General features: G+C 69.5%; 51 protein-coding genes and 4 tRNA genes (2 of these 55 running past the window's edge). 15 read left to right on the plus strand and 40 right to left on the minus strand.

The genetic code is table 11. The annotated features are described in order from the left end of the window. From FU260_RS19575 to FU260_RS19615, 9 genes are all read right to left on the minus strand, one after another. Positions 1-2,047, minus strand: partial view of a DNA-directed RNA polymerase subunit beta' gene (locus FU260_RS19575; RefSeq protein WP_147918573.1) — the 5' portion only. It extends 1,844 nt beyond the left edge of the window; the window shows 2,047 of its 3,891 coding nt (coding positions 1-2,047); the start codon lies at positions 2,045-2,047; its stop codon lies off the left edge, out of view. Between the two features lie 107 nt (positions 2,048-2,154). Continuing rightward, the gene (rpoB, locus tag FU260_RS19580; protein WP_147918574.1) at positions 2,155-5,673 is read right to left on the minus strand and encodes a DNA-directed RNA polymerase subunit beta; all 3,519 of its coding nucleotides are present in this window, start codon (positions 5,671-5,673) and stop codon (positions 2,155-2,157) included. 407 nt (positions 5,674-6,080) lie between these two features. Then, on the minus strand, positions 6,081-6,470 hold the full coding sequence (gene rplL / locus FU260_RS19585; RefSeq protein ID WP_147918575.1) for a 50S ribosomal protein L7/L12: 390 nt from the start codon (positions 6,468-6,470) through the stop codon (positions 6,081-6,083). Between the two features lie 75 nt (positions 6,471-6,545). Next, entirely contained in the window at positions 6,546-7,073 is a 528-nt protein-coding gene (gene rplJ, locus FU260_RS19590) for a 50S ribosomal protein L10 (protein WP_147918576.1), read from the minus strand. Between the two features lie 398 nt (positions 7,074-7,471). Beyond that, positions 7,472-8,155, minus strand: coding sequence for a 50S ribosomal protein L1 (rplA, locus tag FU260_RS19595; protein ID WP_147918577.1), 684 nt, complete (start codon positions 8,153-8,155; stop codon positions 7,472-7,474). 80 nt (positions 8,156-8,235) lie between these two features. Further along, on the minus strand, positions 8,236-8,664 hold the full coding sequence (gene rplK, locus FU260_RS19600) for a 50S ribosomal protein L11 (protein WP_147918578.1): 429 nt from the start codon (positions 8,662-8,664) through the stop codon (positions 8,236-8,238). A gap of 98 nt (positions 8,665-8,762) precedes the next feature. Continuing rightward, positions 8,763-9,461, minus strand: a complete 699-nt coding sequence (gene nusG, locus FU260_RS19605; protein WP_147918579.1) for a transcription termination/antitermination protein NusG — start codon at positions 9,459-9,461, stop codon at positions 8,763-8,765. Positions 9,462-9,529: 68 nt separating this feature from the next. After that, positions 9,530-10,159, minus strand: a complete 630-nt coding sequence (secE, locus tag FU260_RS24265) for a preprotein translocase subunit SecE (protein ID WP_244951249.1) — start codon at positions 10,157-10,159, stop codon at positions 9,530-9,532. 52 nt (positions 10,160-10,211) lie between these two features. Then, positions 10,212-10,284 (minus strand) — tRNA-Trp (locus FU260_RS19615). 253 nt (positions 10,285-10,537) lie between these two features. Between FU260_RS19615 and FU260_RS19620 the strand changes: the two genes are divergently transcribed. The 3 genes from FU260_RS19620 (at position 10,538) to FU260_RS19630 (ending at position 13,029) form a co-directional block, all read left to right on the plus strand. Continuing rightward, complete coding sequence (locus FU260_RS19620; RefSeq protein WP_244951250.1) at positions 10,538-12,001, plus strand: sensor histidine kinase; 1,464 nt, start codon at positions 10,538-10,540, stop codon at positions 11,999-12,001. Further along, positions 11,998-12,657 carry a response regulator transcription factor gene (locus FU260_RS19625; RefSeq protein ID WP_147918580.1) on the plus strand — a complete coding sequence of 220 codons (660 nt, stop codon included), beginning with the start codon at positions 11,998-12,000 and terminating at the stop codon, positions 12,655-12,657. The genes FU260_RS19620 and FU260_RS19625 overlap by 4 nt, the downstream gene beginning before the upstream one ends. 186 nt (positions 12,658-12,843) lie before the next feature. After that, positions 12,844-13,029: a hypothetical protein gene (locus FU260_RS19630; protein ID WP_187368417.1), complete on the plus strand. Its 186-nt coding sequence runs from the start codon at positions 12,844-12,846 to the stop codon at positions 13,027-13,029. 396 nt (positions 13,030-13,425) lie between these two features. Here FU260_RS19630 and FU260_RS23905 read toward each other — a convergent pair whose 3' ends face one another. Beyond that, a complete protein-coding gene (locus FU260_RS23905; protein ID WP_187368413.1) occupies positions 13,426-13,938 on the minus strand; it encodes a hypothetical protein in 513 nt (170 codons plus the stop codon). A 19-nt stretch (positions 13,939-13,957) separates the two neighbouring features. Then, positions 13,958-15,238 carry a phosphotransferase gene (locus tag FU260_RS19640; RefSeq protein ID WP_147918581.1) on the minus strand — a complete coding sequence of 427 codons (1,281 nt, stop codon included), beginning with the start codon at positions 15,236-15,238 and terminating at the stop codon, positions 13,958-13,960. A 91-nt stretch (positions 15,239-15,329) separates the two neighbouring features. Here FU260_RS19640 and FU260_RS19645 point away from each other — a divergent pair, with 91 nt between their 5' ends. After that, positions 15,330-16,373, plus strand: coding sequence for an adenosine deaminase (locus FU260_RS19645; RefSeq protein ID WP_147918582.1), 1,044 nt, complete (start codon positions 15,330-15,332; stop codon positions 16,371-16,373). 25 nt (positions 16,374-16,398) lie between these two features. Here the strand turns inward: FU260_RS19645 and FU260_RS19650 are convergent, their stop codons facing one another. Continuing rightward, positions 16,399-17,127: a hypothetical protein gene (locus FU260_RS19650; RefSeq protein WP_147918583.1), complete on the minus strand. Its 729-nt coding sequence runs from the start codon at positions 17,125-17,127 to the stop codon at positions 16,399-16,401. Beyond that, on the minus strand, positions 17,120-17,839 hold the full coding sequence (locus FU260_RS19655) for a hypothetical protein (protein ID WP_147918584.1): 720 nt from the start codon (positions 17,837-17,839) through the stop codon (positions 17,120-17,122). The genes FU260_RS19650 and FU260_RS19655 overlap by 8 nt, the downstream gene beginning before the upstream one ends. Before the next feature lie 119 nt (positions 17,840-17,958). Between FU260_RS19655 and FU260_RS19660 the strand changes: the two genes are divergently transcribed. Continuing rightward, positions 17,959-18,705 carry an esterase/lipase family protein gene (locus tag FU260_RS19660; RefSeq protein ID WP_147918585.1) on the plus strand — a complete coding sequence of 249 codons (747 nt, stop codon included), beginning with the start codon at positions 17,959-17,961 and terminating at the stop codon, positions 18,703-18,705. A 187-nt stretch (positions 18,706-18,892) separates the two neighbouring features. Here FU260_RS19660 and FU260_RS19665 read toward each other — a convergent pair whose 3' ends face one another. Further along, entirely contained in the window at positions 18,893-19,987 is a 1,095-nt protein-coding gene (locus FU260_RS19665) for a UDP-N-acetylmuramate dehydrogenase (protein ID WP_147918586.1), read from the minus strand. Beyond that, positions 19,971-21,236 carry an MFS transporter gene (locus FU260_RS19670; RefSeq protein WP_147918587.1) on the minus strand — a complete coding sequence of 422 codons (1,266 nt, stop codon included), beginning with the start codon at positions 21,234-21,236 and terminating at the stop codon, positions 19,971-19,973. Before FU260_RS19670 ends, FU260_RS19665 begins: the two co-directional genes overlap by 17 nt. Before the next feature lie 143 nt (positions 21,237-21,379). On the opposite strand from FU260_RS19670, the gene FU260_RS19675 reads away from it, so the two are divergent. Further along, a complete protein-coding gene (locus FU260_RS19675; protein ID WP_235912398.1) occupies positions 21,380-22,420 on the plus strand; it encodes a LacI family DNA-binding transcriptional regulator in 1,041 nt (346 codons plus the stop codon). Positions 22,421-22,529: 109 nt separating this feature from the next. On the opposite strand, the gene FU260_RS19680 is transcribed toward FU260_RS19675, so the two are convergent. The 6 genes from FU260_RS19680 to FU260_RS19705 all read right to left on the minus strand — a co-directional run bounded on the left by FU260_RS19680 (position 22,530) and on the right by FU260_RS19705 (position 24,074). Then, a complete protein-coding gene (locus FU260_RS19680) occupies positions 22,530-22,952 on the minus strand; it encodes a MaoC family dehydratase (RefSeq protein WP_147918589.1) in 423 nt (140 codons plus the stop codon). Continuing rightward, positions 22,952-23,401, minus strand: a complete 450-nt coding sequence (locus FU260_RS19685; protein ID WP_147918590.1) for an FAS1-like dehydratase domain-containing protein — start codon at positions 23,399-23,401, stop codon at positions 22,952-22,954. Before FU260_RS19685 ends, FU260_RS19680 begins: the two co-directional genes overlap by 1 nt. A 4-nt stretch (positions 23,402-23,405) precedes the next feature. Continuing rightward, a complete protein-coding gene (rpmG, locus tag FU260_RS19690; protein ID WP_147918591.1) occupies positions 23,406-23,576 on the minus strand; it encodes a 50S ribosomal protein L33 in 171 nt (56 codons plus the stop codon). A gap of 49 nt (positions 23,577-23,625) precedes the next feature. Next, positions 23,626-23,699, minus strand: a tRNA-Met gene (locus tag FU260_RS19695). Between the two features lie 48 nt (positions 23,700-23,747). After that, positions 23,748-23,820: transfer RNA gene (locus FU260_RS19700), tRNA-Thr, on the minus strand. A 173-nt stretch (positions 23,821-23,993) separates the two neighbouring features. Then, a tRNA-Tyr gene (locus FU260_RS19705) sits at positions 23,994-24,074 on the minus strand. Positions 24,075-24,172: 98 nt separating this feature from the next. On the opposite strand from FU260_RS19705, the gene FU260_RS19710 reads away from it, so the two are divergent. After that, positions 24,173-24,673 carry a YajQ family cyclic di-GMP-binding protein gene (locus FU260_RS19710; protein ID WP_147918592.1) on the plus strand — a complete coding sequence of 167 codons (501 nt, stop codon included), beginning with the start codon at positions 24,173-24,175 and terminating at the stop codon, positions 24,671-24,673. A 162-nt stretch (positions 24,674-24,835) separates the two neighbouring features. Here FU260_RS19710 and FU260_RS19715 read toward each other — a convergent pair whose 3' ends face one another. Next, the gene (locus FU260_RS19715) at positions 24,836-26,227 is read right to left on the minus strand and encodes an FAD-dependent oxidoreductase (protein WP_147918593.1); all 1,392 of its coding nucleotides are present in this window, start codon (positions 26,225-26,227) and stop codon (positions 24,836-24,838) included. A gap of 154 nt (positions 26,228-26,381) precedes the next feature. Here FU260_RS19715 and rarD point away from each other — a divergent pair, with 154 nt between their 5' ends. The 7 genes from rarD to FU260_RS19750 all read left to right on the plus strand — a co-directional run bounded on the left by rarD (position 26,382) and on the right by FU260_RS19750 (position 33,786). Continuing rightward, positions 26,382-27,341 carry an EamA family transporter RarD gene (gene rarD, locus FU260_RS19720; RefSeq protein WP_147918594.1) on the plus strand — a complete coding sequence of 320 codons (960 nt, stop codon included), beginning with the start codon at positions 26,382-26,384 and terminating at the stop codon, positions 27,339-27,341. A 256-nt stretch (positions 27,342-27,597) separates the two neighbouring features. Next, a complete protein-coding gene (locus tag FU260_RS19725; protein ID WP_147918595.1) occupies positions 27,598-28,767 on the plus strand; it encodes a sensor histidine kinase in 1,170 nt (389 codons plus the stop codon). Positions 28,768-28,780: 13 nt separating this feature from the next. Further along, a complete protein-coding gene (locus tag FU260_RS19730) occupies positions 28,781-29,506 on the plus strand; it encodes a LytR/AlgR family response regulator transcription factor (protein WP_147918596.1) in 726 nt (241 codons plus the stop codon). Beyond that, complete coding sequence (locus tag FU260_RS19735) at positions 29,503-29,862, plus strand: DUF485 domain-containing protein (protein WP_147918597.1); 360 nt, start codon at positions 29,503-29,505, stop codon at positions 29,860-29,862. The genes FU260_RS19730 and FU260_RS19735 overlap by 4 nt, the downstream gene beginning before the upstream one ends. Beyond that, on the plus strand, positions 29,859-31,610 hold the full coding sequence (locus FU260_RS19740) for a sodium/solute symporter (RefSeq protein ID WP_147918598.1): 1,752 nt from the start codon (positions 29,859-29,861) through the stop codon (positions 31,608-31,610). The genes FU260_RS19735 and FU260_RS19740 overlap by 4 nt, the downstream gene beginning before the upstream one ends. 173 nt (positions 31,611-31,783) lie before the next feature. Then, positions 31,784-32,173 (plus strand): DUF485 domain-containing protein, encoded by a 390-nt coding sequence (locus FU260_RS19745; RefSeq protein ID WP_147918599.1) that lies wholly within the window; start codon positions 31,784-31,786, stop codon positions 32,171-32,173. Continuing rightward, the gene (locus tag FU260_RS19750; RefSeq protein ID WP_147918600.1) at positions 32,173-33,786 is read left to right on the plus strand and encodes a solute symporter family protein; all 1,614 of its coding nucleotides are present in this window, start codon (positions 32,173-32,175) and stop codon (positions 33,784-33,786) included. Before FU260_RS19745 ends, FU260_RS19750 begins: the two co-directional genes overlap by 1 nt. Positions 33,787-33,904: 118 nt before the next feature. Here the strand turns inward: FU260_RS19750 and FU260_RS19755 are convergent, their stop codons facing one another. The 16 genes from FU260_RS19755 to FU260_RS19830 all read right to left on the minus strand — a co-directional run bounded on the left by FU260_RS19755 (position 33,905) and on the right by FU260_RS19830 (position 52,736). Further along, positions 33,905-34,909, minus strand: a complete 1,005-nt coding sequence (locus tag FU260_RS19755) for a polyprenyl synthetase family protein (protein ID WP_147918601.1) — start codon at positions 34,907-34,909, stop codon at positions 33,905-33,907. Beyond that, the gene (gene nuoN / locus FU260_RS19760) at positions 34,906-36,480 is read right to left on the minus strand and encodes an NADH-quinone oxidoreductase subunit NuoN (protein WP_147918602.1); all 1,575 of its coding nucleotides are present in this window, start codon (positions 36,478-36,480) and stop codon (positions 34,906-34,908) included. Before nuoN ends, FU260_RS19755 begins: the two co-directional genes overlap by 4 nt. Continuing rightward, the gene (locus FU260_RS19765) at positions 36,477-38,018 is read right to left on the minus strand and encodes an NADH-quinone oxidoreductase subunit M (protein WP_147918603.1); all 1,542 of its coding nucleotides are present in this window, start codon (positions 38,016-38,018) and stop codon (positions 36,477-36,479) included. The genes nuoN and FU260_RS19765 overlap by 4 nt, the downstream gene beginning before the upstream one ends. A gap of 13 nt (positions 38,019-38,031) precedes the next feature. Beyond that, positions 38,032-39,942: an NADH-quinone oxidoreductase subunit L gene (nuoL, locus tag FU260_RS19770; RefSeq protein WP_147918604.1), complete on the minus strand. Its 1,911-nt coding sequence runs from the start codon at positions 39,940-39,942 to the stop codon at positions 38,032-38,034. An 18-nt stretch (positions 39,943-39,960) separates the two neighbouring features. Then, a complete protein-coding gene (gene nuoK, locus FU260_RS19775) occupies positions 39,961-40,260 on the minus strand; it encodes an NADH-quinone oxidoreductase subunit NuoK (RefSeq protein ID WP_147918605.1) in 300 nt (99 codons plus the stop codon). Further along, positions 40,257-41,300: an NADH-quinone oxidoreductase subunit J gene (locus FU260_RS19780; RefSeq protein ID WP_147918606.1), complete on the minus strand. Its 1,044-nt coding sequence runs from the start codon at positions 41,298-41,300 to the stop codon at positions 40,257-40,259. Before FU260_RS19780 ends, nuoK begins: the two co-directional genes overlap by 4 nt. Continuing rightward, positions 41,297-42,034 carry an NADH-quinone oxidoreductase subunit NuoI gene (nuoI, locus tag FU260_RS19785; protein ID WP_147918607.1) on the minus strand — a complete coding sequence of 246 codons (738 nt, stop codon included), beginning with the start codon at positions 42,032-42,034 and terminating at the stop codon, positions 41,297-41,299. The genes FU260_RS19780 and nuoI overlap by 4 nt, the downstream gene beginning before the upstream one ends. After that, on the minus strand, positions 42,027-43,550 hold the full coding sequence (gene nuoH, locus FU260_RS19790; RefSeq protein WP_147918608.1) for an NADH-quinone oxidoreductase subunit NuoH: 1,524 nt from the start codon (positions 43,548-43,550) through the stop codon (positions 42,027-42,029). Before nuoH ends, nuoI begins: the two co-directional genes overlap by 8 nt. Next, complete coding sequence (locus FU260_RS19795; RefSeq protein ID WP_147918609.1) at positions 43,550-46,165, minus strand: NADH-quinone oxidoreductase subunit G; 2,616 nt, start codon at positions 46,163-46,165, stop codon at positions 43,550-43,552. The genes nuoH and FU260_RS19795 overlap by 1 nt, the downstream gene beginning before the upstream one ends. After that, a complete protein-coding gene (gene nuoF / locus FU260_RS19800) occupies positions 46,162-47,463 on the minus strand; it encodes an NADH-quinone oxidoreductase subunit NuoF (RefSeq protein WP_147918610.1) in 1,302 nt (433 codons plus the stop codon). Before nuoF ends, FU260_RS19795 begins: the two co-directional genes overlap by 4 nt. After that, positions 47,460-48,320: an NADH-quinone oxidoreductase subunit NuoE gene (gene nuoE / locus FU260_RS19805; RefSeq protein ID WP_147918611.1), complete on the minus strand. Its 861-nt coding sequence runs from the start codon at positions 48,318-48,320 to the stop codon at positions 47,460-47,462. The genes nuoF and nuoE overlap by 4 nt, the downstream gene beginning before the upstream one ends. Further along, a complete protein-coding gene (locus FU260_RS19810; RefSeq protein WP_147918612.1) occupies positions 48,320-49,678 on the minus strand; it encodes an NADH-quinone oxidoreductase subunit D in 1,359 nt (452 codons plus the stop codon). The genes nuoE and FU260_RS19810 overlap by 1 nt, the downstream gene beginning before the upstream one ends. Further along, positions 49,678-50,415 (minus strand): NADH-quinone oxidoreductase subunit C, encoded by a 738-nt coding sequence (locus tag FU260_RS19815; RefSeq protein ID WP_210418131.1) that lies wholly within the window; start codon positions 50,413-50,415, stop codon positions 49,678-49,680. Before FU260_RS19815 ends, FU260_RS19810 begins: the two co-directional genes overlap by 1 nt. Next, positions 50,412-50,969, minus strand: a complete 558-nt coding sequence (locus tag FU260_RS19820; protein ID WP_147918613.1) for an NADH-quinone oxidoreductase subunit B — start codon at positions 50,967-50,969, stop codon at positions 50,412-50,414. Before FU260_RS19820 ends, FU260_RS19815 begins: the two co-directional genes overlap by 4 nt. A gap of 14 nt (positions 50,970-50,983) precedes the next feature. Then, positions 50,984-51,346, minus strand: coding sequence for an NADH-quinone oxidoreductase subunit A (locus FU260_RS19825; protein ID WP_147918614.1), 363 nt, complete (start codon positions 51,344-51,346; stop codon positions 50,984-50,986). Positions 51,347-51,422: 76 nt separating this feature from the next. Further along, complete coding sequence (locus FU260_RS19830; protein WP_235912399.1) at positions 51,423-52,736, minus strand: geranylgeranyl reductase family protein; 1,314 nt, start codon at positions 52,734-52,736, stop codon at positions 51,423-51,425. A 328-nt stretch (positions 52,737-53,064) separates the two neighbouring features. On the opposite strand from FU260_RS19830, the gene FU260_RS19835 reads away from it, so the two are divergent. After that, positions 53,065-54,363 carry an isochorismate synthase gene (locus FU260_RS19835; RefSeq protein ID WP_147918615.1) on the plus strand — a complete coding sequence of 433 codons (1,299 nt, stop codon included), beginning with the start codon at positions 53,065-53,067 and terminating at the stop codon, positions 54,361-54,363. 118 nt (positions 54,364-54,481) lie between these two features. Here the strand turns inward: FU260_RS19835 and FU260_RS19840 are convergent, their stop codons facing one another. Both FU260_RS19840 and menD read right to left on the minus strand, forming a co-directional pair. Further along, positions 54,482-56,044, minus strand: a complete 1,563-nt coding sequence (locus FU260_RS19840; protein WP_147918616.1) for a S1C family serine protease — start codon at positions 56,042-56,044, stop codon at positions 54,482-54,484. A 120-nt stretch (positions 56,045-56,164) separates the two neighbouring features. After that, a protein-coding gene (gene menD / locus FU260_RS19845; protein ID WP_235912400.1) for a 2-succinyl-5-enolpyruvyl-6-hydroxy-3-cyclohexene-1-carboxylic-acid synthase crosses the window boundary here: on the minus strand, positions 56,165-57,108 show its 3' portion. 763 nt of this gene lie beyond the right edge of the window; only the last 944 of its 1,707 coding nucleotides appear in the window; its start codon lies beyond the right edge, outside the window; the stop codon is at positions 56,165-56,167.

Below are 57,108 nucleotides of genomic sequence, written 5' to 3' on the forward strand. Positions count from 1 at the left end.
TCGTGGAGATCGCCTTCTTGTCCGCCACCTCGTTCACGAACGGGTAGTCCACCGGCAAGGCCTCGTTGAACAGCACCCGGCCGAGCGTGGTCTTCAGCAGCGCCGTGTCACCCTCGGTGAAGCCTTCCGGCTGTTCCCAGCCCTCCGGCGGCACCAGATCGGGCATCCGCATCGTGATCGTTGCGCTGACGTCCAGCTGACCCGCGTCGAAGGCCATCATCGCCTCGGCAACCGAGGTGAAGGAGCGGCCGGTACCGACCGGCTCGCCCGACTTGTCCACGGTGAGGTGGAACAGGCCGACGATCATGTCCTGCGAAGGCATGGTCACCGGACGGCCGTCGGACGGCTTGAGGATGTTGTTGCTGGACAGCATCAGGATGCGCGCCTCAGCCTGTGCCTCCGCGGACAGCGGCAGGTGTACGGCCATCTGGTCACCGTCGAAGTCGGCGTTGAAGGCGCCACACACCAGCGGGTGCAGGTGGATGGCCTTACCCTCGACCAGCTGCGGCTCGAACGCCTGGATGCCCAGACGGTGCAGCGTGGGCGCACGGTTGAGCAGCACCGGGTGCTCGGTGATGACCTCTTCCAGCACGTCCCAGACCACGGAACGGGCCCGCTCGACCATCCGCTTGGCGGACTTGATGTTCTGCGCGTGGTTCAGGTCGACCAGGCGCTTCATCACGAACGGCTTGAACAGCTCCAGCGCCATCTGCTTGGGCAGACCACACTGGTGCAGCTTCAGCTGCGGGCCGACCACGATCACGGAGCGCCCGGAGTAGTCCACGCGCTTACCGAGCAGGTTCTGCCGGAACCGGCCCTGCTTGCCCTTGAGCATGTCCGAGATCGACTTCAGCGGCCGGTTGCCCGGGCCGGTGACCGGACGGCCACGGCGGCCGTTGTCGAACAGCGAGTCGACGGCCTCCTGCAGCATCCGCTTCTCGTTGTTGACGATGATCTCCGGCGCACCCAGGTCGAGCAGTCGCTTGAGCCGGTTGTTCCGGTTGATCACGCGGCGGTAGAGGTCGTTCAGGTCGCTGGTGGCGAACCGGCCACCGTCGAGCTGCACCATCGGGCGCAGGTCCGGCGGGATGACCGGGATGCAGTCCAGCACCATGCCCAGCGGGGAGTTGTTCGTGGTGAGGAACGCGTTGACGACCTTGAGTCGCTTCAGGGCGCGGGTCTTGCGCTGGCCCTTCCCGGTGCGGATGATCTCGCGCAGGGACTCGGCCTCGGCGTCCAGGTCGAAGGTCTCCAGGCGCTTCTGGATCGCGCCGGCGCCCATCGAGCCCTCGAAGTAGTTGCCGTAGCGGTCGAGGAGCTGGCGGTAGAGCAGCTCGTCACCCTCCAGGTCGGAGACCTTGAGGTTCTTGAACCGGTCCCAGACCTGCTCCACGCGGTCCAGCTCGGCGTCCGAACGCTTCCGGAGCTGAGCCATCTCGCGCTCGGCGGAGTCCTTCACCTTGCGGCGGGCGTCGGCCTTCGCGCCCTCGGCCTCGAGCTCGGCCAGGTCGGCCTCGAGGCGCTCACCGCGCTGGGCGATGTCCAGGTCCCGCTTCTTCGTGATCTCCTGCTTCTCCAGGTCGATCTCGTTCTGCAGGCTGGGCAGGTCCTCGTGCCGGCCCTCTTCGTCGACCCACGTGATCATGTAGGCGGCGAAGTAGATGACCTTCTCCAGGTCCTTCGGGGCCAGGTCGAGCAGGTAGCCCAGGCGGGAGGGCACACCCTTGAAGTACCAGATATGCGTGACCGGAGCGGCCAGCTCGATGTGGCCCATCCGCTCCCGGCGCACCTTGGAGCGAGTGACCTCTACCCCACAGCGCTCACAGATGATGCCCTTGAACCGGACCCGCTTGTACTTTCCGCAGTAGCACTCCCAGTCCCGAGTGGGGCCGAAGATCTTCTCGCAGAAGAGGCCGTCCTTCTCAGGCTTGAGGGTGCGGTAGTTGATGGTCTCCGGCTTTTTCACCTCGCCGTGCGACCAGGCGCGGACCTCGTCCGCGGTCGCGAGACCAATTCGCAGCTCGTCGAAGACGTTGACGTCGAGCAATTTTCCTACTTCCTTCGGTGGATCACCGTGTGGAACCGATCAGGTTGAGTCCGCCATGCCGCCCCGGGGCCGCCGAGAGGCGGCGCCGCAGGGCAGCACGGCGCGGCTCAGATCTCTTCGACGCTGCTCGCGTCGGGGCGGCGGGAAAGGTCGATACCGAGCTCCTCTGCAGCCCGGTACACCTCCTCGTCGGTGTCGCGCATCTCGATCGAGGTGCCGTCGGAACTGAGCACCTCGACGTTCAGGCACAGCGACTGCATCTCCTTGATGAGCACCTTGAAGGACTCGGGGATGCCCGGCTCGGGGATGTTCTCGCCCTTGACGATCGCCTCGTAGACCTTGACCCGGCCGGGGACGTCGTCGGACTTGATGGTGAGCAGCTCCTGCAGCGCGTACGCGGCGCCGTAGGCCTCCAGTGCCCACACCTCCATCTCACCGAAGCGCTGGCCACCGAACTGCGCCTTACCACCCAGCGGCTGCTGGGTGATCATCGAGTACGGCCCGGTGGAGCGAGCGTGGATCTTGTCGTCCACCAGGTGGTGCAGCTTCAGGATGTACATGTAGCCGACCGCGATCTCGGACGGGAACGGCTCGCCGGAGCGGCCGTCGAACAGCTTCGCCTTGCCGTTCACGCCCACCAGCTGGTCGCCGTCACGCGTGGGGGTGCTGGACTCCAGCAGCCCGCGCAGCTCGTGCTCGGCCAGACCGTCGAACACCGGGGTGGCTACCGGGGTTCCGGGCTCACCGGTGAGGGCCTCCGGGCGCAGGTTCTCCGCCCAGGCGGGGAGCTTGCCCTTCTTCGCGTCGGCGATGCCGGCGTCCCAGCCCTGCTTGGCGACCCAGCCCAGGTGTGTCTCCAGGACCTGGCCGACGTTCATCCGGCCGGGCACGCCCAGCGGGTTCAGGATGATGTCCACCGGGGTGCCGTCCTCGAGGAACGGCATGTCCTCGACGGGCAGGATCTTGGAGATGACGCCCTTGTTGCCGTGCCGGCCGGCGAGCTTGTCGCCGTCGGTGATCTTGCGGCGCTGAGCGATGTAGACGCGGACCAACTGGTTCACGCCCGGGGGGAGCTCGTCGCCCTCGTCGCGGTTGAACTCGCGGACTGCGATCACCGTGCCGGACTCACCGTGCGGGACCTTCAGCGAGGTGTCGCGCACCTCGCGCGCCTTCTCACCGAAGATCGCGCGCAGCAGCCGCTCCTCCGGGGTCAGCTCGGTCTCACCCTTCGGGGTGACCTTGCCGACCAGCACATCGCCGGCCCCGACCTCGGCACCGATGCGGATGATGCCGCGCTCGTCCAGGTCGGCAAGCACCTCGTCGGAGACGTTCGGGATGTCCCGAGTGATCTCCTCCGGGCCCAGCTTGGTGTCCCGAGCGTCGACCTCGTGCTCCTCGATGTGGATCGAGGAGAGCACGTCGTCCTGCACCAGTCGCTGGGACAGGATGATCGCGTCCTCGTAGTTGTGTCCCTCCCAGGACATGAACGCCACCAGCAGGTTCCGGCCGAGAGCGAGCTCGCCCTCGTCAGTGGCCGGACCGTCGGCGAGCACCGAGCCCACCTCGACCCGGGCGCCCTCGTCCACCAGCACCCGCTGGTTGTAGCAGGTGCCGTGGTTCGAACGCTGGAACTTCTGCACCCGGTAGGTGCTGGAGGTGCCGTCGTCGTTGGCCACCAGAACCGCGTCGGCGGACACCTCGGTGACCCCACCGGGCTTGGTCGCCACGATCACGTCACCGGCGTCCACTGCGGCACGCCGCTCCATCCCGGTACCCACCAGCGGGGCCTCGGACTGGACCAGCGGCACCGCCTGGCGCTGCATGTTCGCACCCATCAGGGCGCGGTTGGCGTCGTCGTGCTCCAGGAACGGGATCATCGCGGTCGCCACGGAGACCATCTGCCGTGCCGAGACGTCCATGTAGTCCACGTCCTCGGCGGGCACGTCGATTGCCTCTCCGCCACGGGTGCGGACCAGCACTGTTTCCTCGGCGAACGCGCCGGACTCGGTCAGCGGTGCGTTCGCCTGGGCGATCACGTACCGGTCCTCGTCGTCCGCGGTGAGGTACTCGACGTCGTCGGTCGCCTTGCCCTTGATCACCTTGCGGTACGGGGTCTCGACAAACCCGAACGGGTTGATCCGGGCGTAGGTGGCCAACGAGCCGATCAGGCCGATGTTCGGGCCTTCCGGGGTCTCGATCGGGCACATCCGGCCGTAGTGCGAGGGGTGCACGTCCCGGACCTCCATACCCGCACGGTCACGGGAGAGACCCCCCGGGCCGAGCGCGGAGAGCCGGCGCTTGTGGGTCAACCCGGCGAGCGGGTTGTTCTGGTCCATGAACTGGGAGAGCTGGCTGGTGCCGAAGAACTCCTTGATGGAGGCCACCACCGGCCGGATGTTGATCAGGGTCTGCGGCGTGATCGCCTCAACGTCCTGCGTGGTCATCCGCTCCCGCACCACGCGCTCCATCCGGGACAACCCGGTGCGCACCTGGTTCTGGATCAGCTCACCGACCGCACGGATGCGGCGGTTGCCGAAGTGGTCGATGTCATCGGTCTCGACCAGCACCTCGATCGGCTCGCCGTGGCGGACGCCGGCGATCGTGCGCTCGCCCTTGTGCAGTGCGGCGAGGTACTTGATCGTGGCGACGACGTCGGTCAGGCTGAGCACCGACTCGTCCAGCTCGGCGTCCACACCCAACTTCTTGTCGATCTTGTAGCGCCCCACCTTGGCCAGGTCGTAGCGCTTGGAGTTGAAGTAGAAGTTGTCCAGCAGCGCCGACCCGGCCTCCACTGTGGGCGGCTCACCCGGGCGGATCTTCCGGTAGATGTCCAGCAGCGCCTCGTCCTGGGTGCCGACAGTGTCCTTCTCCAGGGTCTCCAGCACGGTCGGGAAGTCCGCGAACTCCTCGCGGATCTCCGACTCGGTCATGCCGAGCGCCTTGAGGAACACGGTCACCGACTGCTTGCGCTTGCGGTCCACGCGCACACCGACGGCGTCACGCTTGTCGATCTCGAACTCCAGCCAGGCGCCGCGAGAGGGAATGACCTTCGCGGTGAAGACGTCCTTGTCCGAGGTCTTGTCCGGAGTGCGCTCGAAGTACACGCCCGGGGACCGAACCAGCTGAGAGACGACCACGCGCTCGGTGCCGTTGATGATGAATGTGCCGCGGTCGGTCATCAGCGGGAACTCGCCCATGAACACCGTCTGCGACTTGATCTCGCCGGTGGTGTAGTTGACGAACTCCGCCGTCACGAACAGCGGTGCGGAGTAGGTGAAATCCTTCTCCTTGCACTCTTCGGCCGGGTACTTCGGCGGCTCGAAGCGGTGGTCGCGGAAGGAGAGCGACATCGTCGCCCCGAAGTCCTCGATCGGGGAGATCTCGGTGAAGATCTCCTCCAGGCCAGAAGTGGTGGTGACGTCGTTATTGCCTGTTTCGACCGCTTCAGCCACCCGCGCGCGCCACGCCTCGCTGCCGAGCAACCAGTCGAAGCTGTTCAGCTGCAGCCCGAGGAGGTCGGGAGCTTCGAGGGGCTCGTGGATCTTCGCGAACGAGACCCGGCGAGAGGCGGTACGTTGGGTGATGGCGTCGGTGGTCGGAGCAGAAGGGGTGCGCGAGGCAGCCAAGAGGGGTCCTTCCCTACGAATTGTGTGCACACACGCTCACGTCACCACAGCACGCTTCTTCGGACCTCGCTCGACGCGTGGCATGGCGAAGTTCGTGATCCGACGATGGGTGCTGGGGCAGACGACAGCGCAAAGCGACAGCATACTCACATTGCAGAGCATTGTCCAGCGTCAGGGGCGCCGGGTCGCGTTGGCGGGCGGCGGCTCGGCCGGTTGGCCGGGCCACGGCGGGCCGGTGGGATTCGGGTGGCGACTTGACCGGTGTGCGCCGCAGGCGCTCCGGTATCGTGCGGCAGTTCAGCCTAGTCACGCAACGAGGCCCGCACCGTCTCGGGTGCGGGCCTCGTCGTCGTGGCGCTACGGCGTGTTGCCTTCGGCGAGTCCCGCAGCTGCGGTCCTCGCCTGGCTCACTTGAGGGTGACGGTGGCGCCGGCGCCCTCGAGGGCCTCCTTGGCCTTGTCCGCGGCCTCCTGGTCGACACCTTCGAGAACCGGCTTCGGCGCACCGTCGACCAGGTCCTTGGCCTCCTTCAGGCCGAGGCTGGTGAGGGCACGCACCTCCTTGATGACCTGGATCTTCTTGTCGCCCACGCTCTCGAGGACGACGTCGAACTCGGTCTGCTCCTCCTCGGCGGGGGCGTCGCCACCGGCGGCGGCGCCACCGGCAACGGCCACGGCCGCCGGGGCAGCAGCGGTGACCTCGAAGGTCTCCTCGAACTGCTTCACGAAGTCCGAGAGCTCGATGAGGGTGAGGTCCTTGAAAGCATCGATGAGCTCGTCAGTGCTGAGCTTCGCCATGATCGGCGTTCCTTCCTGTTGGTCCTGCTTGCGCAGATGCGCGAGAAGCAGTGGTGGGTGGTCGAACCAGGGCCGTCAGGCCGCTGCCTCGTTCGCCTGCTTCTCCCGCAGGGCTTCGATGGTGCGCACGGCCTTGGAAGCCGGCGCGTTGAAGACGTAAGCCGCCTGGTGCAGCTTGGCCTTCATGGCGCCCGCGGCCTTGGCCAGGAGCACCTCACGGGACTCGAGGTCCGCGAGCTTGGTGATGTCGCCGGCGGTGATGGCGTTGCCGTCCATCACCCCGCCCTTGACGACGAGGGCCGGGTTGGCCTTGGCGAAGTCACGCAGTCCCTTGGCCGCCTCGACCGGGTCACCGTCGATGAAGGCGATGGCGGTCGGACCGGTCAGCTGGCCGTCGAACGCGTCGATACCGGCGTCCTTGGCCGCAAGATTGGTGAGCGTGTTCTTCACCACGGCGTACTGGGTGGAACTGCCGAGGGCGGTGCGCAGCTCCTTGAGCTGGGCGACTGTGAGCCCGCGGTACTCAGTCAGCACAGCAGCCGTGGACTGGCGGAGCTTCTCCGTCAGCTCGGCAACTGCCGCTGCCTTGTCAGGCCGTGCCATGAGCCCTCCTTCCGTGATGTGCCGCGGCCGGACCCACAAAAGAAGGCCCCGCGCAGATGCACGGGGCCTGAGTTGCTCACGACGGCGGAACTTGCCGGGAGAGAGTCAGTCACGTTCACCTGCGCTGGCCCCGCTGAGCGGGCTTAACCCCCGTCTAGCGACGGGCGACCGGCGGTCTGAGGCGATGGTTACTCTACCCGGCCGGGCTGCGCCGTCAAAATCGCGAGCCTGAGAGGCTGCTCACACCACCCCTCCCCCACCTCGCCCCGGGTCGTCAGGTGAGGAGTGCGCCATAGCGCACCCCTGACAGGACGACCCCGGGGGTGGGCCGGGTGGGATGCCGACGGCCCGGCTCCCGTCGCGGGAACCGGGCCGTCGGTCGAACTGGGTGAGCTCCGTCAGGCGGTGGCCAGCGGAATGCCCGGGCCCATCGTCGTGGAGAGCACGGCCTTGCTGATGTAGCGACCCTTGGCCGAGGACGGCTTCAGGCGCTGCACCTCGTCGAGTGCGGCCGCGTAGTTCTCCAGCAGCGCCTCCTCGGAGAAGGACGCCTTGCCGATGATGAACTGGAGGTTGGCGTGCTTGTCGACGCGGAAGTCGATCTTGCCGCCCTTGATGTCGGTGACGGCCTTGGTCACGTCCATGGTCACGGTGCCGGTCTTCGGGTTCGGCATCAGCCCGCGGGGGCCGAGCACACGACCCAGCCGGCCAACCTTGCCCATCAGGTCCGGCGTGGCCACGGCCGCGTCGAAGTTGGTGTAGCCCCCGGCGACCTTCTCGATCAGCTCGTCGCCGCCGACCTCGTCGGCCCCGGCCTCGATCGCCTGCTCGGCGCGGTTGCCGGTAGCGAACACCACCACGCGGGCGGTCTTGCCGGTGCCGTGCGGCAGGTTCACCGTGCCACGGACCATCTGGTCCGCCTTGCGCGGGTCCACACCGAGGCGGAAGACCACCTCGACGGTGGAGTCGAACTTGGTACCGGCGGTCTTCTTCGCCAGCGCCACGGCCTCGGCCGGGGTGTACTGCTCGTCGCGGTCCACCAGGTCGGCGGCCTTGCGATACGTCTTGCTGCGCGTTGCCATCTGCTTCTCCTTGGTTCTCAGCAGTTGTGGTACGGGTCCGCGCGGACCCTGCCACGTCGACGCCGGGTGGCGCCGGGGGTTCAGTTGACCGTGATACCCATCGAGCGGGCGGTGCCGGCGATGATCTTCGCGGCGGCGTCCACGTCGTTGGCGTTCAGGTCGGTCATCTTGGTCTCGGCGATCTCGCGCACCTGGTCCATGTTCAGCGAACCGACCTTGGTGGTGTGCGGGGTGCCCGAGCCCTTGGCCACGCCGGCGGCCTTCTTGATCAGCTCAGCGGCCGGCGGGGTCTTGGTGATGAAGGTGAACGAGCGGTCCTCGTAGACGGTGATCTCGACCGGGACCACGTTGCCGCGCTGGGACTCCGTAGCGGCGTTGTAGGCCTTGCAGAACTCCATGATGTTCACGCCGTGCTGACCCAGCGCGGGGCCGATCGGCGGTGCGGGGTTCGCGGCGCCGGCCTGGATCTGGAGCTTGATCAGGCCGGTGACCTTCTTCTTGGGGGGCATGCTGTGACTCTTTCTGGTGGTGGGCCCACGCCGTGGGCGATGACCCGGTTGCATAACCGGGCGGTTGCCCGGTCAGGTTCTGGCTCTGGTGGAGCCGGTCAGATCTTGGCGACCTGGTTGAACGACAGCTCGACAGGAGTCTCGCGGCCGAAGATCGAGACCAGCACCTTGAGCTTCTGGCTCTCGGCGTTGATCTCGGAGATGGTGGCGGGCAGGGTCTCGAACGGCCCGTCGGTCACCGTGACCGACTCGCCCACGGAGAACTCGACCTGCACCGCGGGCGCACTGGCCGGGGCAGCCCCGGTCGCGGCCGGCGTCTTGGCCTCGATGGTCGGGGCCAGCATGGACATGACCTCGTCCAGGGTGAGCGGCACCGGCTGGTGGGTGTTCCCGACGAAACCGGTGACCCCCGGCGTGTGGCGCACCGCGCCCCACGACTCGTCGGTGAGGTCCATCCGCACCAGCACGTAGCTGGGGATCCGCACCCGGCGCACCAGCTTGCGCACCGAGTTCTTGATCTCGACGACCTCTTCCATCGGCACCTCGACGCCGAAGATGTAGTCCTCCATGTTCAAGGACTGGATCCGGGACTCGAGGTTGGCTTTCACCCGGTTCTCGTAGCCGGCGTAGGAGTGGATCACGTACCACTCGCCGGGCAGGCTCCGCAGCTCGGTGCGGAACGCTGCGACCGGGTCCTCAACGGGAGCCTCGCTCGCGGGCGCCTGCTCGGCCTCGACGGCGTCGGTCACCTCCTCGGTGGAGGTCACCTCATCCTGGGCCTGGGCGTCTTCAGACACGTGCTCGACCTGCTTCCCTCATCCGATGTCGTCTCTCGATGGTCCGTAGTGCTGGCGGTGGTGGCTCGTCAGCCGCCGAACGCCCACAGCACCAGGCGTCCAATACCGTAGTCAAGGGCACCGACGTAGGCCATCATGATGATCAGGAAGACCACCACCACAGTTGCGTAGGTGAACAGCTCGTTCCGGGTCGGCGTGACCACCTTGCGAAGCTCGGCGATCACCTCCCGGACGTACCGGACGATCCGGGCAAAGACGTTCGGGCGCGTGGCGCGCGCCGCCTCGGCCTCTGCTCGCGACGTCGTCGCCCTGCCTTTACCCCCCTCAGCGGCACGGACCGAGGTGGGCCGACCGGACGAGGAACCACCTGAGCCGCGCGCCGAGCGGGTGCTGCGCACCGAGGTGCTGCGGGTGCTGCCGGAGCTCTTTGCGGCGGCTACGTCTTTGCTCTTGTCAGCGGACTCAGATTTCTCCGCGCCCTTGGCCTCGTCCGCGGGCTCAGACTTCTCCGCCTCGCTCGACTCGCCTGCTGGCTCAGCCTTCTTCGAGTCGGCAGCGGCGGCGTCGGCCTCTGTCGCGTCGTCGCCAACCAGGCCATCAGCCTGCGGCTGGTCTGTGCCTTCTGCCCCTTCTGGAGCAGCGTCGCCACGGCCGTGGTCCTCGGGCTCGCCCGAGTCGGCACTCGTGGATTTGCTCACAGAACTGCTTTCGTTGGCTCGATGACTGCGGGTGGGGTGCTGAGGTGAGGTGCAGGGTAGGAGGGACTCGAACCCACAACCGCCGGTTTTGGAGACCGGTGCGCTACCAATTGCGCCACTACCCTTTGCAGTGAACGCCGCCGGTGATCCGGGCCGATGGGCACAAACCAGCGTGGCGGACGTCAACCACCGGACACCGAGTGTACGGGACATCGACGGCCAGGTCGAACCACCCTACGCGAGTCCGCACCCCAGCTGAAGCCGGCGCCCGCCCGTGCGGGGGAAATTCGGCGACGAAGCCTCGGCCGAGAACGTTCGCGAGACGCGGGCGGGTGGGAATGGCCGTATCTGCGCGCGCTGACACCGATAATGGCTGATATGGCTTCGAAGGATCGTCAGTGGCGGATGAGTGTGCGCACGCGTGCCCTCGCCGCCCTCATCGGTCTGGCTGCGTTGGCGATGGCCGCAGCCGGGATGACGGCCTACTCCTTGGAGCGCGACCACACCGCCCGAGTGATGGACGAGTCGCTCCTGCGCAACGCGGACGAGATCCGCACCCTGCACGAACAGGGGGTGGACCCCGCGACCGGGGACCCGTTCGCGTCGGTGGAGGCGGTCCTGCGCACCGCGCTGAGCCGAGTGGTGCCGGCGGAGAACGAAGCGGTGGCCGGATTCATGGGCGCCGAGCTGTCCCAGGTTCCGAGCGTATTCACGTCCTTCCGGATCCAGGACGACCCCGAGCTGTTGGCCGCGGTGGCTCCGGTGAGTACCTGGTCCAGCGCCGACATCATGACGGTGGACACCGACCAGCGCAGCTATCGCGTGCTCGGGCTCCCGGTGCAGAGTGGTGGCGATGGGCCCGACGGTGCGGTGGTGCTCGCCTTCGACCTGGACGCCGAGTTCGCCCAGCTGAACAACACCTTCGGCACCTATGCGCTGGTGGCAGTGGTCGCGCTGGTCTGGATCACCGTGATCGGCTGGTTCGTGGTGGGCCGGATGCTGCTCCCGGTCACTGTGCTGCGCACTACGGCTGCCGAGATCAGCTCCTCCGACGACCTGTCCCGCCGGGTCCCGGTGACCGGGAAGGACGATCTTGCTGCACTGAGCGAGACGGTGAACGGCATGTTCGCTCGGCTGGAGCATACGTTCGCCTCCCAGCGTCAGCTCCTCGACGACGTCGGTCACGAGCTGCGTACGCCCCTCACCGTGGTGCGGGGTCATCTGGAGCTGATGGACCCCACCGACGCAGCCGATGCCGCGGACACCCAGGCGCTGGTCCTGGACGAGGTGGACCGGATGAACCTGCTGGTGGAGGATCTGATGACGCTGGCCAAGGCCCGGCGCCCGGACTTCGTCACCCTGATCGGCGTGGATATGGCACTGCTCACCGACGAGGTGCTTGCCAAGGCGCAGCCGCTGGGTGAACGCCGTTGGGTGTTGGACTCGCTGGCCGACGTGCAGGTCGAGGCTGACCCGCGCCGTCTCACCCAGGCCTGGCTGCAGCTGGTCTCGAACGCGGTGAAGTTTTCCGCCGAAGGCTCGACCGTGGCTATCGGGTCGCGGTACTCGCCGTCGACGGGCACAGTGCGGCTGTGGGTCCGGGACGAGGGTGCGGGTATCGAGCCGGAGGACCAGGCGCGCATCTTCGAACGGTTCGAGCGCTTGAATCCCTCCGTCGACGGGACCGGGCTGGGGCTGTCCATCGTGTCCCTGATCGCCGAGGCACACGGTGGTCAGGTGGACCTGGAATCCACTGTTGGCGCAGGGAGCACGTTCAGCATCGTCCTTCCGTTATCGCCCAGCGAGGCACCGCAACGTTCAGAAGAGAGGACAACCCGATGAGCCAGATCCTGATCGCGGAGGACGAGGAGCGGATCGCCTCCTTCGTGGCCAAAGGGCTGCGCTCCGCCGGCTACTCCCCCACCGTGGTACCCACCGGGACCGAGGCGATCGATCTGGCGAGTACCGGCGAGTTCGACCTGCTCATCCTGGACCTCGGCCTTCCGGACCGGGATGGCTTCGACGTGCTGAACACGATCCGCGGCCAGGGTGGGACGATGCCGGTGATCATCCTCACCGCGCGGTCGTCGGTCACCGACACGGTCACCGGCCTGGAGAGCGGCGCCGACGACTACATGGCCAAGCCGTTCCGGTTCGAGGAGCTACTCGCCCGAGTGCGGTTGCGGCTGCGGGCCGAGCCGACCGGCGAGGGCTCGACCGTACTCAGCCACGACGGGCTCTCCCTGGATCTGCGCACTCGGCGGGCGAGCGTCGGCGGACGTGAGGTGGATCTGTCCGCGCGAGAGTTCACCCTGGCGGAGACCTTCCTGCGCAGCCCCCGGCAGGTACTCAGCCGCGAGCAGCTGCTCTCCCGGGTGTGGGGCTACGACTTCGACCCAGGATCGAACGTGGTGGACGTCTATGTGCGCTACCTGCGCAAGAAGCTCGGCGCGGACCGGTTCGAGACGGTCCGCGGGATGGGCTACCGGCTCCGGTAGCACTCCGGACACACGTCGGCCCCGGTACCGCACTGGGCAGTACCGGGGCCGGCGGGTGACTAGGACCGTCAGTCGCCAGAGTCAGCCGAGGGGGCGCTCTGCGGGCTGTTCGGGCTGTTCGGGCTGTTCGGGCTCTGCGGGCTCGCAGGGCTGTTCGGGCTCGCCGGGGTATTCGGGCTGGCCGGAGTGTTCGGGCTCGCCGGGCTGTTCGGAGTGTTCGGGCTCGCCGGAGTGTTCGGGCTGTTCGGGCTCGCCGGAGTATTCGGCGTGTTCGGGCTCGCCGGAGTGTTCGGGCTCGCCGGGGTATTCGGGCTGGCCGGAGTGTTCGGGCTCGCCGGAGTGTTCGGGCTGTTCGGCGTCCGCGGTGACTGAGCCGACTGGGCCGTCTGGGCGGACTGTGCGGTGATCGCGGTCGTCGCGCTATCCGACGCGACGTTGGCCGGATCGGCGGTCGCCTCGACGCTCCCACCGCCGGCGAGGGCAGCCTCGATCGTCGGCCCGGCTGCCTGCGCCACCTTGGCGGTGGTGCCGGCGTTGGACTGGGGCAGCCCGTCGGACCCGGCGGCTGCTGCGGTGCCGGCGATTCCCAGCACACCCAGTGCGCCGGTCACAACCCATGCGGTACGCGTTTTCATGTCGTCTCCTCAGACTGTGGGTCCCGCACCCTGCGGGATCGTTCACTAGTGATACTGCTGCGGCTGGATGAGAGGACCAGGACAGGGCGGTGAGAGGTCTCTCATCTTCCACGCGGAGTGCGTGCGGGCTCGATCAGTCGTCGTCCGGCGAGTCTGCGCTCGGCGGAGACTGCGGGCTCTGCGGCGTCTGAGCGCTCTGCGCGGAGACCGGGGAGGCGAGCGAGACGGTCTCCGGTGCGTCGTCATCGTCCGACCCACCGTTGCCGGAGCCACCATTGCCGGACCCACCATTGCCCGAACCGCCGTTACCGGAACCGCCGTTGCCCGAGCCACCATTGCCCGAACCGCCGTTACCGGACCCACCATTACCGGACCCCCCGTTCCCGGAGCCACCGTTGCCGGAATCACCCGAGGAACCCTCCCCCGAGCCATTGCCGGACTGACCACCCGAGGTGCGTTCCTCGCTCGGCCGGGCTCCGCCGTCGTTGCCCGCTTCCGCCTGCTCGGTGACCTGCGGGCTCGGGGTGACCACGATCACCTCACCGGGTGCAGGGCTCGCCCCGCTCGGGCTGGTTGCCAGCACAGCGGCCACTACTCCGGCCACACCGAGCACACCGGTGGCCATCCAGGTCGTGTTCTTGCTCATGATTCCTCCGTCGTGTTCCTCAGCTGTGCTCTGCCTGCGGCGCTTCAGCCACCAGGTGGTGCGCACGGCTGAGCCAGTCCTCTGCCGTTGCCAACCGCTGCCGGGCCTGGTCCGGTCCGGTACCCGCCACCAGGGAGAGCACCACCCCCGCCACACGTGCGGCCAGGGACGCCGGGTCGCAGGTGCGGGCGAGGACCTCGAACCACTCGAGTACCAGCTCATCCCCGTGCGGATAGATCGTGGGCGCCAGCGAGCGCAGCACCGCCAGATGCCCGAGCAGCGTGGCGAGATCGTCCTCGCGCACGCCGGGCCCGAGCGAGTCCAGGTCGATCACCCCGCTGACGCTCCCGGCGGCCGTGAAGATGTTCGCCTCGTAGAAGTCACCGTGGGTCGGGACCGTCGGTGACGTGGGCCGCTCGGCCAGCACGTCCTGCACGCCGGTCTCGATCGCATCGATCCGCGCGCCTTCCTCTGGGAGGGTGCCGCGGGCGGCAGCCGCGTGGAAGTCGACGCGATCCACCCAGGAGGACCGTGCGCCGAGCTCCAACACCCCCGCGGGGAGCTCGTCCAACCAGGCGACCACCTCTCGCGGGTCAGGCAGGTCCCCGGGATGGCTCCGAGCAGCCGCGATCGCCTCGGCCAGCGGACGCCCCGCAGCGGTGGCGAGCACCAGAACTGTCGGCAGCGGGCGGGCCAGCACCTTCGGCGCCCGGTGCACCGGTGCCTCGAGCAGTCGATGCCGCCGTTCCAGCCGGCGGGCGCGCCGCTCCGGGAGCACCTTGAGGTAGCAGGTCGTCCCGTCCACGCTCGCGCGGATCACTGCGCGCCGGGTGGGCCGGTAGCTGAGCAGCTGGATCCGCGCAGGGCCGCCGTTGCCGACGCCCACGTCCCGCAACCACCCACCTACGGTGGCCGGATCGAGCGCCTGCTCCAGCCCAGGCAGAACCGGGTCCTGCGCGCGGCGCCACACCCGCACGGTCCGTACGCCGTCCTGGAGCACCGCCACTCCCGGGCCGTCCGGGACCTCAGCGGTCGAGGCAACCAGGTATTCGCTCACCTGCACCCCGGCGACGGCGTAGCCCACCCGGTATCCGACGCTCACCCCGGCACCGGGCCGGTGGTGCACGGAGTCCACCTCGGCGGCCCACTCGGTGATGGTCTCCCCGTCCGGATCGGGAGAGGCGTGTCGGCCCGGTGCGCCTGCCCGGCCGGAGCCGATGACGGCGAGGCGGAGCAGCTCACCGGCGTCAGAACCGGTGAGTACCTCGATCGTCGCGCGCTCGAGCGCAGGGCTGGACATGCCCCCATCACACCATCGAAACCCACGGCGCACATGAGCCGAAGATGAGAAAGCTCTCATCTGGGCAGGTCCGGGCTCCTACAGTGGACGGGTGGTTCGAGATCTGCGCGCCCTGCCGAAGGCACACCTGCACCTGCACTTCACCGGATCGATGGACCCGCGCACCCTGGTGGAGCTGGCCGACCAGCAGCGGATCTCGCTGCCCGATTCCCTCCGTGCCGCAGTGGCCCCGGATGCGGCGCTCCGGCTGCCCGCCAACGAGCGTGGCTGGTTCCGGTTCCAGCGGATGTATGACGCCGCCCGAGCCGTGGTGCGGTCGGAGGAGGTGATGCGTCGGCTGGTGCACGAGGCCGCGGCGGCCGACGCCGCCGAAGGATCACGGCGGCTCGAGCTGCAGGTGGACCCGACCTCCTACGCCCCGTTCGTCGGCGGGATCACCCCGGCGCTGGAGATCGTCCTGGACGCGGCACGCCAGGCCAGCGCCGCCACCGGGGTGGAGGTGGCGATCATCGTGGCCTCGTCCCGGACCCGGCACCCGCTGGACGCACGGACGCTGGCCCGGTTGGCGGCACGGCACGCCGATGACGGGCCCGGTGGGGTGATCGGTTACGGCCTCAGCAACGACGAGCGCCGCGGGGACACCTCCGAGTTCGCCGGTGCCTTCCAGATCGCCGCCCGGGCCGGCCTCGCCCTGGTGCCGCACGGTGGCGAGCTGCTCGGTCCGGGACATGTGCGAGAGGTCGTGGCCCATCTGCACCCGGACCGGCTCGGGCACGGGGTGCGCGCGGCCGAGGACCCCGCCCTGCTGGACCGGCTGGTGGCGGACGGTATCGCGTTCGAGGTGTGCCCGGCCTCGAACGTCTCCCTCGGGGTGTACGCCCGGGCCACGGACGTCCCCCTGGCCACGCTGCACGCTGCCGGCGCGCAGATCGCCCTCGGTGCCGACGATCCCTTGCTGTTCTCCTCCCGGCTGCTCGCCCAGTACGAGGCCGCCCGGCAGGTGCACGGATTCAGCGATAGCCAGCTGGCCGATCTGGCCCGCTCCTCGATCACCACCTCGCGTGCGTCGGGGAGCACGAAGGCGCAGCTCCTCAGCGAGGTGGACGAGTGGCTCGCCCAGCCCGCAGGCGACTGATCCTGAGTCGGCCGGCGGTCGCTGGTCAGGCGTCCTGGCGCACCGGGTCGCTCGGCGAGAACCAGCCGGTGAACAGGCGCCACCCGTCATCGAAGTGACCGCCGCGCACGTACAGGTACTGCTCGTCGGTCAGCGGCTCGTCACCGACGTAGGCCCAGGCGCCGCCGCTTCCGGTAACCGAGAGCTCGAGCTCACCGTCGGCGGGCGAGATCAGGGTCAGGTGCCCGCGGGCGTCATCGGACATTCCTACCTGGAGGTCGCCGAAGATCGGGTACTCCCCCGAGCGGGCGATCACCGGGTCCGTCTCCGCCAGCTCCACCTCCGGGTCGACCGTGCCCGACAGGTGGTCGGACTCGGTGTGCACCACCAGGGCGGCGAACTCGCCGCCAGGCGCCACCCCGACGATCAGGCGCTCCGCCGGGGAGTCACCGCCACCACCTTCGGGGTGTTCGGCCAGGTGCACCACCCAGTGGGTTCCGGGCTGGTCGAGCAGGCTGAGCCGCTCGACCTGTTCTGCGGAGGGTGCCTCGGCGCCGCTGGCCAGCATCGCCTCCGGGTCCTCGGCCACCCCGGCTACGTACTCCTGCGCGGTCTCGATGGCGCTCTCGTCGCTCTCCGGGATCGAGCACCCGCACGCCGCGGAGTCGCCGAGCACCAGCACCAGGACTCCGACCACGACGGCGACCAGCACGAGCGCACCGGCCAGGACGACCTTGCGCCGGGTCCAGCGCCACCGGCCGGCGGCCTCAGTCATCCTCGGTGACCGGATCAGACGGGGAGAACCAGGCGGCCCCGAACCACCAGGCATCGTCCGACGAGCGCTGTCCGCCACGCACGTACCGGTACTCCTCCTCCTGCAACGGCTCCGCACCGACATACGCCCAGGCGCCGCCGTTTCCGGTCACCGAGAGCGCGATCGGATCGCCGGCGAGCGGGACCACCGCGAGGCGCCCGCGGGCATCGTCCGACATCCCGACGTTCAGCTCGCCGAAGATCGGGTACTGGCCGGAGCGGGCGATCACCGGCTCGGTCTCCCTTGCCTCCACCGCCGGGTCCACTGTGCCCTGCTCGTAGTCGGTCTCGGTGTGCACCACCAGCGCCGCCACCTCCCCTTCGGGTGCGATACCGACGACCAGCCGCTCGGCGGGTGAACGCCCGTAGCCACCGTCGGGTCGCTCGGTGACGAGCACGGTCCAGGTGGTGTCCGGGTGATCGAGCAGGCTGAGCTGGCTCACCTGCTCAGCCGTGGGGGCCTGGGCGTCCTCGGCCAGCATCGCCTCCGGTGCCTCGTCCACCCCGGCCACGTACTCCTGCGCGGTGGCGATCGCGTCCTCCTCGTTCGGTGGGATCGAGCAGGCGCAGGAGGCCGAGCTGCCGATCACCAGCACCACCACGCCCACGACGACGAGCAGCACCACGAGGATCCCGGAACCGATAGCGACCTTGAAGCCGATAGAACGCGCCATGTCCCGAACCTTGCCAGGGCGAGTCCGCGCCGTCGATGGGCACAACTGTCCCTCCCACAGCGCCGACATCTGGCGTGCGCCAGCGCCGGCCGACCATCCAGCACGGCTACGGTGGAGCGGTGCGAGCGTCCCGGATCACCACTGCAGCACGCCGGGGCGGAGCGTGGGCAGCGGACTATGCCTACGCCGTCCGGCAGATCGGTGCCGGACTGATCCGCCCGGCACCCGAGTGGGCCACCTCCGGGGCCACCTCCGGCACCCAGGTGCCGGTCCTGCTCATCCCGGGCATCTACGAGTCATGGCGCTTCCTCGAACCGCTGGCGGAGCGGCTGCTGGACGCGGGCCACCCGGTGCACGTGGTGCGCGAGCTCGGCCTCAACCATCGCAGCGTGCGCAGTGGTGCGGACATGGTGGCGGCGAACCTGCGCACGCTGGCCGCGCGCGAGGTGGTGCTGGTGGCGCACAGCAAGGGTGGTCTGATCGGTAAGCAGGTGCTGCTGGACCGGGCCGACGGCGTCACTTACGGTGCACAGGCCGGTGCGGGCGATGCGCGGCCCGGGCCGCGGGTGCTCGGGTTGGTGGCGGTGAACACCCCGTTCCGGGGCTCGGCCTATGCCACGTTCATGCCGGTGCGGGCGGTGCGCGCCCTCTCCCCGCGAGCGCTGCGGGCGCTGGCCGAGCAGCGCGCTGTGGACGCGCAGATCACGTCGCTGTACACGTCGTGGGACCCGCACATCCCCGGGGGCAGCGAGCTGCTGACGGCCCGGAACGTACAGGTACCGGCGGTCGGGCACTTCCGAATCCTCGGCGACCGGCACACCCAGGACGCGATCGTGGCCGCAGTCCGCAGCTACCAGGAGGGGTAGCGACGCCGCGTGCCGGCCAGCGCACACGTGCCGGCCAGTGCCGGGCGACGCACACGTGCCGGCCAACGCCACGCGTGCCGGCCAACGCACGCATGCCGGCCAACGCACGCATGCCGGCCAACACCACGTGTACCGGCCAACGCCACGTGTACCGACCTCGCTGCTCCGGCCAGAATCGGCGTGCAGCTCAGAGCCGCACGCCCACCAGCACCGGTTCGCAGACCAGCTCGACCCCGAAGGTGGTGCGCACACCGTCGCGAACCTCGCGGGCCAGGTGGAGCAGCTCGTCCGTGCTCGCCCCGCCGCGGTTGGTCAGGGCGAGGACATGCTTGGTGGACAACGCTGCCGGACCCGGCATGCCGTGCCCCTTCTCGAACCCGGAACGGGCGATCAGCCACGCTGCGCTGGTCTTCACCCGGCCGCTGCCGGCCTCGAACCTCGGGGCATCGGCCGGCAGCCGGTCCGCCTCGGCAGCCGGGAGGATCGGGTTGGTGAAGAACGACCCGGCACTCCAGGTGTCGTGATCGGCCGGGTCGAGCACCATCCCCTTACCGCCGCGCAGCGCCAGCACCGCCTCGCGCACTTCGGCCGACGGCGCCCGCTCCCCCAGCTCCACGTCCAACGTCCTGGCCAGCTCCGGGTAGCGCACCGGCGCCGAGGTATCCGCGAGCACCATCTGGAAGCCGACATCCAGCACCACGTAGCGAGGTGTGGGCCGCCACGCCCGGCCGGCGCCGTCGTCAGCGAGCGACTCCTTGAGCACCGAGGAGCGATACCCGAAGCCCAGCTCCGACCGGGCGAGGGTGCGCACCCGGCCGGCAGCCCGGTCCCAGGTGCGCACCGAGGAGATCACCTCGGCCACCTCTTGGCCGTACGCGCCGACGTTCTGTACCGGGGTGGCGCCGGTGCTCCCCGGGATCCCGGAGAGTGCCTCGATCCCCCGCCAGCCCTCGGCCACTGCGCGCAGCACCACATCGTCCCAGACCTGCCCGGCCGGCACCCGGATCGCCGCGCCACCGCAGGAGTCCGCGGTCTCCACGCTGATGCCGCGCCGCGCGTCGCGCACCACCACGCCGTCGAACCCCTGGTCCGCGGCGAGGACGTTAGAACCGCCGCCGAGCACCAGCAGCGGGACGCCTTCGGCGTCCGCGGCGGCGATCGTGGCGATCAGCTCCTCCTCGGACTCGGCCGACACCAGCGAGCGCACCGGACCGCCCACCCGCAGGGTCGTCAACTGCGCCAGCGTGGCTGTCACCGTCTCCTGCTCAGTGGCCGTCCTCATGACCTGCCACTCTACGACTCGCAGGCCCGGCCGTGGGGCTGGTCGGCGCACCCGTCTGCTCTGCGGTCTGCGGGGGCCGCGCTGCGGGGATCGCCAGCAGGCCAGCCACCAGCGGCACCAGGATCACCAGCAGGGCGCTGCGGGTGCCGACCACATCGGCGAGCAGGCCGAGGACCCCGGGCCCGACCAGGAACGCGGTGTACCCAATCGTGGAGACCACGGACAGCCGGGCGGCGGCCTTCATCGGTTCATCGGAGGCGGCGCTCATCCCGACCGGGAAGCCGAGTGCAGCACCCATCCCCCACAGCACCGCGCCAGCCAGGGCCACCGGCATGCTCGGCACCAGGCAGAACACCGCCAGTCCGACGATCGCCAGCGCCGTGCACAGCCGCAGCACCGTCACCCGCCCGAACCGGTCCAACAACCAGGTGCCGAGGAAGCGCATCACGGTCATCCCGATGAGGAAGATGGTCAACCCGCTCGCGCCCACATCGTTAGGCACGTCGAAGCCGTCCACGACGGCGAGTGCGAGCCAGTCGTTGGCCGCCCCCTCGGTCAGGGCGGCCGCGAGGACCACCAGGCCCACCATCAAGGTGCGCGGCTCCAGCCAGACCCGCGCGAAGGAGGTGTGCGCGCTGTGCTGCGCTGCGCCGTCGGGGGTGGGCTCGGCGGGCGGTTCCGGGAGGAAACCGCGGCCGAGGACGATCACCGCCACCAACGCCAGCCCCACCACGGTCATCACGTGCAGCGGGACACCGATGCCGAAGCGCATCGCTACCGCGCCGAGCGCGGCACCGAGCACCGTGCCGATGGAGAAGCCGCCGTGGAAAGCGGGCATGATCGCGCGGCCGAGGGCCTGCTCCACCCGGGCACCGGCGAAGTTCATCGCCACATCCCAGCCACCGATTCCCATCGTGGTCACGAACAACCCGGCGGTGAGCAGCAGCGGCAGACCGGAGGCCACCCCGGTCACCGCCAGCCCCAGGCCGACCGTGGCCAGGATGGCGGCGACCAGGACGGTGGCCCGGGCGCCGATTCGGGCGATCACGCGCCCGGACAGCGGCAGGGAGAGGACGGAGCCGAGCGAGCCGACCACGATGATCAGCCCCAGGTCGCGCTCGCGCAGGGAGAGCTCGTCGCGGATGGTCGGGATGCGGGAGAGCCAGTTCGCGAAGGTGAACCCGTTCAGCACGAAGGTGGCGAACACCACGGCGGCAGCACGACGCGCAGAGGCGGTGGTGGTGGACATCGCGGCGCTTTCGTCCGTGGGGTGGGCCGCGGCCGGCGGCAGAAGCCCGCGGCGGGCGGAGGACCAGGCGGCCCCTGGACTATGGTGCGACTCAGCCCGAGCGGGGTCAACCCGCCGCAGCCGAGGTCGAGAGGAGAGTGACGGTGAGCGAACGCGTCACGCTGACGCATGTGGCCCGTGCCGCCGGGGTGTCGCTGTCGACGGCGTCGCTGGCGTTCTCCGGTGCCGGTCCGATCTCCGCGGCCACCCGGCAGAAGGTGCTCGATGCCGCTGCCGGGCTCGGCTACTCCGGCCCGAACCCGGTGGCACAGTCGTTGCGCCGGGGCCGCAGCGGGATCATCGGGGTGGTGGTGGGTGGGGACCTGCGCGCCCGGTTCCGGGATCCGGTGGCGCTGGGCACCCTGGACGGGCTGGCCACCACGCTCGCTGCCGAAGGGATGGGGGTCCTGCTGCTGCCCTCGGAGCCGGCCGGTGCCCGGCTGCTGACGCACTCGGCGATGGATGCGGCGGTGCTGCTCAGCGTCTCCGCTGGTGATGCGGCCCGGACCCTGCGCCGCCGAGGTATCGCGATGGTGCGGGTGGACTCCACCGCTCGTGGCGTCAGCTCGGTGCTGGTGGAGGACGAGGCGGGGATGGCGGCGCTCGCCGAGCATCTGCGCACGCTCGGCCATCAGCGGGTGGCGGTGCTCACCCTCGGCTGGAGCAACCGCCGCCGCCAGGGGCCGATCGACCTGGCAACCGCGCCCCGCGCGAAGGTGCCCTACACCGCGGCTCGGATGGCCGGCATCCTCGGCGCCGGGATCGAGCCGATGGCAGTGGAGGAGACCACGGGGTCACTGGTGGAGGAGGGAATCCGCGCCGGGCATGCGGTGCTGGCGGCCACGCCCCGGCCGACGGCGGTGGTGGCGATGAGCGACCTGCTCGCCGCCGGAGTGGTGCTGGCGGCGCGGGAGCGCGGGCTGCGGGTGCCGCAGGACGTGTCGGTGGCCGGGTTCGACGGCGCCAGCCTGCCCTGGTTGGCCGGGCACGAGCTGACCTCGGTGTGCCAGCCGATCGAGGAGAAGGGCCGGCGGGCGGCGCAGGCAGCGATCCGGCTGGCCGCGGGTGAGAAGGTTCGCTCGGTGACGCTGGGCTGCACGCTGCGGGTGGGTACGACCACCGGGCCGGCGCCGCGGACCTCCTGACGCCCCTGCGCCCCAACAACCTCCACGCCGCGACTGGACCACATCCGTTGCCCCCAGCGCTCCCAGGGAACACAATTTGTCCACTCGGCGGCCGGGTAGCGGGCACTCGTCAGTGCAGGCGGACCTGCGCCTGGGACTTGCCGAGCACGCTGGCACCGTTCACCGTGACCTTCAGGTCCACCCGCGCGGTGCCGGCATCGGCGTCGACGGCGCCGACCACGGCGACGATGTCCACTTCCGCCGCATCGGGGTCGGGCACCACTACCGGACGGGTGAACCGCACCCCGTAGGAGAGCAGATCGGCCGGGTCGTCCAGCCAGTCGGAGAGCGCCCCAGCAGCCAGGCCCATGGTGAGCATGCCGTGGGCGATCACCCCGGGCAGGCCGACCTCGAGCGCGAACCGCTCGTTCCAGTGGATCGGGTTGAAGTCCCCGGACGCACCGGCATAGCGGACCAGCCGGGCGCGGTCCACGGCGTGAGTCACCGCGAACAGTTCGGTACCGACGGTCGAGGACGCCTCGAGCGCGCCCATCAGCCCTCCCCTCGCACAGCGAGAGTGGAGGTGACGGTGCAGACCGGGGCTGCGCCGTCGTCGGCAATCTCGGTACGGGTGGTGACCATCGAGATGCCGCCCCGGGTGGTGATCGAGTCCACGTGCACGGACGTGTGCAGCAGATCTCCGGCCACGATCGGTCGGTGGTAGACGAACCGCTCCTCGGCGTGCACCACCCGGGAGAAGTCGATACCCGCGCCGGGGTCCTCGATGTACTCCGCCTCGGCGCGCTGAGCGACCACCACCGCGAAGGTCGGCGGCGCGAGCACATCCTCGTGCCCTGCGGCCCTGGCCACCTCCGGGTCGGTGTGTACCGGGTCACTCGCCCCCACAGCGGCGGCGAACTCGCCGATCTTCACCCGGGAGACGGCGTAGGGCGGGGTTCCGTGGAACTCCCGCCCTACGTAGTCGGTGCTGACCGCGGTCATACCCTCAGCGGGTCTCGCGGTGGTTGGTCTTGGCGTTGCAGCGCGGGCAGTACTTCGCCAGCTCGAGCCGGTCGGGGTTGTTCCGCCGGTTCTTCTTGGTGATGTAGTTGCGCTCCTTGCACACGTCACAGGCAAGGGTGATCTTCGGACGGACGTCCGCGGACTTGGTGGCCATTGGTCTTCCTCACGATCTGCACTCGGATGGTGCGGCGGCGCTGGTGGTGTAGCGGGGGCGGGGCTCGAACCCGCGACCTCACGATTATGAGTCGTGCGCTCTGACCGACTGAGCTACCCCGCCGCGTCCTGCGAAGGGCCCGCCCTGCTGACGGGCACCTTTACAGACCAGAGCCCCGATAGGGAATCGAACCCTAGACCTTCTCCTTACCATGGAGACGCTCTACCGACTGAGCTATCGGGGCAGCGGGATCGAGGGTACATGCTCAGCCGCCCGGAGACGAAATCGCAGCGGCCCCTCGAGGCGCTTCTGTGACCGGAACCACTCCCGAGGCGATGGTACTGCCCTGGAGGTGAGTCTCGGTCGGTCGGAACAGACGCCGAGACGCCTCATCGAGGCGCCCCACGTCGGTTCCGGTGGCGGGTGCAGGATTCGAACCTGCGAAGCTTGCGCGGCTGATTTACAGTCAGCTCCCTTTGGCCGCTCGGGCAACCCGCCGGGGGTGATCCATGGGACCGGATGGAACAATACCAAGTTCAGCGGCAGTCCGTGACATCGCCGAGCTCCGGCGGTGGCTAGATGTGAAGGAGATCTCAGTGGCCAGCGATTCCTCGTTCGATGTGGTGAGCAAAGTGGACCGGCAGGAGGTCGACAATGCGCTCAACCAGACCGCCAAGGAGATTTCCCAGCGGTACGACTTCCGGGGCGTGGGTGCCTCGATCGAGTGGAGTGGGCAGGACGCGATCGTGATGGTCGCCAACGCTCCGGACCGGGTGCTGGCGATCCTGGACGTGTTCCAGACCAAGCTGATCCGCCGGGGCGTCTCGCTCAAGGCGATCGACACCGGTGAGGACGAGCCCCAGCCCTCCGGGAAGGAGTACCGGCTGGCGGGCACCCTGAAGGAGGGACTGTCCAGCGAGAATGCGAAGAAGATCACCAAGCTGGTCCGCGACGAAGGCCCGAAGGGAGTCAAGACGCAGATCACCGGTGACGAGGTGCGGGTGTCCTCGAAGAAGCGGGACGACCTGCAGGACGTGATCGCGCTGCTCTCCGGCGCGGACATCGACGCGGCACTGCAGTTCACCAACCGCCGGTAGCCGCGGGCGCGGGCGGGCGCGGAGTGGGCGCGGCCGCACCGGGGCCGGGTGCGCTCCGCCGTCGTGCCGCTCGCCCTGCAAACCGACTGAGTACCTCCTGAACATCGGAGTACCGAAACTTCGGTACTCCGATGCCGTTTCGGTACTCGGACGGTTGTGCCCTCAGGTGCGCGCGCCGACTCCCCGGGAGATCTCGGTCATGTGCTCGCGCGGGACGACCTTCACCCGCTCGCGGCCATGCTCCTCACCCAGGGACCGCTCGTAGGCGTCCAACAGCTCCCAGCCGTGCCAGGTGGTGTAGGGGATGCCATCGGCCGCCAGTCGGTCCAGCAGAGCCTGCGGATCACGGTCGACGGCGGAGCTCAGCGTGCCCTGCTCGGCTCGCTCGGCGAGGTCGGCCACCAGGTGGCGGACGGTCTCGCTGGCATCGGACTTGGTGTGCCCGATCAGGCCGACCGGCCCGCGCTTGATCCAGCCGGTGGCGTACAGTCCCGGCACCTGCTCGCCGCGTTCGTCCAGCACCCGGCCGCCCTCGTTCGGGACGACGCCGGCCACCGGGTCGAACGGCACGTCCGCCAGCGGGGAACCGAAGTAACCGACCGCGCGGTAGACGGCCTGGACGTCGAAGTCCTCGAAGCGACCGGTGCCCCGGACCGACCCGTCGCCGGCGAGCTCGGTGCGTTCGGTGCGGATGCCGGTGACCTGCCCGTCGGTGCCGAGGATCTCCGCCGGCCGGTGCAGGAAGTGCAGGTGGATGCGCCGGGAGGCGGTGAGCTCGCTCTCCTCGCGCAGAGTCCAGTCAGTGAGGGTCTTGACCACCTGCTTGGTCTGGTTCGAGGAACGGATCGCCTCCTCCGAGCCCTCGTCGAAGTCGAAGTCCTCGGGATAGACCACGATGTCCACATCCGGCACGTGCCCCAGCTCGCGCAGCTCCAGCGGAGTGAACTTCACCTGCGCGGGCCCGCGGCGGCCGAACAGGTGCACATCGGTGATCGGGCTCGAGCGCAGCCCCTCGGCCACGTTCTCCGGGATCTCGGTGACCATCAGGTCGTCGACGTGCTTGGCCAGCACCCGAGCGACATCGAGGGCCACGTTCCCTGCCCCGAGGACCGCCACCTGGGTAGCCTCCAGCGGCCAGGTACGCGGGACGTCCGGGTGGCCGTCGTACCAGGAGACGAAGTCCGCTGCGCCGTAGCTGCCGTCCAGGTCGATCCCGGGAATGTTCAGGTCCGCGTCCCGAATCGCACCGGTGGCGAAGATCACAGCGTCGTAGTAGGCGCGCAGCTCGGCCAGGTCGACATCGGTGCCATAGTCCACGTTCCCGATGAACCGCACCGTGCCCTTCTGCAGCACCTTGTACAGCGCGTTGATGATCCCCTTGATCCGCGGGTGGTCGGGGGCTACTCCGTAGCGCACCAGACCGTAGGGCGCGGGCAGTCGTTCGAGGAGATCGATCTCAACGTTCAGGTCGGTCTTGGACAGGATGTCCGCGGCGTAGATCCCGGCGGGGCCGGCACCCACGACGGCGACGCGGAGCGGGGTGGTGGTAGGCACAGTGATGGAATGCCTCTTTCGCAAGTGTCTAGTCGGCGCAGGGTGACGCCGAAGGGCCAGCCCCCAGTGTAAGGGTCACCTTAGTGTGGATGCACTCGGCGCCCATCCGGCGGACCACGGCGCAGGCTGGCTGTGACATGGGTAGATTCCAGGCGTGACCGCCCCGCCTCCCCCACCACCGAACGGCGGCGACGACCTCGACCGGCGCGGGCTGGCGGCGGGCTTCGGCGGGTACCTGTGGTGGGGCCTGCTGCCGCTCTACTTCCCTCTGCTCGCACCGGCCGGGCCGTTCGAGATCACCGCGCACCGGGTGGTCTGGTCCCTGCTGCTGTGCCTGGCGCTGCTGGCGGTCTTCGGGCAGCTCGGCACATTCCGGCGGCTGCTGCGCACGCCGAGGATCTTCGCCCGGCTGGCGCTGGCCGCCGTGCTGATCGCCGCCAACTGGGTGACCTTCGTGCTCGCGGTGCTCACCGGGCATGTCGTGGACGCCTCACTCGGGTACTACATCAACCCGCTGATGACCGTGCTGATGGCCGTCGCGGTACTCGGCGAGCGGCTGCGCCGGGCGCAGTGGATCGCGGTGGCGCTCGGCGCTGTCGGCGTGCTCGTGATCGCTCTGGGCCACGGCACCTTCCCGTGGATCTCCCTGGTGCTGGCGCTGACCTTCGGCTGCTACGGCCTGGTGAAGAAGCAGGTCGGTGCCCAGGTGCCGGCACTTCCCGGGCTGGCGGTGGAAACGTTCGTGCTGGCACCACCGGCGCTCATCCTGCTGGTGGTGCTCGCAGCGACAGGCACCGGGGCCTTCGGTGGACCGGGTGAGCACGCCGGCACACCGGGTCTGACCCTGCTGCTGATCGGCACCGGAGTACTGACGACGGTGCCGCTGGTGCTGTTCGCGACCGCCGCACGGCGCCTGCCGTTGGCGATGGTCGGCCTGCTCCAGTACGTCACTCCGACGATGCAGTACCTCACTGGCGTGTTCCTCTATCACGAGACCATGTCGGCAACCCGGTGGGTGGGTTTCGCCGTGGTCTGGCTGGCGCTGGTGGTGCTCAGTACCGACGGCTACCGCGCGATCCGGGCGGCGGCGCCGAGGCCGCGGCGGGACCGGTAGCTCAGCCGTCGCCGGACACCGGTGCTCACTCACTGGGGCCTCAGTGCTGCCGTGGGTGGGGTTTCCGTCGCCGAATCGCGATCTAGCGACGGAGACCCCACCCACGGCGCAGGTTCGACATGACCGCGCGGGTTCGACATCACCGCGCAGGTTCGACAAGACGGCGCGGGTTCGACATGACCGCGCAGGTTCGACAAGACGGCGCAGGGTGAGTCAGTGACGTGACAGCGCGGCCCAGACCTGGTTGTCTCCTGCCATGAGCCCGGAGGTGCTGGCCGCGATCGCGTCCGCTGTGGCGGTGGTCGCCGCGGTGGCCGTGGTCTGGCGCGTGCTCCGGCCACGGATGCTGCTCGGGCCCTCCGAACACCGCTCCACCTACCGGATCCTGCACCTGATCACCCTCGCCTCCCCGCCGCTGCGCGCAGGGCTACCCGCCGGCGCCGGGCGGGCGGTCAAGCACCTGCACGCGGTGACCGGCACGGCCGCACTGACCTTGGCGGACGAGGACCGGCTGCTCGCGTGGAGCGGTATCGGGGAGACGCACCAGCACCACGTGCCCACCGGTGCGGAGGTCGCCGAGACCCGGGTGCTCGGCCCCGAGGTGATCACCTGCGGGGATGTCTCCTGCCCGCTGCGGTACGCGGTGACCGCACCGCTGACCACCGCCGATCTGCAGGTCGGCGCAGTGACCGCGTATGCCACCAGTGCACCACCGACCGGCCTGGTGCGGGCCGTGGAGGAGATCGCGGACTTCATCTCCGGGCAGCTGGACCTGGCCGAGCTGGAGAGCTCCCGGGCCGAGCTCGCCGAGGCGGACCTGCGGGCGCTGCGCGCGCAGATCTCCCCGCACTTCATCTACAACTCTCTCGGCGCCATCGCCTCCTACATCCGCACCGACCCCGAGCACGCCCGGGAGCTGGTGCTGGACTTCGCCGACTTCACCCGGTACTCCTTCCGCCGGCACGGGGAGTTCACCACACTGGCCGAGGAGCTGAAGTCGATCGAGCGCTACCTCACCCTGGAACGGGCCCGGTTCGCCGGCCGGCTGCGGGTCACCCTCCGGGTCGCACCCGAGGTACTCGGCGTCGTGGTGCCGTTCCTCTGCCTGCAGCCACTGGTGGAGAACGCGGTCCAGCACGGGTTGGAGGGCCGGCCCGGCGGCGGGCACATCACCATCGTCGCCGAAGACGTCGGCAACGAAGCGCACCTGAGCATCGAGGACGACGGCGCCGGGATGGACCCGGAGGTGCTGCGCGAGCAGTTCGCCGGCGAGTCCGGGGACCGGGTCGGCCTGGCGAACGTGGACGAGCGGCTGCGCACTACGTTCGGTGAGGAATTCGGCCTGGTGGTGGAGACCGCCGTCGGTGCGGGTGCAAAGATCAGCCTGCGGGTGCCGAAGTTCCACCCGGGCGTCTACGTGGAGTGACTACTCTGTGCCCATGCTCACGGTCCTCGCCGTCGATGACGAGCCCCCGGCACTGGACGAGCTCGCCTTCCTGCTCGGCCAGGACGAGCGCGTCGGTCAGGTGCGCACTGCCGGTGACGGCGCGAGCGCCCTGCGCGAGCTGGACGCCGGAGATGTGGACGTGATCGTGCTGGACATCAAGATGCCCGGGCTGACCGGCCTGGATCTGGCCCGGGTGCTCGCCCGGTTCCGCAGCCCGCCGGCGATCGTGTTCGTCACCGCCTACGACGAGCACGCCGTGGAGGCGTTCGACGTCGGTGCCGCGGACTACGTGATGAAGCCCTACCGCCCGGAGCGGCTCGCCGAGGCGGTGCGCCGCGCCCAGCAGTCCCTGCAGGCGAGCACTGGGGTGGCCGATGAGGACGAGACGATCGTGGTGGAGCTGGCCGGGGTGACCCGGTACGTGCGCCGCAGCGACGTGCGGTACGTGAGTGCGCACGGCGACTACGCCCGGTTGCACACCGCCGAGGGCGAGCACCTGGTGCGGATGCCGCTGAGCACCCTGGCCGATCGCTGGGCCGGCGCCGGCTTCGTGCGGATCCACCGCAGCCATCTGGTGGCCCTGGACCAGGTGCGCGAGCTGCGCGGGGACTCCGGCCGACTGTATGTGGTGGTGGCCGGGACCACTCTGCCGGTAGCCCGGCGGCACGCCCGCGAGCTGCGTGACCTGCTCGCCGGTCTCGGCCGGGAGCGGCGATGACCGAACGGCAGGTGGTCACCGGCCCGCGCCGCCCCCGGCGGCGGGCGCGGCGCCCGGCCACCTCCGATATCGACGAGCAGACCCGTCTGGGCGATGTGTACCTGCGCGGGCTGATGCGCACCCAGCTGCGCCTGGGCCTGACCGTGGCGCTGTCCACGCTCGGTCTGCTGGCCGTGCTGCCGGTGGTCTTCGCTCTGGCGCCGGGAACCACCACTCCGACGATCGCGGGCATCCCGGTGCCCTGGCTCCTCCTCGGCGCCGGGGTGTACCCACTGCTGGTGGGCGCAGCCTGGTTGTACGTGCGCCAGTCCGAGCGGGTGGAGCGTGAATTCACCGACCTGATGGACCGCCGGTGAACCCCACGGCCGGGATCGTCGCGGTGGTGCTGGTAGCGATCAGCACGGCACTGCTCGGGATCCTCGGCGTGCGTGCGGCGCGCACCACCAGCGACTTCTACGTCGCCTCGCGGTCGGTGAGCCCGTGGTGGAATGCCTCGGCGATCAGCGGCGAGTACCTCTCCGCGGCCTCGTTCCTCGGGATCGCCGGACTGATCCTCGCCTACGGCGCAGACATGCTTTGGTTCTCGGTCGGCTACACCGCCGGGTACCTGCTCCTGCTCGTGCTGGTGGCCGCCCCGCTGCGGCGCAGCGGCGCGTACACGCTGCCGGACTTCGCCGAGCTGCGGCTGGAGTCGGCCGCCGTGCGCAAGATCGCCAGCGCCGGTGTGGTGACCATCGGCTGGCTCTACCTGCTTCCCCAGCTGCACGCGGCCGGGATCACCCTGCGCACCGTGATCGGTACCCCGGCATGGGTCGGCCCCGTGGCGGTGGCAGCGGTGGTGCTGGTCTCCGTGGTGGCCGGCGGGATGCGGGCGATCACCTTCGTGCAGGCGTTCCAGTACTGGCTCAAGGTCACCGCGATCGCCGTGCCGGCGATCATCCTGGTGCTGGTCTGGCGAGCCGACGGCGCACCAACAGTGGCCGAGTCCGGTCCGGTGACGTTCACCGACGAGACCTCCGTTCAGGTCAGTGCCGATGTGCAGGTACAGCTGCCGGAGCCGGTGCAGGTCCACGCCGCGGGCACAGTGGACGGGCAGGAGGTGGACGGAGAGATCACCTTGCCGGCGGGCACCACGACCATCGATGCAGGTACCGAGGTGCAGTTCCCGGCCGGCGCGGCCGTGCCGCACGCCGACGGGCTTCGTCCGGTGGACTCGGCCGGCTGGCTGTTCCCGATGAACGACGGGCACCCGTACGCCCTCTACACCACCTACTCGCTCATCGTGGCGCTGTTCCTCGGCACGATGGGTCTGCCGCACGTCCTGGTGCGCTTCTACACCAACCCGGACGGACGAGCCGCACGCCGCACCACGGTGACCGTGCTGGCGATGCTCGGGGTGTTCTACCTGTTCCCCACCCTGTACGGGGCATTGGGGCGGCTGTACGCCCCCGACCTGCTGTTCACCGGCCGCACCGAGGCGGTGGTGCTGCTGCTCCCGGCCCGCATCCTTGGCCCCGAGGCCGGGCAGGTGCTCACCGTGCTGGTGACCGCCGGGGCATTCGGCGCGTTCCTGTCCACCGCGTCCGGCCTCACCGTGAGCGTGGCCGGGGTGATCTCCCAGGATGTGCTGAATCGGCGCATCTCCTCCCCGGTGACCGCGTTCCGGGTCGGCGCCGTGCTGGCACTGACCGTGCCGACGCTCGGCGCCCTGGGCGGGCTGAACCTGGGCATCGCCGACGTCGTCGGGCTTGCCTTCGCGGTCGCCGCCAGCACCTTCTGCCCCCTGCTGCTGCTCGGCATCTGGTGGCGCAAGCTCACCGATGTCGGGGCGATGGCCGGACTGATCGTCGGCGGTGGGGCAGCGACCTTCGCCGTCGGTGCCACGATCGTGACCGGCTCCTCCACCACGGCAGCGGGGGCGTTCCTGGCGCAGCCGGCGGCTTGGACGGTGCCGCTGGCCTTCATCACCATGGTGGTCGTCTCGCTGCTCACCCCGAACCGGCGCCCGCGCGGTCTGTGGCGGACCATGGTGCGGCTGCACACGCCGGAGAACCTGGCCCTGAACCGGGGCAGCTGGGACCCGGAGCGGCGGTTCCGGCGCTGACCGCTCGTCGCGGCTGCCGGACCGTTCGTCGCAGCCGAGAGCCCCGTCCAACGAGGCAGGCCGCCACCTGGCGCGCGGACCGGCGGGCCGCCTTCCGCGCGTCGATCCCTCGCTCTTACTGTGACCACGGTCACGTCGGCCGCACGCCGACACCTCGAGCGAAGGAGCCCGCTGTGCACGATGACAGCCCCGGCGCCGCGCCGCCGCAAGGCGCCGCCGTCGTCGGTGATCCGCCCAGGGAGCGGGTTGTCACCCAGGAGGACTACGAGCGCGCTCAAGCCTCCCCGGAGTTCCAGGAGCTGCGCCGGCGGGTGCGTGCGTTCGCCTTCCCGATGACGGCGGCGTTCCTGCTCTGGTACCTGACCTATGTGCTGCTGTCCACCTATGCGGTGGAGTTCATGTCCACGCCGGTGATCGGCCACGTGAACATCGGCCTGCTGTTCGGCCTGGGCCAGTTCGTCACCACCTTCCTGATCACGTTCCTGTACGTGCGGCACGCGAACCGCCGGCTGGACCCGATCGCGGACAAGATCCGCACCGAGCTGGAAACGGGGGACCTCTGATGGATATCGGCAACAGTGCCGTGAACTTCGGCATCTTCGGGCTGTTCGTGGCGGCCACGATGGTGATCGTGATCCGCGCTTCCCGGAACAACAAGAGTGCGGCGGACTTCTACGCTGGCGGGCGGGCCTTCACCGGTCAGCAGAACGGCATCGCGATCTCCGGTGACTACCTCTCCGCGGCCTCCTTCCTCGGCATCGCCGGGGCCGTGGCTGTCTACGGCTACGACGGGTTCCTGTACTCGATCGGCTTCCTGGTGGCCTGGCTGGTGGCGCTGCTGCTGGTTGCCGAGCTGCTGCGGAACACCGGCCGGTTCACGATGGCCGATGTGCTCTCCTTCCGGATGCGGCAGCGGCCGGTGCGCACCGCAGCGGCCTCCTCCACGCTGGCGGTCTCGTTCTTCTACCTGCTCGCGCAGATGGCCGGTGCCGGTGGGCTGGTGGCGCTGCTGCTCGGGGTCACCGACCGCGGCGGGCAGTCGATCGTGATCGCGATCGTCGGCGCGATCATGGTGTTCTACGTGCTGGTCGGCGGGATGAAGGGCACCACCTGGGTACAGATCGTCAAGGCGGTGCTGCTGATCATCGGGGCCGCCGTGATGACGGTGTGGATCATGGCCCAGCACAACTTCAACCTCTCCGAGCTGCTCGGGCACGCCGTGGCCACCGCCGGTGAGGGCGGTGCCAATCTGCTGGACCCGATGAACAAGTACGGCGGCTCGGAGGTCGCCAAGCTGGACTTCATCTCGCTGGCGCTCGCTCTGGTCCTCGGCACCGCCGGGCTGCCGCACGTACTGATGCGGTTCTACACCGTGCCCACAGCGAAAGAGGCACGCCGGTCGGTGACCTGGGCGATCGCGTTGATCGGCCTGTTCTACCTGTTCACCCTGGTGCTCGGCTTCGGCGCGGGAGCGCTGGTCGGCGCGGACGAGATCCTCGCCGCTCCGGGTGGAGTGAACTCGGCTGCTCCCCTGCTGGCCTACGAGCTCGGCGGGACGATCCTGCTCGGGGTGATCTCCGCCGTCGCGTTCGCCACCATCCTGGCGGTGGTGGCGGGACTGACGATCACCGCCTCGGCCTCCTTCGCCCACGATCTGTATACCAACGTCTTCAAGAAGGGTAAGGAGGACCCGCAGAAGGAGGTGAAGGTCGCCCGCCGGGCCGCCGTGGTGATCGGCGCTGTCGCGATCGTCGGCGGTGTGGTCGCCAACGGGCAGAACATCGCGTTCCTGGTGGCCCTGGCCTTCGCAGTGGCGGCCAGCGCGAACCTGCCGGTGATCCTGTACTCGCTGTTCTGGAAGCGGTTCAACACCTCCGGCGCTCTCTGGGCGATCTACGGCGGACTGGTCACCGCGGTCACGCTGATCGTCTTCTCCCCCGCGGTCTCCGGCAAGCCGGTGGACCCGAGCACCGGGCGCAGCCCGTCGATGATCCAAGGGGTGGACTTCCACTGGTTCCCATTGGACAACCCGGGCCTGGTCTCCATTCCGGCTGGCTTCTTCTTCGGTTGGCTCGGCACGATGATCTCCAAGGAGTTCAACAAGGCCAAGTACGCCGAGATGGAGGTGCGCTCCCTCACCGGTACCGGCGCGGAGAAGGCCACAGTGGCGCACTGAGCCGGTGGCACCGTTCCGGCATTGCACGGGCGTCTGAGGACCACGTGGACATCGGAGTACCGAAGTTTCGGTACTCCGATGTCCATCCGGTCCTCAGACACTTGTCTGGCCGAGAGACTCAGGCGAGCCGGTCCACCAGCAGGTGCGCGAACTCGTCGAGAGCGGTGCGGGTCTCGCTCGCCGGCAGCAGGTCGAGCTCGGCCACCGCACCGGCGGCCCAGTCGCGCGCCATCTCCCGCGCTTCGGCCAGCACGGGGTGCGCGGTCAGCCGGCTCAGCACGTCGGCGAGCATCTCGTCCGAGGACAGGTCGCCATCCAGATCGGCCAGCAGCTGCCGCCCGGCGTCGTCCAGCTCTCCGGCGCTGGCCTGACGGCGCAGCAGCAGCACCGGCATCGTCGGCACGCCCTCGCGCAGGTCGGTACCCGGCGTCTTCCCAGTGGTCTCAGCGTCGGAGACCAGGTCGATCACGTCGTCGGCGAGCTGGAAGGCGATACCGACCTTCTCCGCGTACGCCACTGTGGCGGTCTCGATCTCCGGCGCAGCACCGGACAGGATGGTGCCGTAGTGCGCGGCCGCGGCGATCAAGGAACCGGTCTTGTCCGCGAGCACCTGCAGGTAGTGCGCGGTCGGGTCCTCACCCTCGGCCGGGCCGAGGGTCTCGTGCAGCTGACCGAGCACGAGCCGTTCGAAGGCTTCGGCCTGGATCCGCACCGCCTGCGGCCCGAGGTCGGCCACGATCCGGGACGCCTTGGCGAACAGCAGGTCGCCGGTGAGGATCGCCACCGAGTTGCCCCACACCTCGTGCGCGGAGGGCGCTCCGCGCCGCAGCGGCGCGGAGTCCATCACGTCATCGTGGTACAGCGTGGCCAGATGGGTGAGCTCGGTGGCCACCGCGGCGGCCCGCACCTGATCGTTCACCCCGCTACCGAACTGGCTGGTGAGCAGTACCAGCATCGGTCGGATCCGTTTCCCACCGGCGTCCAGCAGGTGGTGGGCGGAGGGGTCCACCAGCGGGTCGGCGCTGCGGGCAGCCGCCTGCAACCGCTGCTCGATGTCCTCGAGCTCGGTGGCGAGCTGTGCCTGGAGGTCGCCGTCGCCCAGCGGCAGGCCGGGCTGGGTCACAGCAGGAACTGCGTGGCGTTCGCAGCCAGGTCGAGCAGCGGACCGGGGAACAGGCCGAGCGCCAGAGTGCCGAGGGCGCAGACCGCCACCGCCACCACGCTCAGTCCTTCGGTGCGCACCACAGTGGCCCGGGCGCCCTGAGCCTCCTCGTTCGGCTGGGTGAAGAACATCAGCACGATCACCCGCACGTAGAAGAACGCCGCAGCGGCCGAGGCAGCCACGGCGAGCAGCACCAGGGGCCACGCCCCACCCTCCACGGCGGCGGCGAAGACCACGTACTTGCCGATGAACCCAGCAGTCAGCGGGATACCGGCGAAGGAGAGCAGGAACAGGGTGAAGCAGAGCGCCACCACCGGGTGCCGGCGGCCGAGCCCGGCCCACTGGCTCAGGTGCCCAGCCTCAGCGGTCACGTTGCCCTCGGCGTCCCGCTCCCGCACCAGCGACACCAGGCCGAAGGCGCCCACGGTCGCGAGGCCGTAGACCAGCAGGTAGACCCACACCGAGCTGATCCCCGAGGTGGTCCAGGCCACGACACCGAGCAGGACGAAGCCGGCGTGCGCCACCGAGGAGTAGGCGAGCATCCGCTTGATGTCGGTCTGCACGATGCCCAGCACGGTCCCCACCAGCATGGTGAGGATCGCAATGATCCACAGCGCCGGGCTCAGGTCCCAGCTCAGCCCCGGGGCCACCACGTAGAGGAACCGCACCAGGGCGGCGAACGCGGCGATCTTGGTGCAGGCGGCCATGAACCCGGTGATCGGGGTCGGGGCGCCCTGGTACACGTCCGGCACCCAGGAGTGGAACGGCACGGCGCCGACCTTGAACAGCAGGCCGATGACCACCAGGATCACGCCGGCCAGCAACACCCCGTCCAGACCGACCATCTGCGGCACGGCGGTGGCGACGTCGGTCAGGTGCACCGATCCGGAGTAGCCGTACAGCAGCGCCACACCCATCAGGAAGAACGCCGAGGAGAACGCGCCGAGGAGGAAGTACTTCAGTGAGGCTTCCTGAGAGAGCAGGCGACGGCGGCGGGCCAGTCCGGAGAGCAGGTACAGCGGGAGGGAGAGCACCTCGAGCGCGATGAACAGCGTCAACAGGTCCGTGGCCGCGGGGAAGATCAGCATCCCGCCCACGGAGAACAGCACCAGCGGGTAGGCCTCGGTCTGCACCAGGCCGAGGCGGCGCGCCTGGGTCTCATAGGCGGACCCGGGTACTGCCGAGGCGGTCGGTGCGAACGCGTCCTCGCCACCGGAGCGCTCGGCGATCACCAGTACTCCGACGAACGCGCAGATGAGGATGATCCCCTGCGCGAGCAGCGCCGGGGCGTCCTCCACCACGGCACCGGCCACCAGTGAGGCCGGGCCCTGGGCCTGCACCACGGTCCATCGCCAGGCGACGGTCACCAGTGAGGCACCGAGGGCGAGCACGGCGAGCAGCACCTGCACGGCGCGGCGGGCCTTCCCGGTCACGAAGGCCTCGATCAGCACACCCACGACGGCCGCACCCAGCACGATGAGGACCGGGCTGAGCGCCGCCCAGGCGATCTCCGGCGGGACGAAGGAATTCATGAGGCGCTCCCGAGGATCGCGACGAACTGGTCAGCCGTGCCGGTGATCAGGTCGAGCACCGGGGCCGGGAAGAAGCCGAGGAACAGCACCAGGACGGCGAGCGGAACGATCGCCCACCGTTCCCGTCCGCCGGCATCGGTCAGCGCTGCCCGGGCCGGCTCCACCGGGCCGGTGAAGACCCGCTTGTAGGCCAGCAGGATGTACAGCGCGGAGAGCACCACACCGATCACGGCGAACACACCGTAGGCCCAGTGCGCCTCGAAGCTCCCGAGGAACACCAGGTACTCCGGCACGAACCCGCTCAGCCCGGGCAGTGCCAGCGAGGCGAGCCCGGCAAACAGCCAGGTACCGGCGATCACCCGGGTCACCCGCTGCATCCCGCCATAGGTGCGCATGTCCTGGCTGCCCCCACGCTGGGTGAGGAACCCGGAGATGAAGAACAGGGCGGCGATCGTGACCCCGTGGGCAACCATGTACAGCATCGCGCCGACCATCGCGGTCTGCGTGCCCACGTAGATGCCCATCACGATGAAGCCGAAGTGGGACACCGAGGAGAAGGCGATCATCCGCATCAGGTCGTGCTGGCCGATGGCCAGGATGCCGCCGTAGATGATCGAGATGATTGCCAGCACGATGATCGCCGGTGCGGCGGCCGAGGAAGCGGCCGGGAACAGCGGCAGGCAGATCGCGATCATGCCGAACGTGCCGACCTTGTCCAGCACACCCACCAGCAGCGCGGAGGTCCCTGGTGGCGCCTGCCCGGCCGAGTCCGGCAGCCAGGTGTGCACCGGAACCATCGGGGCCTTGATCGCGAACGCCACGAAGAAGGCCAGGAACAGCCACATCTGTGCTGCCGGGGTGTCCCCGCCAGCGACGTCCGCCAGGTTGTCCAGGAGCAGCGCACCTTCGCCGCCGCCGGACCGCACCGCCACCATCACCACACCGGCCAGCATCACCAGACCGCCGGCCAGGCCGTAGAGCAGGAACTTCACTGCGGCAGCGCGGCGCCCTGCCCCGCCGTAGGCACCGATCATGAAGTAGATCGGCACCAGCATGGCCTCGAACAGGATGTAGAAGAGGAACAGGTCGCGGGCGGCGAACACGCCGATCATCATCGCGAGCAGCAGCAGCAGCAGCGCCACGTACCCGGCGCGCCGGTAGGCGAGCGCCTTCTCGGCGGCCTCGGCCTTGATCCCCTCGGGCAGCTTCACCTCGTTCCAGGAGGCGAGCATCACGATCGGCACCAGCACCACGGCGAGCAGCACGAGCACCAGGCCCATGCCGTTCAGACCCACTGCCCAGGATGCGCCGAGCTGGCCGATCCAGGTGTAGGTCTCGGTAAACTGGTAGCCACCAGCCGCGGTGTCGAACCCAGCGGCCATCACCACGGCCCCGATCAGCACCAGCAGGCTGACCGCGAGGCCGAGCGGGCGGGCGATCGTGCGCAGCGCTGGCACCAGCCAGATCAGGGCAGCGGCCAGCGCCGGCAGCGCGATCAGGATCGTGAGCCAGGGAAGGTCAGCGAGTTGTGCAGGCATTCGTTTCTCCGACTCAGACTCGCGTAGCGAGGACGACGACTAGGGCGAGCACCACACCGACGAGCATGAGTGCGGCGTAGGACCGGACGAACCCGCTCTGCAGGCGGCGCCAACGCGTCCCCCAGCCCACGGCTCCGGACCCGAGCCCGTTCACGGCGCCGTCGACCACGGCAGTATCGGCGTAGGTGAGCACCCGGGTGAGGTGCTCGCCCGGCCGGCCGACCATGGTCTCGTTCGTGGCGTCCTGGTACAGGTCCGCGCGGGCGGCGCGGGTCAGCCAGCTGCCGGCCGGTGGGCTGATCGGCACCTGGCTGGCGGCGTACTGACGCCAGGCGAGGAACGCACCGAGGAGGACCAGCACCAGAGTGGCAGCCATGATCACCGGCACCGGCAGCACGGGGGCATGGTGCTCGACGTGCCCGGTGACCGGCTCCAGCCAGGTGGTGAACGCGTCACCGATCATCAGCAGGCCACCGAGGGCCACCGAGCCGACAGCGAGCAGGATCATCGGGATGGTCATCAGCGCCGGGGACTCGTGCGGGTGCTGCTCCGGTCCGGGCAGGTCGTTCTTCCCGTCGTTCCAGCGGGCCTTGCCGTGGAAGGTCATGAAGAACAGCCGGGACATGTAGAACGCGGTGATCCCGGCGCCGAGCAGCGCAACGCTACCGAACACCCAGGGCTGCCAGCCGTCGCCGACGAACGCGGTCTCGATGATCTTGTCCTTGGACCAGAAACCGGAGAACGGCGGGATACCGAGGATGGCCAACCAGCCGGCGGCGAAGGTGATCCAGGTGATCTTCATGTACTTGGACAGGTTGCCGAAGCCGCGCATGTTGATCGTGTCGTTCATGCCGTGCATCACCGAACCGGCACCGAGGAACATCCCGGCCTTGAAGAAGCCGTGGGTGATCAGGTGGAAGATCGCGAACGCGTAACCGATCGGGCCGAGCCCGGCGGCGAGCATCATGTACCCGATCTGGGACATCGTGGAGGCTGCCAGCGCCTTCTTCAGGTCGTCCTTGGCACAACCCACGATCGCCCCGAACAACAGCGTCACCGCACCCACGATGACCACCACGAGCTGCGCCGTCGCCGATCCCTCGAAGATCGGTCCGGAACGGACCACCAGATAGACCCCGGCGGTCACCATCGTGGCGGCGTGGATGAGCGCGGAGACCGGGGTCGGGCCGGCCATCGCATCACCCAGCCAGGCCTGCAGGGGGAACTGGGCGGACTTACCGCAAGCGCCGAGGAGCAGCATCAGCCCGGTGGCGGTGAGCACGCCCTCGTTGGTGCCGTCGGCCGCGTTGAAGACCGTCTCGTAGTCCACCGCCCCGAAGGTGGCGAACATCAGCATCATCGCCACCAGCAGGCCCATGTCACCGACACGGTTCATGAAGAAGGCCTTGTTCGCGGCCACGGCGTACTCGGTGCGCTGGTTCCAGAACCCGATCAGCAGGTAGGACGCCAGTCCCACCCCTTCCCAGCCGAGGAACAGCAGGGCGTAGGAGTCGGCGAGCACCAGCACCAGCATCGAGGCGATGAACAGGTTCAGGTAGGCGAAGAACCGACGCCGGTCGGGATCGTCGGCCATATAGGCCACCGCATAGATGTGGATCAGCGTGCCGACGAAGGTGATCAGCAGCGCGAATGTCACCGAGAGCGGGTCGATCAGCAGACCGACGTCCACGTTCAGATCCCCGGCAGGGATCCAGGAGTACAGCGTGATCTGGCTGACTCGGTCGTCGGCGGATCGGCCGAGCAGCTCGACCAGGATGCCGATCGCCAGCACGGCCGAGACGGCTGAGGCGAGCACACCGAGCCAGTGCCCCCAGGGGTTCGAGCGCCGGCCGGCGAGCAGCAGCACTGCCGCGCCGAGCATCGGTGCCGCGATCAGCACCCAGGCAAGGTTGGTCAGGTTCATCTGGAGACCGGCTCCCTGTCAGTTCTTCAGCAGGTTGACGTCATCCAGCGACGCCGAACCGCGAGTTCGGAAGATGGACACGATGATCGCCAGACCGATCACGACCTCTGCGGCCGCCACCACCATGACGAAGAACGCGAGCACCTGCCCGTGCAGGTCACCGTGCATCCGGGCGAAGGTCACCAGGGTCAGGTTGGCGGCGTTCAGCATCAGCTCCACACCCATGAACGCCACCAGGGCGTTGCGCCGCACCAGGACCGCCACGGTGCCGATGCTGAACAGGATGCCGGAGAGCACCAGGTAGTTGATCAGGCTCACTGCTCGTCTCCTTCGCGGGTCTCGGCCGCGTCACCGGGCGGTGGACTCTCCGCAGAGCGGTCGACGGCGGAGCTCGCCTCGGTCGGTTCGCTCGCCTCGGGCGAGTCGCTCCCCTCAGGCGCGTCGCTCCCCTGGGCGGGTTCGCTCCGCTGGGCGGGTTCGCTCCCCTGGGCGGGTTCGCTCCGCTCGGTCACCTGGTCCGAGGCATCGGCGTCGATCGGCACGTCCTGCTCCTCGGCATCGATGACCGGTACCCCGCTGGCGATCTCAGCTGCCCGGGCGGTCTGCACCGTGGCTTCCGACTGCCGCAGCACCTGGCCGCGCACTCGCAGCACCGTGGTGATCGAGGCGTCCAGTGCGCCGCCGCCGGCGTCGATCGCGGGCATATCGGCCGAGTTCGTCCGCGCGTACACACCCGGTCCGGGTGCGGAGATCACGCTGGTGGCACCCGCACCGGACTTGAACGCGGCCAGCTTCGCCTCAACCACCTCGCGCTGCCCGCGCTTCGGGCCGAGGCGGCGGCGGTGGCTCAGCACCAGGGCGCCGAGCGCCGCAGTGATCAGCAGGGCGGCGGTCAGCTCGAACGGGAAGATGTAGTCGCCGAAGATGATCCGGGCCACCCCGGCCGGGTTGGACTCGGCGTTCGCGGCACTCAGGCCGACCGGCGCACCGAACCCTGCGCGGGTGACCACGGCGATCAGCAGGGCCACCAGACCCACTCCCCCGACCACGGCGACCCACCGCTGCCCGCTGAGCGTCTCGGTGAGGGACTCGGTGGAGTCCACCCCCACGAGCATGATCACGAACAGGAACAGCATCATCACCGCACCGGTGTAGACCACGATCTGGGCCACCCCCAGGAACGGTGCCTCCAGCGCGATGTACAGGATCGCCAGGGCCACCATCACCCCAGCGATGCTCACCGCGATGTGCACCGGGCGCCGGGCGAACAGCAGCGAGAGCGCTCCGAGCACAGCCAGCGGGGCCAGTACCCAGAACAGCACGGCTTCACCGGTGGAGATCACCAGCTGCTCGGTCATCGGGCTCCTCCCTGGTCGCCGCGGGCGCGGGCCGCCGCGTCGGCTGCCTCCAGGGTGGGGTCCTCCGGGCGGCGTTCGCGTACCCACTCCACCTGGCTCGGAGTGGGACCGTCCACCTCATTGCGGTAGTAGTCGTCGTCATTGCTGCCTTCGACCATCGGGTGTGGTGCGGCGAGCATCCCCGAGCGTAGCGGAGCCAGCAGCTCGTCCTTCTCGAAGATCATTCCGGCGCGGGTCTGCCCGGCCAGCTCGTACTCGTTGGTCATCGTCAGCGCCCGGGTGGGGCAGGCCTCGATGCACAGTCCGCAGAAGATGCAGCGCAGATAGTTGATCTGGTACACCATGCCGTACCGCTCACCCGGGGAGTACTGGGCGCCGGCGGTGTTGTTCCCGGCCTCCACGTAGATGGCGTCCGCCGGGCAGGCCCAGGCGCACAGCTCGCAGCCGATGCACTTCTCCAGGCCGTCGGCGTACCGGTTCAGCTGGTGCCGGCCGTGGTAGCGCGGCGCCGTGGGCTTCTTCTCGAACGGGTACTGCTCGGTGACCACCGGGGAGAACAACGACGCCATCGTGACGCCGAACCCGGCGACCGGGGCGAAGAACTCCTGGACGGCGTTCTTGTCCAGGTCACCGTCGACGTCGAAGTCACCGGCGGCGCTGACCTCCTGGGACGAACCCTTGCTCGGCGCCGGTGACGACGAGCGACCGGGCTTGCGGCCCTTCTTCTCAGCCATCGCTCTTCTCCTCCTCGCTCGCGGGTGCTCCTGCGGGAGCGGTCACCTTCGCACGCCGTGTGGACGGCGGCAGCGACTGCCCCGGCAACGGGGGCACCGGGTAGCCGTCGGCGAAGGCGTCAAAGGTCTCGGTCTTCTCGGCGGTCTTCGCAGTTGCGGCTGCGCCCTTGCCACTGGTCGTGGTTCCAGCCTGACCGCCGGATGTGGCTCTCGGCTTGGTACCGGTCGTGGCCGGCCGGGCTCCGGCCTTGCTGCCGGCTTTCGCGCCCGCCGGCTTGCCGCCGGGTTTCGCGCCCGCCTTGGCACCCCGGCCGGCACTGCCGGAACCGTCCGCACCGTCAGCTGCGGCGTCCTTCTTCTCCGGCAGCAGCATCAGGACCACCGCGAACACGATCAGCACCCCGGCCAGAGCGAACAACAAGGCCTGCAGGCTGATGTCGGAGAACTGGCGCACACCCTGGATCACGCCGACACCCACCACCCAGGCCAGCGCCACCGGGATGAGGATCTTCCAGCCCAGGTGCATGAACTGGTCGTAGCGGAACCGGAGCAGAGTGGCCCGGACCCAGACGAAGAAGAACATCACCAGCCAGAGCTTGATGATGAACCACAGCACGGGCCACCAGCCCTCGTTGAACATGCCGTCGTTGATCGCCGAGATCGGCCACGGTGCGCGCCAGCCGCCGAGGAACAAGGTGGTGGCGATCGCCGAGGCGTTCAGCATGTTGATGTACTCGGCGAGGTAGAACCAGGCGAACTTCATCGAGGAGTACTCGGTGGAGTACCCGCCGACCAGCTCCCCCTCGGCCTCGGGCAGGTCGAACGGCAGTCGGTTGGTCTCGCCGAGCATCGAGATCACGTAGATCACGAACGCCGGCAACAGCGCCACCGACCACCACATCTGGGTCTGGGCGTCCACGATCTCCGAGGTGGACATCGATCCGGAGACCAGCAGGACCGAGACCAGCGCCAGGCTCATCGACAGTTCGTAGGAGATCACCTGCGCTGTGGAGCGCACTGCGCCGAGCAGCGGGTACACGGACCCGGAGGACCAGCCGCCGAGCACGATGCCGTACACGCCGAGGCCGGTGATGGCCAGGATGTAGAGCACAGCCACCGGCAGGTCGGTCAGCTGCAGCGGGGTGATGATGTCCGTCCCCGGGATCTGCACTGCGGGTCCGAACGGGATGATCGCGAAGATCATGAAGGCGCAGAACACCGAGATCAGCGGTGCCAGCTTGTAGATCAGCTTGTCCGCAGCCTTGACGGTGATGTCTTCCTTCAGCAGCAGCTTCAGGGCGTCCGGGATGGACTGCACCAGACCGAACGGGCCGCGCACGTTCGGGCCCAGCCGCTCCTGGAATCGTCCGATGACCCGGCGCTCGAACCAGAGCGCGAGCAGCACCGAGAGCAGCAGGAAGATCAGGATGGCGGCAGCCTTGATCACCACCAGGCCGAGGGAGTCGCCGGAGAAGTCCGCTCCTCCCCCCTCAGTGGCCAGCACGGGCGGATTCATCAGTGCACCTCCGAAGCGGCCCGGGCCAGCGCCACCACAGCACCAGCACCGACGCCTAGCGTGCGATAGACCGAGCTACCGACCGAATGCTGCGGCACCCACACCACGCCGTCGGGCATGGCGGTGACGATCACCGGCAGCTCGAGGCCGCCGGACTCGCTGCTGACCACGACGGCGCCGCCGGCCTGCAGACCGGCGGCCTGCGCAGTGCCGGCGGAGACCATCGCCACCGGGCGGTGCGCGGTACCAGCCAGGTGCGGCTCGCCGTCCTGCCCGCGGCCGGAGTCCAGCATCAGCCGCCAGGTGGCCAGCACTGCCTGCCCATCGCTGAGCGAGTGCGCCGGCGCGGCGGTCACGGCCGGGGCGTCGTGCCGCGGCCCGTCCCAGCCACTGAACTCGGCCAGCTCGGTGTGGACCTCGGCCACCGCGGACGTACCCAACTCGATCCCGGTGGCCTGGGCGATCATGTCCAGCACCTTGGCGTCGGACAGCTGCGCGCTCTCGAACACGGTCTCGAACGGGCGGGGCCGGCTCTCCCAGTTCAGGAAGGTGCCGGACTTGTGGGTCGGTGGGGCCACCGGCAGCACCACGTCGGCATGCTCGGTCACCGCAGAACGGCGCACCTCGAGCTGCACCACGGCACCAGCAGCGGCGAGCGCCCGCTCGGCCAGCTCGGGCTCCGGCAGGTCCTCGAGGTCGATCCCACCGACCAGGAGGGCACCGAGCGTGCCGTCGGCGGCAGCGGTGAGGATCTCGGTGAGGTCGCGCCCCGGTGTGGCCGGGAGCTCCTCCACACCCCACGCAGCGGCGACGTCTACCCGCGCCTGAGCCTGCGCCGTCGGCCGTCCCCCGGGCAGCAGCCCGGGCAGCAGGCCGACCTCGACGGCGCCACGGTCACCGGCACGGCGCGGCACCCAGGCCAGCCGCGCACCAGTGGCCTCGGCCAGCTTCAGCAGCGCGGTGTACCCGCCCGGAACGCCGGCGAGGCGCTCCCCGGCCAGGATCACGGCGCCCTCGGTGCGCAGCGATTCGGCGAGCTCGGTGTGCTCTCCGCCGCCGGTGGCCAGCGCGGAGAGCACGTCCGCCTCTGCACCGGGCGCCGTGGGCACCACCGTGGCGCGCATCTTGGTGCTGCCGCGGGTGGTCAGCGGGGCCAGGGTGGTCACGTTCACCCGGCCGGCCAGCACCCCCTTGCGCAGCCGCAGGAAGATGGAGCCGGCCTCCTCCTCGGGCTCCAGGCCCACCAGCAGCACCTGCGGGCTGCGCTCCAGGTCGGCGAAGGTGACGTCCATCCGGGAGCCCGCCACCCGGTGGGCGAGGAAGTCCGCCTCCTCGGCAGTGTGCGCACGGGCGCGGAAGTCCACATCGTTGGTGCCGAGCACCACCCGGGCGAACTTGGACCAGGCGTAGGCATCCTCCACCGGGAGCCGGCCGCCGGGCAGCACGCCCACGCCAGCGGCGCCGGTGAGGTGCTGGGCGGCCAGGTGGATCGCCTCGGACCAGCTGGTCGGCACCAGCTCGCCGGTCTCCTCGTCCCGCACCAACGGGCTGGTGAGCACATCCGGAGCGCTCTGCCACGCGAAGGCGAACCGGTCCTTGTCGGTGATCCACTCCTCGTTCACGGCCGGGTCCTCGCCGGCGAGCCGGCGCACCACCTGGCCGCGCCGGTAGTCGATCCGGATCGCGGACCCGCATGCGTCGTGCTCGGCGATCGAGGGCACCGAGACCAGGTCGAACGGGCGTGAGCGGAACCGGTAGGCGGCCGAGGTGAGCGCACCGACCGGGCAGATCTGGATGGTGTTCCCGGAGAAGTAGGACGCGAACGGGCGCCCGGAGACGTCCACAGCGGCCGGACCGACCGTCCCGGCGTTGCTCCCAGTAGCCGAGACCACGGAGGGGGTCCCCTCCGGTCCGACGACGTCGTCGTCAGTGACTTCTGTGCCGCCGACGTAATCCAGGATCGCCTCGTCGAAACGGCCGATCTGCTGGGCGTGCAGCCCGTGCACCTCGTAGCCCGGGGTGCCGCCGCCACGGCCCTGCAGATCGATGAACGGGTCGCCGGCGATCTCGTCCTGGAAACGCGTGCAGCGTTGGCACAGGATGCACCGGTCGCGGTCGAGCAGGACCTGCGAGGAGATCTTGATCGGCTTGGGGAAGGTGCGCTTGACGCCGGTGAACCGGGAAGTGTTCGAGCCGTGGTCGAGCGCCTGGTTCTGCAGTGGGCACTCGCCGCCCTTGTCACAGACCGGGCAGTCCAGCGGGTGGTTGACCAGCAGGAACTCGATCTGGCCGCGCTGCGCCTTCTCCGCCACCGGGGAGGTGTCCTGCGTGCTCACCTGCATCCCCGGGGTGACCTCCAACGTGCAGGCGGTCTGCGGCTTGGGGAACGGGGTGAGCTCGCCGTTGCGTGGGGCAGAGACCTCGACCAGACACTGGCGGCAGGCACCGGCGGGCTTGAGCAGCGGGTGGTCGCAGAACCGGGGAATCTCGATCCCGGCGCGCTCGGCGGCGCGGATCACCAGGGTCCCCTTCGGCACGCTCACCTCGACCCCATCGATGGTCAGCGTCACCTCCTCCACCGGGGCGGGGGCCTGCTGGTTGGACGTGGCGGTCATGACGCGACTCCGAAGACGGTGTTGGCCTCATAGGGGAACAGCTCCCAGGCGGGAGTGTGCACCCCCTGCTCGAACTCTTCCCGGAAGTGCGCGATCCCGCTCTTCACCGGGGTAGCAGCGGCATCGCCCAGGGCGCAGAACGACCGGCCCTCGATGTTGCCGGCCACGTCGAGCAGCAGGTCGATGTCGGACTCCGAGCCCTGCCCGGCCTCCAGCCGGTGCAGGATCTCCTTCATCCAGTAGGTGCCCTCGCGGCACGGGGTGCACTTGCCGCAGGATTCGTGCTGGTAGAAGTCGTTCCACCGGGACACGCAGCGGACCACCGAGGTGGTCTCGTCGAAGACCTGCAGCGCCCGGGTGGCGAGCATCGACCCGGCTGCACCCACGGCCTCGTAGTCGAGCACGACGTCGATGTGCTCGTCGGTGAGGATCGGGGTGGAGGACCCACCCGGGGTCCAGAACTTCAGCCGGTGTCCGTCGCGGATACCGCCAGCCATGTCCAGCAGCTCACGGAAGGTGATCCCGAGCGGAGCCTCGTACTGTCCCGGCTTGGCCACATGTCCGGACAGCGAGAACAGGCCGTGCCCCTTGGAGCGTTCGGTCCCCATGCCGGCGAACCATTCCGGGCCGTTACGCACGATCTGTGGCACCGAGGCGATCGACTCCACGTTGTTCACCACGGTGGGGCGCGCGTACAGTCCGGCCACCGCCGGGAACGGCGGCTTCAGCCGCGGTTGGCCGCGCCGGCCTTCGAGCGAGTCCAGCAGCGCCGTCTCCTCACCACAGATGTAGGCGCCGGCACCGGCGTGCACGGTGATCTCCAGGTCGAAGCCGGAACCGAGGATGTCCGTGCCGACCAGACCGGCGGCGCGCGCCTCGGCGACGGCGGCGATCAGCCGGCGGTAGACGTGCACCACCTCCCCGCGCACGTAGATGAAGGCGTGGTGGCAACCGATCGCCAACGAGGTGATGATCACGCCCTCGAGCAGCACGTGTGGGTTCGCCAGCATCAGCGGGATGTCCTTGCAGGTGCCCGGCTCGGACTCGTCCGCGTTCACCACCAGGTACCGGGGGCCGCCGTCGGACGGCGGCAGGAAGCTCCACTTCAGACCGGTGGGGAACCCGGCACCGCCGCGCCCGCGCAGACCGGAGTCCTTGACCATGGTGACCAGGTCACCGGGATCGGTCTTCAGCGCCGTGCGCAACCCTTGATAGCCCTTGGCGTCCTCGTAGGCGGACAGCGTCCAGGACCGCGGGGTGTCCCACAGGTCGCTGAGGATGGGGGTCAGCGTGGTCATGCCCTTCCCTCCCCGTCGGAGTCGTTGCCGGCGGTCGGGCCCGACGGCGAGGTGTCGGCTGGAGCGTGCGGCTGACGTTCCGCACTGGATCCGGTGTCCCCGACCGGTTCGGTCCCGGCTTCTGGTTCGGGTGCGGGCTCATCGTCGGACACGGGGGCGTGCCAGTCGTTCTTCCGCGCCAGCTCCAGGCCGACCAGCGTGGCTGGACCTGCGCCCATGCCCTCGTCCGCGCGGCCGTCGTCGAACCCGGCGAGCACCCGGGAGACCTCCTTGAAGGTCGCCACGCTCTCCGCGCCGCGGGTGGGTCGCACCGGTTCGCCGGCGAGGAGCTTCTCCACAGTGGCCACGGCCGAGGCAGGGGTCTGGTTGTCGAAGAACTCCCAGTTGATCATCATCACTGGGGCGTAGTCGCAGGCGGCGTTGCACTCCAGCCGCTCCAGCGTGATCGTGCCGTCCTCGGTGGTCTCGTCGTGGCCGACGCCGAGCCGGTCGGCGAGCCGGTCGAAGATCGCGTCACCACCCATCACGGCACAGAGCGTGTTCGTGCACACGCCGACGGTGTAGGTGCCGTTGGGGTGGCGCTTGTACTGGCTGTAGAAGGTGGCCACCGCGGACACGGAGGCGCGGGACAGGTCCAGCACGTCGGCGCAGAACGCGATCCCGGCGGGGCTGACGTACCCGTCCTCGGACTGGACCAGGTGCAGCAGCGGCAGCAGTGCGGAGCGAGCCTCCGGGTACTTCGCGAGGATCAGCGCGGCGTCGGCGTGCAACCTGGTGGCCACGTCGCCGGAGTAGGCGTGCCGGGCGGCGCGGGCGTCATGCACCGGATTACCGGGTCTGCTCTCGGTGTTGACCATCAGCGGTCCACCCCTCCCATCACGGGGTCGATCGAGGCCACAGCGACCACCACATCTGCGATGGTGCCGCCCTCGCACATCATGCCCAGGGCCTGCAGGTTGTTGAACGACGGGTCGCGGAAGTGCGCCCGGTAGGGTCGGGTGCCTCCGGCGGAGACCAGGTGCACACCCAGCGGGCCCTTCGGGTGCTCCACCTGCTGGAACACCTGCCCGGCGGGCACCTTGAAGCCTTCGGTGACCAGCTTGAAGTGGTGGATCAGCGCCTCCATCGAGGTGCCCATGATCTTGCGGATGTGCTCCAGGGAGTTGCCCTGCCCATCGCTGCCGACGGACAGCTGCGCCGGCCAGGCGATGCGCTTGTCCTCGACCATCACCGGCTGCTTGCCCTTGCGGTCCTGCGCCTCCAGCCGGTCGAGCACCTGCTGGACGATCTTCAGCGACTCGCGCATCTCCTTGAACCGGATCACGATCCGGCCGTAGGCGTCGGCACTGGTCTCGGTAGGGACCTCGAAGTCGTAGTTCTCGTAACCGCAGTACGGCTGCGCCCGGCGCAGGTCGAACGGCAGTCCCGCCGAGCGCAGGATCGGTCCGGCGGCACCGAGGGCCATCGCCCCGGCCAGCGGCAGGTAGCCGATGCCCTGGAGCCGGCCGAGGAAGATCGGGTTCTTCAGCAGGATCTGCTCGAGCTGGGCGATCCGGCGCCGAATCTCCGGAATCTTCTCCCGGACCATCTGGGTGCCGCCGGCCGGCAGGTCCTGGGCGACGCCGCCGGGGCGGATATAGGCGTGGTTCATCCGCAGCCCGGTGACCGCCTCGAAGATCCGCAGGATCTCCTCGCGACCGTTGAAACCGATCGTCATCACCGTGGTGGCACCGAGCTCGTTACCACCGGTCCCGATACAGATCAGGTGCGAGGCGATCCGGTTCAGCTCCATCATCAGCACCCGGATCAGGGTGGCCCGCTCCGGCACGTCCTCGGTGATGCCGAGCAGCTTCTCCGTGGCCAGGCAGTACGCGGTCTCCTGGAACAGCGGGGCGACGTAGTCCATCCGGGTGCAGAACGTCACGCCCTGGGTCCAGGTGCGGTACTCCATGTTCTTCTCGATGCCGGTGTGCAGGAAGCCGATCCCGCCCCGCGCCTCGGTGACGGTCTCGCCGTCGATCTCCAGGACCAGGCGCAGCACCCCGTGCGTGGAGGGGTGCTGGGGGCCCATGTTGATGACGATGCGTTCGTCAGCGTGCGCCTGCGCATCGCTGCTGATCTCGTCCCAGTCGCCGCCGGTGGCCACGTACTCCCGGGCGCCGCCGGTATCGCCGACCGGTGCGGTGGCGCTGGGTCCAGTGGTGGGTGCAGCCATCAGTTGTAGGCCCTCCGCTCATCGGGCGCGGGGATGGTTGCGCCCTTGTACTCCACCGGGATCCCGCCCAGCGGGTAGTCCTTGCGCTGGGGGTGTCCCGGCCAGTCGTCAGGCATCTCGATCCGGGCCAGCGAGGGGTGGCCGTCGAAGATGATGCCGAAGAAGTCCCAGGTCTCTCGCTCGTGCCAGTCGTTGGCGGGGTAGATGTCGATCACGCTCGGGATGTGCGGGTCCGCGTCCGGCGCTGTGACCTCCAGGCGCAGGTTGCGGTTATGCGTCACCGAGTACAGCGGGTAGACGGCGTGCAGCTCACGGCCGACGTCCTCCAGGTAGTGCACGCCGTTCACCCCCAGGCACAGCTCGAACCGCAGATCCTGGTCGTCTCGGACCGAGCGGGCCACCAGCTGCAGGTGCTCGCGGAGCACGTACAGGGTCAGCTCGCCGCGGTCGACGACCACCTTCTCCACGGCGTCGTCGAAGTCCACCCCGGCCTCGCCGAGGACCTCGGTGAGCACATCGACGATCTCGTCGAAGTAGCTGCCGTACGGGCGTGGGCTCGCCCCCGGCATGGACACGATCCGTTCCAGACCACCGTAGCCGGAGGTGTCACCGCTGCCCTCCACGCCGAACATGCCCGAGCGCACGGAGACCACATCCAGCGGTGCGCGCCCGGCGGGGGCGACCTCCTGGGAGGCCTCGGACTGCTCCGCCGGCAGGTTCTCGTCGTTCGACGTCACGCCAGCAGTCCCTTCATCTGGTGCGTCGGAGTGGCTTCCAGGGCAGCGGCCTCCACCTTGCGGCGCACCTCGTCCCGGTTGCTGGCCAGCGGTGTCTGCTTCACCACCTGCTCATGCAGCTCGAGGATGGCGTTGATCAGCATCTCCGGGCGGGGCGGGCAGCCGGGCAGGTAGATGTCCACCGGCAGCACGTGGTCCACCCCCTGCACGATCGCGTAGTTGTTGAACATGCCGCCGGAGGAGGCGCACACACCCATCGAGATGACCCACTTCGGGTCCGACATCTGGTCGTAGACGGTGCGGATCACCGGTGCCATCTTGTGGCTGAGCCGCCCAGAGACGATCATCAGGTCGGCTTGGCGCGGGGAGGCGCGGAACACCTCCATCCCGAACCGGGAGATGTCGAACCGGGAGGTGCCGGCCGCCATCATCTCGATCGCGCAGCAGGCCAGTCCCATGGTGACCGGCCACATCGAGGAGGACCGGACCCATCCGACCAGGTCCTCCAGCTTGCCCAGCATGTAGCCGGCGGGCATCTTGTCCTCGAGTCCCATCTCGGTCTCCCTTCTCAGTTCCAGTCCAGGCCGCCGCGGCGCCATTCGTAAACGAATGGCACCGTGATCAGCACGAGGAAGGTGATCATCGCGATCAGCCCGAACACGGCGAGCTCGGAGAACGCCACCGCCCAGGGGTAGAGGAACACCACTTCGATATCGAAGATGATGAACGTCATCGCCACCAGGTAGTACTTCACCGGGAACTTGCCGGAGCCACTCGCGTGCGGTGAGGGCTGGATCCCGCACTCGTAGGCGTCCACCTTGATCTTGTTGTAGCGCTGCGGACCGATCGCGGTGCTCGCCACCAGCCCGCCCAGGCCCAGCAGCAGAGCGAACCCACCCATGATCAGCAGTGGCACATACGGGTTGGTCATCGGTCGTTCCTCCGAACACTGCGGGTGCTGTCGGTGCTGGATTCGCCTGCGGCGCTGAGCCGGACGTCAGTGGGCCTCATGCGGCGGGCGCGATTCGGGTCAGGGTGGTGATCACCCGGTCGGTCAGGTCGCCGCCGCGGGTGTCGTAGGAGTCGGAGAGCAGCTTGAGCACGAACTTCATCAGCTGCGGCCGGGGTAGCCCGTACTTGGTGCACAGCCGCATCACCTCGGGATTCTCGATCAGCTTCACGAAGTGGCGACCGAGGGTGAAGTAGCCACCGAGATCGGCGCGCATCCGCTCCGGGTAGGTCGTCAGGGTCCGCTCCCGGGCCACAGCGGAGGTCCGGGCGAACGCCTGGGCGATCACATCCGCGGCGATCCGGCCGGCCTGCAGGCCGTACGCGATGCCCTCACCGTTGAACGGGGAGACCATTCCCCCCGAGTCGCCCACCAGCAGCAGACCGCGGGTGTACATCGGGCCACGGTTGAACGCCATCGGCAGCGCCGCGCCGCGCACCGGACCCTCCTGGTTCTCCGGAGTGAACTCCCACTCGGCGGGCGCATTGCGCATCCAGGCGGCGAACAGGCGCTTGTAGTCCAGCTGCGTGGCCTTGGCCGTGGAGCTGACCGAGCCGAGGCCCACGTTGGCGCGGCCGTCGCCGAGGGCGAAGATCCAGCCGTAACCGGGCAGCAGCTCGGACTTCCCGGGCTCACCGGACCAGAGCTCGAGGTGGGACTCCATCCACTCGTCGGCGTGCCGCGGGGTGCGGAAGTAGGTGCGCACCGCCACGCCCATCGGCCGGTCATCCCGCTTGGCCAAGCCGAGCGAGGTGGCCATCCGGGCGACGACGCCACCGGCGTCGATCACCACGGGGGCGTGGAAGGTCATCGGCTCGGCGTCGATGCGCCGCCCGCTCGCGCTGACCGCGCGGGCGTTGACGCCGATCACCCGGCCGGTGCGCTCGTGCAGCACCGGAGAAGTCACCGAGACGCCTTCGCGCAGTTTCGCCCCGGAGCTCCGTGCGTGGTGGGCGAGCAGCTCGTCCAGCTCGCCGCGGGCGCGGGCCAGCCCGTAGTCGGGGTAGCGCTCGATCTGCGGCCAGGGCAGATGGAAGGTGTTTCCGCCACCGACCACCCGCAGGCCGCGGTTGCGGATCCAGCCGTCCTCGGTGCGGGTGGGCACCCCCATCCGGACCAGCTCGGCCACTGCCCGTGGGGTGAGCCCGTCACCGCAGATCTTGTCCCGCGGGAAGGTCGCCTTCTCCAGCAGCAGCACATCCAGGCCGGCAGTGGCCAGATAGTGCGCGGCAGCGGAACCCGCGGGGCCTGCGCCGACGACGATGACATCTGCGTCATCGTGGCTGCTGCGCACGCTTCCCACCCGTTCCACGTCTCGTCCTCAGTCTCTCTCCGACCGCCCACACCAAGGGGCGGCAGTGCTCGCGCCGAAGCGTCGAACCTGCCGTCGCGGGTCGGTCCTCGGTGCCTAGGCTACCTGTAGATCGCAGCAGAGAAGACCAGAGGCGGGCCGGGTATCCCGCGCGATTCCGCCGCTTTTTTGCGACTCCCGCGTACCCTAATTGACCTGCACGGGTCGTCCTGTCAGCCGTGCGCTATGGCGCACCCCTGACATGACGACCTGGGGGGTGGGGTGGACGTGTGCGGCATCACGTCCGTTGGAGCGTGCAGTGGGCGCCGGCGTCATATCCTTACCGGTGATGACTGACGCTGCCACCGCGCCGATCCCGCCGACCTTGCTCGCGCGGACAGTAGCCGTCCCCGCGCACGCGCTCGGCGATCTGCTCGACCTGCTACCGGAACCCGACCCGCATGCGGCGATGGCGTGGGTGCGCCGTGGCGAAGGGATCATCGGCTGGGGCGAAGCCGCCAGGATCGACACCTCGGGCGCGGAGCGGTTCGCCGAGGCCGACGCGCGCTGGCGTGAACTTGCCGGCCGGATGGTGGTCCGGGACGAGGTGCGGGCGCCGGGGACCGGACCGGTGGCGTTCGGCTCGTTCGCGTTCGCGGCCGACTCCCCTGCTGGTGGGTCTCTGGTGGTGCCCGAAGTGGTGGTCGGCCGCCGCGGTGAGCACACCTGGGTGACCACGATCTCCTCAGTTGCTGAGCTGGCGCCGATGCCCGCACCCAAGTCGCTGCGCACCGGGCAGCGGCCCGTGCTGCCGCCGACCACGGTGGAGTACATGGCGGGGGCCCGCGATGGTGACGACTGGCGGGACGCCGTCGCCAGCGTGGTGGACCTGATCCGCACCGGGGCGGTGGCCAAAGTGGTGATGGCCCGGGACGTGCACGCCCGGACCGCGGCCCCGGTCGATGTCCGGCGCCTGCTGAAGAACCTCGCGGGCGACTACCCCTCCTGCTGGACCTTCGCCGTCGACGCTCTGGTGGGGGCGACCCCGGAGCTGCTGGTGCGCCGCGAGCGCGGTCTGATCTCTTCTCGAGTCCTGGCCGGCACAATCCAGCGCACCGGCGACGATGAGGCCGATCTGGCACGCGCCGCCTCGCTGGCCCGGTCCTCGAAGGACCTGGAAGAGCACGAGTTCGCGGTGGACTCCCTGACCGCATCCCTCTCGCCGTACGCCGCGAGCACGAACGCCCCGGATGCCCCGTTCGTGCTGCACCTGCCGAACGTGATGCACCTGGCCACCGACGTCACTGCCGTGCTGGCCACCGAGCACGCGGACATGTCCTCGCTCCAGGTGGCCGCCGAGCTACACCCCACCGCTGCCGTGTGCGGTACGCCGACACTGGTGGCGGCCGAGGTGATCGCCGAGCGCGAAGGTATGGACCGGGGCCGCTATGCCGGCCCGGTGGGCTGGCTCGGCGCGGACGGCGACGGCGAGTGGGGCATCGCGCTGCGCTCGGCGCAGGTGGACGAGGCGAACACCGGACTGCGGCTGTTCGCCGGCTGCGGGATCGTGGCCGCCTCCGACCCGGCGGACGAGCTGGCCGAGTCCGAGGCCAAGCTCGCCCCGATGCACGCCGCCCTGGACCGCTAGACGCGGGCTCTGCTTCGCGTTCGAACCCGCGTGGCGCATCGGATCCCGGGTACAAGCGGGTTCCGATGCGCCAAGCGGGTTCCGACGAACGCCAGGTCGGGCGGACGACGCGAGTGCGTCAGGAGGCGACGTCCTCGCGGGTGGCGAGCGTCGCGGTGATCTCCTGCTCGGCACCTTCCCGCACCACGGTCAGGGTGACCTCGTCACCGGAGGAGTAGGTGCGCACATACCCGGTGAGGGACTCCGCACCACCGACGGTGTCGTCGTCGATCTTGACGATCACGTCACCGGGCTGCAGTCCGGCCTGAGCAGCCGGGGTGCCGTCCACCACCTCGTGCACTTCGGCACCGGCGCGGGTGGCGCCGTCCGCCTTCGCGGTGCCGTTGGTCAGCGAGACGCCCAGGTAGGCATGCTCGGCGGAGCCGTTCTCGATCAGCTGGTCGGCGATCGTGGTGACCAGGTCGACCGGGATCGCGAAGCCGAGCCCGATGCTGCCGTTGGACTGGCCGTCGGTGGCGATCGAGGAGGTGATGCCGATGACGTGCCCGGCGCTGTCGAAGAGCGGGCCGCCGGAGTTGCCCGGGTTGATCGCGGCATCGATCTGGATCGCGTTCGTGACCACCTGCTCCCGGCTGAACTGGTCAGTGGCACCCACCGGCCGGTCCAGAGCGGAGATGATGCCGGTGGTCACCGTGGAGTCCAGGCCGAGCGGGTTCCCCACAGCCATCACCGACTGGCCGACCTCGAGGCTGTCCGAGGTGCCCAGGGTGGCGGCGGTCAGATCGTCCGGCGGGTCGGTCAGTTGCAGCACCGCCAGGTCCGTGGCCGGGTCGGTACCGACCGACTGTGCCTGGAACATCCGGCCGTCGGCGAGCGTGACGGCGATCTGCTCTGCGCCGTCGACCACGTGGTTGTTGGTGAGGACGTACCCGTTCTCGGCGTCGATGATCACCCCAGAGCCGGCGCCCTCGCCCTGCTGGGTGGCCACACTGATGGCCACCACGGACGGCCGCACCGCCGTGGCGACGGACTGCCAGTCCGGGCTGCCGTCGGAGTTGCTGGCCACATTGGTGCTGGTCGAGGGCACCTGGACCAGGGCCTCGCTGGAGCCGGGCTGATCCTGCAGCACCAGCGCGGTACCGCCGCTGGCCAGCGCCGCGGCGAGGACAGCCGCCGTGCCGACCAGGAGCCACTGCTTACCGCCGCCCTTGCGCTGCTTGCCGTTGCCAGCGCCGGGGGCCGGATGCTGCGGCGGGGTCTGACCGGGGCCGGAAGGGGGCGGGGTCTGACCGGGGCCGGAAGGGCCGGCGACGCCAGTGGTCGTCGCGCTGGCTGCCCCGTAGCTCGGTATCTGCTCGGCGGCGCCATAGTGGGGGGCGCCGTGGCTGGCTGCGCCGTAGTGAGGGGCGCCGTAGCCGGAGGTGGGCTGCACGGGCACGCTCGGGCTCGGGCCGCTCTGCTCGGCACCGGAGTAGCCGGAGCCGCTCGGGCCGTAGCCCACCGGGGCCTGGCCCGTGGCGCCGGGCTGGCCAGTCACGGGGGCGTCGGCCGGGGCTCCGCTGGTGTCCGCGTCCGCACCGGCGTGCGGGCCGGCGATCGGTGCAGTGGAGAAGGACCCGGGAGACGTCCAGGAGTAGGTGGGCGCTTGCCCGGGCTGTTGCTGTGGGTCGTTGCTGGTCATCGGATCCTCCAAGTAGTGATGGATCTATAGAACAGCGCCGACCTGCCCGCAGGCTTGGCTCCGGCTGAGAAGTTCCTGAGAATGCTCAGCGATCAACAGAACGTTTGACCAGCACAATGCTCAGCCGACGAGTGCAGCGCGTGCTGCGACTTCGACCTGCCCACTGAGGTCCACGGCCCGCGCGCGCTCGGCCTGCGGGTCCAGTTGCACCTGCAGCACGGAGCGCCCCCGCACCGGTGCGGCGAGCTCCCGGGCCAGATCGCTCAGCCCTTGGGTACCGCGGATCAGCGCGTGCCGGGCACCGAACCCGGCGGCCAGGGCGGCGATGTCCAGGTACTGCGGAGTGGCGAAGTAGCGCTCGAACACCGCCTGGTGCTCCTGGCGGCCGTGCTCCAACGTGGCGAAGATGGTGCCACCGCCGTCGTCCAGCACGATCACCTGCAGATCCACCTCGGGCTCCAACCGGCCCCGGGCCAGCCCACCCACATCGTGGGCGAAGGTCAGGTCACCGACCAGCGCCCGCACCTGCCGTCCGGCCAGCGCGAGCCCGGTGGCCGTGGACAGGGTGCCGTCGATCCCGGCGAGCCCGCGATTGGCCACCACCAGCTCGGGCGCGAGGTCCGCACCGGCGGCACCCGTCAGGTCCGCGTGCCGCACCGCCATCGAGGAGCCGAGCACCACAGTGGACTCCGCAGTGCCGAGGAGCAGGTTCGCCACCGCAGCCCCGTCCAACCCCCGCGCGGAGTTCAGCACGGTGTCCGCGCCGGAGGCAGCCTTCGCCCAGCGCAGCCACCAGAGCTGCTCCTGCGCCGAGGGCTCGCCGGGCACCGAGATCTGGTCGCAGACCACAGCGGCGGTGCCGGCGACGTCCGCCCAGTCCGCATGGCCGGACACGACCACGACCTGCACATCGGTACGGGCGAGCAGCCGGGTCACGCTGCGGCTGAGCGTCGGCCGGCCGAGCACCACGACTCGCTCGATCGGTGCGCTGAGCTCCTCGATACCGAGCAGCACTCGCCCGGCGGGCAGGGCGAACGAGCTGGTGCGCACCCCCGAGCTCGGCT

The sequence above is a fragment of the Ruania zhangjianzhongii genome (assembly GCF_008000995.1).
In the GTDB taxonomy this organism is placed as follows: Bacteria; Actinomycetota; Actinomycetes; order Actinomycetales; family Beutenbergiaceae; genus Ruania; species Ruania zhangjianzhongii.

Excerpts from the sequence above, each read along its gene's own strand:
- FU260_RS19625 (WP_147918580.1), top strand. The coding sequence starts at position 11,998 with ATGAGCCAGATCCTGATCGCGGAGGACGAGGAGCGGATCGCCTCCTTC.
- FU260_RS23905 (WP_187368413.1), bottom strand. The coding sequence starts at position 13,938 with ATGAGCAAGAACACGACCTGGATGGCCACCGGTGTGCTCGGTGTGGCC.
- nuoH (WP_147918608.1), bottom strand. The coding sequence starts at position 43,550 with ATGAATCCGCCCGTGCTGGCCACTGAGGGGGGAGGAGCGGACTTCTCC.
- rplK (WP_147918578.1), bottom strand. The coding sequence starts at position 8,664 with ATGCCCCCCAAGAAGAAGGTCACCGGCCTGATCAAGCTCCAGATCCAG.
- FU260_RS19725 (WP_147918595.1), top strand. The coding sequence starts at position 27,598 with ATGAGCCCGGAGGTGCTGGCCGCGATCGCGTCCGCTGTGGCGGTGGTC.
- nuoL (WP_147918604.1), bottom strand. The coding sequence starts at position 39,942 with ATGAACCTGACCAACCTTGCCTGGGTGCTGATCGCGGCACCGATGCTC.
- FU260_RS19835 (WP_147918615.1), top strand. The coding sequence starts at position 53,065 with ATGACTGACGCTGCCACCGCGCCGATCCCGCCGACCTTGCTCGCGCGG.
- rplJ (WP_147918576.1), bottom strand. The coding sequence starts at position 7,073 with ATGGCACGGCCTGACAAGGCAGCGGCAGTTGCCGAGCTGACGGAGAAG.
- FU260_RS19680 (WP_147918589.1), bottom strand. The coding sequence starts at position 22,952 with ATGGGCGCGCTCGAGGCGTCCTCGACCGTCGGTACCGAACTGTTCGCG.
- FU260_RS19685 (WP_147918590.1), bottom strand. The coding sequence starts at position 23,401 with ATGACCGCGGTCAGCACCGACTACGTAGGGCGGGAGTTCCACGGAACC.
- FU260_RS19795 (WP_147918609.1), bottom strand. The coding sequence starts at position 46,165 with ATGACCGCCACGTCCAACCAGCAGGCCCCCGCCCCGGTGGAGGAGGTG.
- FU260_RS19655 (WP_147918584.1), bottom strand. The coding sequence starts at position 17,839 with ATGGCGCGTTCTATCGGCTTCAAGGTCGCTATCGGTTCCGGGATCCTC.
- FU260_RS19810 (WP_147918612.1), bottom strand. The coding sequence starts at position 49,678 with ATGGCTGCACCCACCACTGGACCCAGCGCCACCGCACCGGTCGGCGAT.
- FU260_RS19620 (WP_244951250.1), top strand. The coding sequence starts at position 10,538 with ATGGCTTCGAAGGATCGTCAGTGGCGGATGAGTGTGCGCACGCGTGCC.
- FU260_RS19665 (WP_147918586.1), bottom strand. The coding sequence starts at position 19,987 with ATGAGGACGGCCACTGAGCAGGAGACGGTGACAGCCACGCTGGCGCAG.
- nuoF (WP_147918610.1), bottom strand. The coding sequence starts at position 47,463 with ATGACCACGCTGACCCCCATCCTCAGCGACCTGTGGGACACCCCGCGG.
- FU260_RS19750 (WP_147918600.1), top strand. The coding sequence starts at position 32,173 with ATGGATATCGGCAACAGTGCCGTGAACTTCGGCATCTTCGGGCTGTTC.
- FU260_RS19780 (WP_147918606.1), bottom strand. The coding sequence starts at position 41,300 with ATGACCGAGCAGCTGGTGATCTCCACCGGTGAAGCCGTGCTGTTCTGG.
- FU260_RS19735 (WP_147918597.1), top strand. The coding sequence starts at position 29,503 with ATGACCGAACGGCAGGTGGTCACCGGCCCGCGCCGCCCCCGGCGGCGG.
- FU260_RS19840 (WP_147918616.1), bottom strand. The coding sequence starts at position 56,044 with ATGACCAGCAACGACCCACAGCAACAGCCCGGGCAAGCGCCCACCTAC.
- rpmG (WP_147918591.1), bottom strand. The coding sequence starts at position 23,576 with ATGGCCACCAAGTCCGCGGACGTCCGTCCGAAGATCACCCTTGCCTGT.
- nuoE (WP_147918611.1), bottom strand. The coding sequence starts at position 48,320 with ATGGTCAACACCGAGAGCAGACCCGGTAATCCGGTGCATGACGCCCGC.
- FU260_RS19765 (WP_147918603.1), bottom strand. The coding sequence starts at position 38,018 with ATGCCTGCACAACTCGCTGACCTTCCCTGGCTCACGATCCTGATCGCG.
- rplA (WP_147918577.1), bottom strand. The coding sequence starts at position 8,155 with ATGGCAACGCGCAGCAAGACGTATCGCAAGGCCGCCGACCTGGTGGAC.
- FU260_RS19670 (WP_147918587.1), bottom strand. The coding sequence starts at position 21,236 with ATGTCCACCACCACCGCCTCTGCGCGTCGTGCTGCCGCCGTGGTGTTC.
- FU260_RS19825 (WP_147918614.1), bottom strand. The coding sequence starts at position 51,346 with ATGACCAACCCGTATGTGCCACTGCTGATCATGGGTGGGTTCGCTCTG.
- nuoN (WP_147918602.1), bottom strand. The coding sequence starts at position 36,480 with ATGAATTCCTTCGTCCCGCCGGAGATCGCCTGGGCGGCGCTCAGCCCG.
- FU260_RS19820 (WP_147918613.1), bottom strand. The coding sequence starts at position 50,969 with ATGGGACTCGAGGACAAGATGCCCGCCGGCTACATGCTGGGCAAGCTG.
- FU260_RS19650 (WP_147918583.1), bottom strand. The coding sequence starts at position 17,127 with ATGACTGAGGCCGCCGGCCGGTGGCGCTGGACCCGGCGCAAGGTCGTC.
- FU260_RS19640 (WP_147918581.1), bottom strand. The coding sequence starts at position 15,238 with ATGTCCAGCCCTGCGCTCGAGCGCGCGACGATCGAGGTACTCACCGGT.
- FU260_RS19730 (WP_147918596.1), top strand. The coding sequence starts at position 28,781 with ATGCTCACGGTCCTCGCCGTCGATGACGAGCCCCCGGCACTGGACGAG.
- nuoI (WP_147918607.1), bottom strand. The coding sequence starts at position 42,034 with ATGGCTGAGAAGAAGGGCCGCAAGCCCGGTCGCTCGTCGTCACCGGCG.
- rplL (WP_147918575.1), bottom strand. The coding sequence starts at position 6,470 with ATGGCGAAGCTCAGCACTGACGAGCTCATCGATGCTTTCAAGGACCTC.